The sequence below is a fragment of the Nocardioides sp. NPDC059952 genome (assembly GCF_042730435.1).
In the GTDB taxonomy this organism is placed as follows: domain Bacteria; phylum Actinomycetota; class Actinomycetes; order Propionibacteriales; family Nocardioidaceae; genus Nocardioides.
Map to the genome: position 1 here is coordinate 94,778 of NZ_JBHWLY010000004.1, position 54,225 is coordinate 149,002.

Below are 54,225 nucleotides of genomic sequence, written 5' to 3' on the forward strand. Positions count from 1 at the left end.
GGTTTCCCCCCCCGGTGGGCTACCCGGCCTTCGCGGACTTCGACCCGATCTCCCACAAGCCGGGTTTGTGCGAGTGTTTTTTTTCTGCCGTCATGGGGGGTGGTCCCCCGCGGCGGGGGGCCACCTCCCTGGTGAAGGACTTTCCGGGCCTGCGGGCGCTCGACGACGTCTCGCTCGAGGTCCGCAGCGGCGAGATCGTGGCCGTGCTCGGCCACAACGGCTCCGGGAAGTCGACCTTGGTGAAGGTCCTCGCAGGCAGGTACGCCGCCGACGGCGGCACCGTCGAGCTGCCCGCGTCGGCCGGCGAGGAGGCAGCCGAGCTGCACTTCATCCATCAGGATCTCGCGCTGGTCGGCGCGCTGACCGCGGTCGAGAACCTGAACCTGATCGGCTCGGCCCGACTGCGCCCCCATGACAGTCGGGCCGAGCGCCGACGTGCCGAGGAGCTGGTCGCCCGTTTCGGTGAGGGCTTCGACGTCACCGCGCCGGTCGCGACCTTGACCCCCGGCCAGCGCGCGATCGTCGCGATCGCCCGCGCCCTGGACGGCTGGACGCACCCGCGCAACGTACTCGTCCTCGACGAGCCCACCGAGTCGCTCCACGGCGCCGAGGTGGAGGTCCTCTTCTCGGCGGTCCGCCGTCTCGCTGCCGACGGGACGGGGGTCATGTTCATCTCGCACCGTCTCGACGAGGTCCTGGCGCTCGCCGACCGGGTCGTGGTGCTGCGCGATGGACGAGTCGTCGCCGCCGAGCCGGTCGACGGCCTCGACCACGACCGGCTCGTCGAGCTCATCACCGGCGCCAGCCCGGCGGAGATCGAGGCCCACCAACCCCAGGACGTACGCAGCACCGACCCGGTGCTGAGCGTCCGTGGCCTGCGGGGCGGTGCCATCGAGCACCTCGACCTCGACCTGCACGCCGGGGAGGTGGTCGGCGTCGCCGGTGTGCTCGGCTCGGGCCGGGAGGCGGTGCCGTCGCTGCTCTTCGGTGCGGTGCCGTCCCACGCGGGGAGCTTCACCGTCGGTGGAGCGGTCGTCCTGGCGCCCACTCCGGCGACCAGCATCCGGCGCAAGGTCGCCTTCGTCCCGGGCGACCGCGCCAGGCACGGATCCACCGCGCAGATGAGCGCCCGGGAGAACCTCACCCTGCCGCAGATGCGCACCGTCCGAGGTGTGGGCGGGGCGATCAGCACCCGTCGGGAGCGGGCGGAGGCGGAGCGCCGGCTGGCTGCGTACGACGTACGTCCGCATCGCACCGAGCAGCGGTTCGGCCTGTTCAGCGGGGGCAACCAGCAGAAGATCGTGCTGGCCAGGTGGTTGCGCGACGACCCGCTGGTCCTGCTGCTCGACGAGCCGACCCAAGGTGTCGACATCGGCGCCAAGACCACCATCTACGAGGCGGTCGGGCAGGCCGCGGCCAACGGGACCGCGGTGCTGGTGAGCTCCTCGGACACCAAGGAGCTGCTGCGGATCTGCGACCGCGTACTCGTCCTGCGAGACGGCCGTCTCGCCGCCGAGCTGGCCGGCGAGGCGCTCACCGAGCATCGCCTGCTCGTCGAGGGCTACGGCCTGACGCCCGACAACCCCGAGATCCAGAAGGACCAAGGACCATCGTGAACCTGCGTGCACTCTCCTTCCGCAACATCAGCGCCGTCTACATCTTCGTGGTGATGTTCGTCGTCTTCTCGATCTGGATCCCGGACCGGTTCCTCCAGGTCGGTGTGTGGCGCTCGATCCTCGACGCCGAGGCGCTGACCGGGCTGGCCGCTCTCGCCGCGCTGATCCCGCTGGTCACCGGCTCGCTCAACCTGGCGATCGGGGCGCAGGTCGGCTTCACCGCGATCCTGTCGGCCTGGCTGCTGGCCAAGGCAGGTCTGCCGATCGTGGTCCAGCTACCGCTGGTGCTGGTGGTCGGGGCGCTGATCGGCTTGGTCACCGCGGTCGTCATCACCAGGCTGCGGGTCGAGCCGATCGTGGCGACCCTGGCGATGAGCTCGATCCTGCTCGCCGGGATGGCGTGGGTCTCCGGCAGCCAGCAGATCCTCGACCTCGGTCCGTCCTACCGGACGCTGGCCACGACGCAGTGGGCGGGCGTGACGGTGCCGGTCTACATCCTGTTCGCGGTCGCCCTGGTGAGCTGGTACGTGCTCGAGCGCACGCCCGTCGGCCGCCGGATGTACGCCTCCGGGTTCAACCCCGACTCCGCCCGGCTCGCCGGCGTCGGTGTGACCCGGATCCAGACCGGCGCGCTGATGGCCGGCGGCGCGATCTCCGCGCTGGCCGGCGCCCTCCTGACCAGCCGTCTCAATGCGGGAGACCCGACCGTCGGCCCTAGCTTCCTGCTCCCGGCGCTGACCGCGGTGTTCCTGGGGTCGACCCAGTTCCGGGGCGGACGGTTCAACGTGTGGGGCACGCTGGTGGCGATGTACGTCCTCGCCGTCGGCATCAAGGGCCTCCAGCTCGGCGGCTCGCCTCGCTGGGTCAACGACCTCTTCTACGGCGTCGCACTCATCCTCGCCGTCGCGCTCTCGCAGTGGGAGACGCGTGGCCGCATGCTCTGGCGTGGCCGCCGGAGGTCTGGGGAGCCCGAGGAGCCCGCAGAGGCCGAGTCGAAGGTCACGACCCCGGCCGGACACTCCTGATCCGGGACAGCGCGAAGGAACGTACGTCCTCCTCGACCCGGGCCGCGAGCGAGCCGCCGTCGATCCCCAGCGGCTCGACGCGAGCCTCACCGGCGACCCCGCGGCCATCGACGTAGGAGATCACGACCTGCTCCCCGGCATCGATCGCCTCGTGCAGGATCGCCATGGTCGAGGCCGGCTCGGGCGGCAACGGGCGGGAGGCGGCGGTCTCGTCGCCCGCCTTGATCCTGGCCGCCACCGCTGTCGCACGAGCGGTGAGGTGAGCCTCCTGGGCGCCTGCCGGGCGCTGGCCGTTGCGGGCCTTGGCGCGCTTGGCATCGGGGCGCGCCACGTGGACGGATCCGTCGGGGGCCTCGACGACCGGGGCCAGGCCCAGCTCGCGCAGGCGGGGGAGGAGCGAGTCGAGCGCGACGGTGCTGACGACCACCGTCGGCGCCAGCCGCCGCAGCCCCAGCGACTCGGCCGCCGGATGGGCCAGCAGCTCGGCCAGCGCGGCCTCGTCGTCACTGCGCAGATAGGCGGCGGCGAACCCGACCCGGACCGTCCCGAACGTACGCGCGGTGTCGTCGACCAGGTAGGTCAGCGCCTGCGGGACAGGGGTGCGGGAGGCGGCGGTGAGGAACGCGTGGATCTCGGTGGCGGTCCAGCCGCGGTCCATGGCCCGGCGCACCGACTCCTTGGTGAACCGATAGACCGTCGCCCCGCCGTGCGACTCCACCGTGGCCACCACGGCCAGCGTGCGGGCCAGCGCGGGCTCCAGCGGCCCCGGCGCGACCGCGGTCAGGTCGCCCTGGAGCAGCACGTGGTCGACCGGCTCCGGCAGCAGCCCGGCCAGGCTCGGGACCGGGTCCTCGCCGGCCACCAGCAGCCGACCGTACGCAGCCAGCCCTCCGAACGCGGCGAGCCCGAGGGTCTCCGCCTCGGTGAGCGTCCACTCCACCAGCGCCTCGCGGGACTCGGTGCGGGTGCGCGGCCGGCGCGGCCGCTCCCAGGCCAGCCTCGCCACGACCGCGGCGGGACCGGTGCCCGCGGCGAGCACCTCGCCGTCCGGGAGCCCGGCGAGCAGGCCCAGGGTCAGCCGTCGGGTCCCCACGGCCGAAGCCCCGGCCAGATCGGGTGCCAGCGCGTTCCAGGTCTTTCCGGCGGGGTCGCGCTGGCCGACGAGCCCGGGAAGCCGTGGAGAGGCCAGCCAGGCGCCCGCCACGTGGCTCCACCGGGCCGCGAGCGGTTGCTGCAGCCACTGGTCGAAGAGCTCGGTCGGCATCCAGGACGGATCGCCCTCCTCGTCGGTGCCCAGCGCGAGCAGGCCCGAGGCCCAGGCGACCTCGATCAGCAACGCCGCGGCCGGTTCGGTGACATGGAGCCGCTCGGCAGTCGTCTTCAGGTCCCGGACCGTCAGCCCCGCCCCGCCACGCAGCGACCGGGGCGGCGCGGCACTCCAGGAGTCGAGGAGCAGCTCGAGGTTGCGTACGAGCTCGAAGGCGGCGCCCGCGGCCGCCCGGTCGACCAGCGTGGACGCCCGCGACGAGGTCGGCAGGGGCGGCGGGACGTCCACAGGGGCGAGCGTCGTCCGCCCGCCCCGCAGTGTGATCCCGACCTCGCCGGGCAGGGTCAGCATGCCGTCGCCCGAGGACACCAGCAGTCCGTGGGCGATCAGCTCCTCCGCCGGTCCGGCCGCCTCGGCCACGGATACGCCCGGGCGTGCGCGGGAGGAGGAGGCCTGGCCGCCGCCGGCGTCGACGGCCTCCAGCATCGCGCGCGCCTCCGCGGACACAGCAGGCAGGCTGCGTACGCCTTCTTCCTGGTCAGCGGCGAACGGCTGCAGCCCGGAGGTGCCGGGCGAGCCCCGCAGCAGGGCCGCGACACCGGTCACCGCGCGCAGGCCGTCGAGGGACTGCCACACCAGGCAGGTGTCCTCCAGATGAGAAAGTGCCCGTGTCGCGGCGTCCACTTCGGCATTCACCATGGAAGATAAGTGGGCTTTGGTGGTTTGATTCGCGAGGACAACGGCATCAAGCACGATCAGCTCGAGATGGTTAAGGTCATCCATCGCGTAGTGCAAGGATGTGCGAGTGGCTGCTCGGGCGGCGAGTTGGCCGGAGTCATGAGGGGACGGCGTGGCGAGATCAGGACGAGCAAGAAGCAGGCGTGAGATGCGCTCTGTGGGCCAAGAGCGCAACTGGTCTGCGAGCGAGCGGAAGCCTGTGTCCATCGGCATCACGCTATCCCGGCAGGCCTAGGGGGCGAGATGTCCAGGAAAGTAGTGATCGCGCACGGGGCCGCGACAGACGTCGGTCAGGTGCGGAAGGTCAACGAGGACTCCCATGTGGCCGAGCCACCGGTCTTCGTCGTCGCGGACGGGATGGGCGGCCACGACGGTGGTGACATCGCCAGCGAGATGGTGATCCAGGAGTTCGCCAAGCTCGGCGGCACCCATTACGTGTCCGAGTCCGGCAGCCAGGCGATGGTCGAGGCCCTCCAGGCGGCCCAGGATCGGATCGTTGCCTTCGCGCTCGAGCAGCGCTCGCGCGGGGCCTCGGACTACCAGTCCGGCACCACCTGCGCCGCGGCTCTGATCGCCGACGGCGGAAGCAGCCCGTTGTGGATCCTGCTCAACGTCGGCGACTCGCGCATCTACCGATACTTCGACGGCACGCTGAGCCAGCTCAGCCGCGACCACAGCCTGGTCCAGGAGCTGGTCGACTCGGGCCAGATCACGCGCGAGCAGGCCGAGCACCACCCCGAGCGCAACGTGGTGACCAGGGCGCTGGGCGGGATGGCCCCGGCAGTCCCCGACATCTTCCAGGTGACTCTGCCCGTAGGCGCCCGGCTGATGCTGTGCTCCGACGGCGTGAGCGGAATGATCTCGGATGCTGAGATCGCCGACATCCTCGCCGCGGAGGACACCGATGCCCGCGACACGGCCGAGAAGCTCGTCGACGCCGCGGTCGAGGCGGGTGGCCGGGACAACGCGACCGCGATCGTGGTCGATGTGATGGGATTGACCGAGGAGAACCCGTATGACTCGGAGCAACAAAGGGTGAGTATGGAGCAGAAGCTAGGAGTGCTGCCATGAGCGAGCAAGGAACCATCGCAAGCACGTCCTACATGCCGGGCACATGGTTCGGCATCATCGGTGAGAGCGCCACGGTGCTGCTCCCGCCCTCGGAGAAGAGCCGCGCGGGCGCGCTGTGGGCGCTCGTCGACGACGGTGCCGGGTTCGACGAGGTGCTCGACGCGCTCGTCGCGACCGGGCTGAGCTCGTTGCCGGGCTTCGTCCTCATCTCGGGCGACGTCACGCCTGACGGCGGGAGCGTACGCACGGTCGTGCGCGGCCCGTCCGTGGTCTCGTTCGAGGCCGGCGAGGGCGCCGTCGAGGTCGACGGCTCGTCGTCGAAGACGTGGGTCGAGCGCACCCTCGAGGGCGTCACCAGGATGTCCGTATCGCTCGGCGAGGAGGGTGCGACCGGTGAGCCGATGACGGCGCTCGGTGGCCTGCTGCGGGTCTCGGGTCTCGAGGTTCCGCCCCCGGCCCCGGAGTCCACCCAGGACGACTCGCCGGAGAGCCGCGCCGGCTTCGTACCGGCCCCGGTGGCGGTCGAGGAGGGCTCCGACGACAGCGTCGACGAGCCGGCCCAGGCCGACCCGCTCACCGATCCTCTTCCCGAGGAGCCCTACGCCGACTCCGACGACCTGGACTCCGCCGAGGAGCAGGTTCTCGATGAGGACGAGCCGGTCGCGGCTCCGCCCTCGCTCTCGGTCGTTCCGCCGATCCCGATCTCGGGTGACCTCCCCGGTCTCGAAGCCGACTCGGAGCTGGACTCCGACGCGGAGGCGGACCTCGGCCCGGAGCCCGACTTCGACGAGGACTCCGAGGACGAGCCGATCTCGGTCAACCGGGGCGACGAGTCCGGCGAGGCCTCCGCTCCGCGTCACGACGACCTGACCGAGCCGACCGAGGCGTTCGAGATGCCGGCCGCCTCCGATGACGCCGACGACCAGGACTTCCCGGAGCCTGCTGCCGGCGGCTACGAGGACGACTACGCCAGCGACGAGCACGCCGCTGCCGTCGCGTCCTCCTTCGGTCCCTCCGCGGTCTCCCCGGAGCCCGTGGCCGAGATGGACGACGTCGCCCCCGACGCCGAGACCGAGGTCCTCCAGGCCGTCGACGAGGGGTCCTACGACGGGCCTGAGTCCTATGACGGGCCCGAGTCCTACGACGAGCCCGAGTCTGCCCAGGCGCCCGGCTTCGGCCCGCCGTCGATGCCGCCTCCGCCGCCGCTGACGACGCCTCCGCCGCCTCCGGTGGACGCGCCGCCCGCTCCTTATGAGGAGGCGCCGGCCGAGGGCCTGATCGATGCCGCGCCGGGCGACGCCCCGATCGAGGCACCGCCCTTCGACAGCCCTGTCGACGCGTCGCTGACCGAGATCCCGCCGGCACCGCCGGCCCCGCCCGCGTTCCCGGCGCCGCCCGCGCCGCCGGCTCCGCCCGTGGCTCCCGTCCCGGAGACCCACGACGAGCCGATCTGGGAGGAGCCCGACCCCGATGAGGACGACCACGACGGTCTGACCCGCATCGGCGTCGGCGAGGATCTCAACGCCGGTCTCGCCGGGATCCCCGGCCAGCCCGAGGCCCCGAAGGTGACCGCCTACCCGGTCGCTCGCCTGGAGTTCTCCAGCGGCGACCGCGTCGAGGTCGACCGAGTCGTCCTCGTCGGCCGCGCGCCGGAGGCGAGCCGGTTCACGCCCACCGAGCAGCCGATGCTGGTGACCGTGCCGAGCCCTCACCAGGAGATCTCCTCGACCCACTGCGAGATCCGTCCCGGTGCCGGGGTCGACCACGGCGCAGCGGTGGTCACCGACCTCGGCTCGACCAACGGCACCGTGCTGGTCCAGCCTGGCCTCGGCCCGGAGGACCTGCGTCCCGGCGTACCGGTCCAGCTCATGCCGGGTGCCGTCATCGACCTCGGTGACAGCCTGACGATCCGGGTGACCAACCCATGATCAACCGGCTCTCGCTCATGCCGTCGCCGACCCCCTGGGAGGCGGCGGCATGAGCTTGGCCGGCCTGCCGGCTCCGGCAGCCGAGGCTGCGATCGCGGAGCCGGATCGTCGGTTCTACGCCTTCGCCATCGACCGGGTGATCGCGTGGGCGATCTTCGCCGCGGCGGGGTTCACCGCCTGGCTGATCTTCTTCCGCAACGACAGCCTGCTTCCCGGCGTCGGCCTGATCGCCGGCGTCGTGCTGGCGGTCTGGCTGGTCGGCACCGTACTCACCGGCTCCGGGGGCAAGACCCCCGGGAAGATGGCCCTCGGGCTGCGCGTGGTCAGCGATGACTCCGGGGCCGCGGGCCGCCCGATCGGCGTCGGCAAGGCGTTCGTACGCCAGGCTCTGCTCGGCCTCTGCACGATCCCGACGCTCGGCATCGGGACCGCCACCTTCGCCTGGGTCGCCGCGATGGACGACCGCGGCCGGCGCCAGGGGTGGCACGACCGTCGTGCGGGCTCGGTCGTGGTCGACGTACGTCCTCCGGCGGTCGTCGAGGCCGAGGAAGAGGCCCCCGCGCCGCGCCGCATCGTCAACCTGACCACGATGCGCCTGAAGCAGGCCGAGGCGACTCCCGAGCGGGCCGAGCGGCCGCAGACCCCCGCAGCCCCGACCCAGAGCGCGCCGACCCAGAGCGCCGCGACCCAGAGCGCCGCCGCTCAGGCCCTGGCGGAGGCACAGGCCGCGCAGACCCAGATCGGGGGGCTGGTCGCCCGTCAGACGCCGCCGGCTCCCGTGCCGACGCCCGCACCGCCCGCTCCGCCGCCCCCGCCCGCTCCTGCGCCCCCGGCACCGCCGGTCGTGCAACCGGTGGCGCAGCCTGCCCCTCCGCCGCCTCCCGCGTCTGCCCCACAGCCCGCGGCGACGGCTCGTTGGCGGGTCACGTTCGACACCGGCCAGAGCTTCGTCGTGGAGGGTCTCGCGATCGTCGGTCGCGGCCCCGAGCCGCGTCCCGGTGAGGAGGTCGCCCACCGGGTGGCCCTCTCCTCGAGCGACATGTCCCTGTCCAAGACCCACGCTCAGTTCCAGATCGCGGCGGACGGCACCCTCGTGGTCATGGACCGCGGTTCCACCAACGGCACCACCCTGATCCGCCAGGGTGCCGCACGAGCCCTCGGCGCCCGCCGCCCCGCGGCCCTCGTCGACGGCGACAAGGTCAAGTTCGGCGACCGCACCATGGACGTGGTTCGCGAAGCCTGACCGCCGAGAGGTCACCCCCGTCGGCCGAGATGTCACCCAGGTGACGTCTCGGCCGACGCGCGTGACGCCTCGGCGAGGTCATTCGACGGAGTCGAAGGTCTCCGGGCGGTGCTCGACGCCGAAGCGGTCGGTGGGCCAGAAGACGACGGCGACGCGGCCGACGACGTCGGAGACGGGCACGAACGCGTTCGAGCAGGCCTCATCGCCCGACTTCTGGCGTTCGGGGCTGCACAGATGGAAGGACGAGTCGGCGGAGTTGGCACGGTTGTCACCCATCACGAAGAGCCGGCCCTCCGGGACGACGGCCTTCCAGCCCCGGCAGCCGCCCTGGACGTAGGACCCGTTGTCCTGCGCCATCGGGCCGTCACAGGTGTCGTTGGGAGCGATGAAGGAGGACTCGTCCAAGGGCGTGCCGTTGACGACGACGCGACCCGAGTCGCAGCACTCCACGGTGTCGCCCGCGACTCCGATGACCCGCTTCACCAGGTGGTCGCCGGTCGGGTAGAGCCCGATCTTGGCGAGCACGGCCCTGAAGCCGGTCGGTGCAGGCGCGATCTGGTTGGCGGAGAGCCAGCCGCCGGGATCGGTGAAGACGACGATGTCGCCGCGCTCGGGCGTGCCGCCCATCCAGTAGGACGGCTTCTCCACCAGCACCCGGTCGTTGACCTCCAGACCGGGCTCCATCGACTCCGAGGGGATGTAGAACGCCTGGGCGAGGAACGTCTTGATGAGGACGGCCAGCAGGATCGCCGTCACCGCGATGATCGCGATCTCGGCGAGCGACCCCAGGACTCCCCGCTGCCGTCGGCCTGACCCTGCCGACGCCTCCCGCTCTGCCCCCATGGTGAGACCCTATCCAGAGGACCGGTCGGGCCCGGACGCTATCCAGAATTCACCGACGCCGATCCACGAACACGCGTGGACCCCGCCGATAGGGTCGGAGCGTGTCCGACCTCGACCAACGGCTCAACGCTCTCGAAGCGGATCTCAAGACTCGGGGAAGCGTGCTGGTCGCCTTCTCCGGAGGCGCCGACAGCGCCTTCCTCCTGGCGGCCGCGACCCGGGCTCTGGGCAGCGACAACGTCGCCGCCGCGACCGGCTACTCGCACAGTCTCCCGATCGCGGAGAGGGACCCGGCCGCCGAGTTCGCAAGAAGCCTCGGCGTACGCCTCATCACCCCGCAGACCCACGAGATGGAGCGGGAGGGCTACCGGGCCAACGGCACCGACCGGTGCTTCTTCTGCAAGGCGGAGCTGCTCGACACCCTCGTGCCGCTGGCCCGTGAGCAGGGCCTGGTCCACGTGGCCACCGGCACCAACGCCGACGACGCGATCGAGGGGCTCGACGGTCTCCGGCCCGGTATCCGCGCGGCCGCCGAGCGCGGAGCGATCACGCCGCTCAAGGACGCCGGGCTGACCAAGGCACAGATCCGCGAGGCCTCGCGCCGCTGGGAGCTGCCGACCTGGGACAAGCCGGCCGCAGCCTGCCTCTCGAGCCGGATCGCCTACGGCCTCGAGGTCACCCCGAGGCGCCTCGCGCGCGTGGAGAGAGCAGAGCAGGGCGTACGCAGCGTCCTGGCCGCCCGCGGCCACGACGCCGCCAAGGTGGACCTGCGCGTGCGTGACCACGGGGAGAAGGCGACGGTGGAGCTGTCGGCTACCCTCCTGCCTCTCGACCCCCACCATGCCGACGAGGTGCTCAGGACCGTGACAGACGCAGGATTCCCCGCCGCGGAGATCGACCCACGGGGCTTCCGCTCCGGATCGATGAACCAGGCGGCGAAGTGATCGAGTTCTGGGAGACGATCACCGCGACCCAGACCGTTCCCGAGGCACCCTGGCTGATCGGTGCCGGGCTCGTTGCCCTGGTGCTGGTCGTGTGGCGTGGCACCTGGCGCACCGTGCGCCTCGGCGTCACGGTCGTCCACGAGGCCGGGCACGCGGTCGTAGCGGTCCTGGTGGGCAGGCGCCTGGCCGGGATCAAGCTCCACTCCGACACCTCGGGCGTGACCCTCTCGCGCGGCAAGCCCTCCGGACCGGGGATGGTGGCGATGCTCGCCGCCGGCTACCTCGCCCCGGCGCTCCTCGGCCTGTTCAGCGCGACCATGCTCGCCGCGGGTCATGCCCTGGGACTGCTGTGGCTCCTGGTGGCGGCGATGCTCGTGCTGCTGCTGTGGGTACGCAACGGCTACGGCCTCGTCGTCGTGCTGGTGCTCGGCGCGGCGCTGGGCGCGATCAGCTGGTACGCCGACGGCCGCCTGCAGACCATCGTCGCCACGCTGGTCACCTGGCTGCTCCTGCTCGCCTCGCCGAGGCCGCTCCTGGAGCTCCTCGGCCGCGGCGAGCGAGGTCGTCGCGGCTCCGACCCCGACCAGCTCGCCGGCCTGACCGGCATCCCGTCAGTGCTCTGGATCCTCGTCCTGCTGGCGGTGAACGTCGCCGGGCTCGTGGTGGGCGTGCAGACCCTGATCCCCGACCTGAGCTGGATCTAGAGCTCGAACTCGTCGGCGATCTGGCGCAGCGCGGGGGAGACCTTCTTGGCCAGCTCGCGCGTGGGCGGGCGGCCCTGGGCGTAGCCGTCGCGGATGTCGTCGAGGAGCTTGATGACGTTCTCGACGATCAGCTCCATCTCCTCGGGGTTGCGGCGCTTGGCTGCCCGCTGGCGTCCGGAGACGGACGGGGAGCGCTCGAGCACGGTCACCGACAGCGCCTGCTCACCGCGGCGCCCCTGGGCGATGCCGAACTCCACCCGGGTGCCGGCCTTCAAGGTCTTGGCAGCGCCCTCGGGGAGCGCGTCGGCATGGACGTACACGTCCGGACCGTCGTCCTGCGACAGAAACCCGAAGCCCTTGGTGGCGTCGAACCACTTGACCTTGCCAGTAGGCACGGCAGCTTGCCCCTTCCTCGCGCATCAGCGCTTCAAACGTACGTCGCCCGGCGACTGTGACGGCCGACGCGGGAGAGCCTAGTCCTCAGCGCCCAGGGACGCGTGAGGTATTCCCCGCTCCGGCATCGACGGCATCCACGGATGGGTCGCCGTCTCGTCCCTCGGGCAGGTGAGGCCTATACTCCGCCTACCCCTCCATAGATTTGCAAATGATTTCGTACACCATTGGTAATCGAGACCAGTTATGACGTAAGTTTACGTCGCCAAAGACTGCAGACAGGCACGCCCGGGTGCCAGCAGACTTCGCGGCGGGGGACTGGGGTGTGCGCCACAGATGGCGCATGCCTCTCGGGAATGATGTGACATGGCCACGAGAGGGAGTAATGGCCGAGCCATACGCAAGCACAACCCACCGTCCGGAACGTAAGCCCTGGCAGGGAATTCGAGCGCGCCTCATCTTCGTGCTGCTCGTCCCGACCATCGCGGCGATGGTGTTCGGCGGGTTGAGCATTTCGAGCGCCCTCACCGCCCAGGCACAAGCACGCCAGGCCGAGACCGTCGCCCAGGCACTGCCTGACACCTACAACCTCGCGATCAACATCCTGTTCGAGCGTGATGGTGCGCTCGCGGGTGTGCCCGAGGTCGTCATGCGGCCGCTGCAGCAGACGACCGACGAGTCGATCGCGGCCTGGAGCGCCAAGGCCAAGGAGATCGACGCCGGCGACGACAAGGGCCTCGAGAACAGCATCGTCGAGATCCAGCAGGCGCTGAACGGCATCGACGATCTGCGCGCGCAGATCCAGGAGAAGGACACCCAGGTCGAGGCGCAGCTGGCCTACACCACGGTGATGAACAACCTCTTCGGGATCTCGGCCCAGATGCCGACCCTGGAGAACGACGAGGTCTTCTCCAAGATCTCCGCGATCAGCAACGTGCGCCCGGCTTCCGAGGCCATGGGTGTCGAGCGCATGATCATGATGGAGGCGCTGAGCAAGAAGGCCATCGCAGAGTCGAAGGGGGAGACGAACCCGGACGTCCTCAGCGACGAGCAGTTCGCCGAGCTCGCCCGCGCCGAGGCGAAGTGGCGACTCTCGACCGCGGACTACTACGAGAAGACGTCCGACGAGATCCGCCAGCAGCTCGACGAGCTGACCAACGAGACCACCGATCAGGGTTCGGTCGGGGCCCCGGCGCACCGGGTCGTCAACCAGGTCATCTCCAGCGGCAGCATGGACCGGGTCAAGATGACCCCGGACCAGTACACCGGCGCCAGCACGGAGTTCATCCGTGGTCTGCAGAAGATGATCGTCGCGACCGCGCAGGAGATCAGTGACGATGTCGGGGACATCAAGACCGACTCGACCCGCGACGCGGTCGGCATCGGTCTGGTCGTTCTCTTCGTCCTCATCTTCGCCCTCGCCGTCGGCCTGGTCGCGGCCCGCTCGATCCTCTCGCCGCTGAGCCAGCTGCGTCGTCTGGCCTACAACCTGGCCAACCACGACCTGCCGGAGCGAGTCGCCTACATGAACCAGGCCGAAGGCCCGGTGGATACGCATGTGGAGCCTCTGGACATCGCGCGCCGAGACGAGATCGGTGACGTCGCGGACGCGTTCGACGCGGTCCACGTCGAGGCGATCCGGCTGGCCGGTGAGCAGGCAGAGCTGCGAACGAACGTCGACAAGATGTTCATGAACCTCTCCCGCCGTTCGCAGAGCCTCGTCGAGCGTCAGCTCCAGCTCATCGACCAGCTCGAGGCCAACGAGCAGGACCCCGACGACCTCGCGAACCTGTTCCGCCTGGACCACCTCGCCACCCGAATGCGCCGTAACGACGAGTCCCTCCTGGTCCTCGCCGGCGGCGAGATCGGCCACGCGGCTCGTGGTCCGGTCCCGGTCCTCGACGTGCTCCGTGCCGCCGCCTCCGAGATCGAGCAGTTCGCCCGGGTCGACATCGACTCCGACGAGAACGCCGAGTTCGAGGGCGCGATCGCGGGTGACCTCGTGCACCTGCTCGCGGAGCTGATCGAGAACGCCACCAACTTCTCCCCGCCCGACACCGCGGTCACGATCCGCACCTTCCGCGCCGGCCCCGCCGCGCCGCTGCTGGTCGAGATCGAGGACCTCGGTATCGGCATGACGCCGGAGGAGCTCGACGCGGCCAACATGAAGTTGCGCCGTGCGACCGGCCTCGACGCCGACGTCGCCCGGATGATGGGCCTGGTCGTGGTCGCGCGCCTGGCGGCGCGTCACGGCCTCTACATCGAGCTCGTTCCCAACCGCCCCCGCGGTGTGGTCGCGCGTGTCGAGATGCCGGTCACCACGATCGTCGGCGCTCACGCTGAGACCCCGTCCGGCCAGCAGCAGGGCTTCGACGCCTACGCCTTCCAGCAGGGCGGCTACGGCCAGCAGACCGGCGCCTACCCGACCACCGGCGAGCTCCCCTACGAGATGCAGTACGGGATGCCCGCCTACGACGCCCAGCCGTACGCCGGTGGCAACCCCTACGACGTTCCGGTCGGCGCTCTTCCGGCGCCCGAGGCGCCTGTGGCCTCCGCCGCAGCGCCCCCGGCGCTGCCGAGCCGTACGCCCGGCGCCTCCAACCACCCCAACCTCTCCGGTGGTGGTGGGTCGGCCTTCTCGCAGCAGCCTGCCAACGGCCTCTCCGGCCAGCACAACGGCTTCGGCCAGAGCGGGCCGCAGACGGGCCAGCAGCCCTCATACGGTGGTGTCCCGCCGATGCCGGGCGATCCGGGCTTCGAGGGTCCGGGCGCGCGCACGGGCAGCTTCCCGGCGCAGCCGCAGCAGTTCAGCGGTGGCCAGCCGCAGTACGGGGGAGACCCGTTCGGTGGCGACCCGTTCGGCGCCAACCAGCCGCCGGCTCCGCAACAGAGTCCCAGCGGTCAGCAGCAGAACTTCCTGTCCAACATGCTGCCGGTCCGCAAGGCCGAAGACCTGGCCGCGCGCTTCCCCGACGGTCGCTTCGACCCGAGCACCGAGACCGGCGAGCTGCCGCGTCGCGACCCGGGCATCCAGGGCGGCAGCCCGTTCGGCACCGACACCGGCGCGTTCCGCACCTTCGAGCGCCCCAACGAGCGCACCGTGCCGCGTACGCCGCCGCCGGGCTTCGGTCCCGACGACGACCCGTTCGGTCCTGCCGGTGACGCGATCGCCCCGATGGGCCCGATGGCTCCGGAGCCGACCAACTCGCCGAACCCGCTCGACTCGACCACCGAGGTTCCGATCCTCGACGACGAGGGCAGCTCGATCTTCGACGACCTGCAGTCCGAGTGGTTCACCCGTCGTCGCCCGCTCGGTGCGCGTCGGGCGATGGAGTCCAAGGGCGACCCGCTCAGCGACCCCATCGCCCCCGCCGCCAAGGCCGGCCCGGGTCCCGACGTCGACGAGGCCCGTCCGGCGGCCGCCCCCGTGGGCGCCCCCGTGGGCGACCCGCTCGGCGAGCCGCCGGCCCCTCAGGACGACGAGCCGACCACGCCGGTGAGCTGGTCCTCGCCGGGCGACGAGGGCTGGCGCCGTGCGCAGGAGCTGGAGCACCTGCAGGAGCAGGAGCCGGCGACGATCACCCAGGGTGGTCTCCCGGTCCGTGTCCCGGGTCAGAACCTGATCCCAGGTGCGGCACCTGCGGTCACACCACCGTCATCAGGTCCGCGTAACATGGACGCGCGCCGCACCCGTGGCATGTCCAGCTTCCAGAAGGGCGTCAGCCGCGCCCGCAACAACCCCGCTGATGCGGAAAGCAACCCCGAAGGTGAGGAGCAGCAGTGACAACGGCCCCCGCAGGACTGGACTGGCTTGTCGACAGCCTGACCCAGCGCACCCCTGACATCGCTCACGCGATCTTGGTGTCGGCTGATGGCATGCCGATGGCCAGCTCCGTCGACTTCCCCCCGGACCGGGCCGACCAGCTCTCGGCGATCGCCTCCGGTCTCACCAGTCTTACCCAAGGAGCAGCTCGGTGCTTCGCGGCGGGTAATGTCCAGCAGATGGTCATCGAGATGGACGGTGGCTATCTGGTCCTCATGGCGGTTGGTGAGGGTTCCAGCCTTGCTGCCCTCGCCGCCCCCGACTGCGATCTGGGACAGGTTGGCTACCAGATGCAGCTGTTGATCTCGCGTGTTGCCAGCGCCCTCACCCCCGATACCAGAACTGGCGCCTGACCGCGCCCGACCTTAGGACCGAGATCGTGAGCAACCACGCATCCGAACCGCCGCCGCTGGTCAGGCCGTATGCCCTGACCCGTGGCCGCACGCAACCCAAGCGCGTCTTCCCGATGGAAGCCCTGGTGATCACCGACCGTTACGTGATCGATGGCTACGTCCGGTCGCCGGAGGAGCGGACGATCGCGGAGCTCTGCCGCGAAAGCCGTTCCGTCGCTGAGGTTGCGGCGCTCATCCGGGTGCCCCTGGGTGTCGCCCGAGTCCTGATCGGTGACCTTGCGGAGCGCGGCGTGGTGCAGGTGCACGCCAGCAAGGTCCCGGACGCCCCGGACACCGCTCTCCTCGAGCGCGTGCTGTCCGGCCTGAGGAAGCTTTGACAGGAGTAATGCAGTGACCACCGACTCCAAGCAGGCGACGATGTCTGCGAAGATCGTCATCGCCGGAGGGTTCGGCGTTGGTAAGACGACCTTCGTGGGCTCCGTCTCGGAGATCGTCCCCCTGACGACCGAGGCCGTGATGACGCAGGCGTCGACGACCTCTCCGCCGTGCCCAACAAGAAGACGACCACGGTCGCGATGGACTTCGGTCGAGTCTCCCTCGACTCCGACCTGATCCTCTACCTGTTCGGCACGCCCGGTCAGAACCGATTCTGGTTCATGTGGGACGACCTTACCCAGGGCGCGATCGGCGCTGTGGTGCTCATCGACACCCGTCGCCTCGCCGACTCCTTCGGCGCGATCGACTACTTCGAGTCCCGCAACGTGCCGTTCGTCGTGGCCCACAACGTCTTCGGCGCCAACCAGGCCTACAAGCCGGAGCAGATCCGCGAGGCCCTGGCTCTGCGCCCGGACATCCCGATCGTCACCTGTGACGCTCGCGACCGCCAGTCGACCAAGGCGACGCTGATCTCGCTCGTCGAGTACGTCCTCTCCATGGTCTCCACGCGCGCTCTTCAGTAGCAAAGCGTCACCAACACCCGCCGCAGCCACGCTCCGGCGGGTGTTGGCCGTTCATGAGAGGCCGTGACTGTGCAGTAGAGGCGTACGTCTGGGAGGATCACGCGTTGTGCGGAAGTTCAGGTTGTGGTGGCGCAAGGTGACCCCGAAGTGGCACCTGAGGCGCATGTGGGTGAAGATGTGGTCCGTGATCACGACCCCGTACGCCGATGCGACGGCCGTCGCTGCCGTCGACGAGGCCCGCGCCGCGCTCCTGTCCGACGTGCCAGCCGGTGACGTCGGAGAACATCTCGGCCATGTGGTCGAGAAGGGTGCCGGCCCGGGCGTCGTGACCCACCTGTTCGCCTGCAGCCGCAAGGGCTACGTCGGCTGGCACTGGTCGGTCACGGTCGTCTACGTCCCCGTCCTCGGTGACAAGACCGAGCTGACCGTCAACGAGGTCGTCCTCGTCCCAGGAGACGCCGCCATCGTCGCGCCGGCCTGGGTGCCCTACCGCGAACGGATCAAGCCGGGCGACCTCTCGCCCGGTGATCTGCTCCCGGTCGAGGACGACGACGCGCGCCTGGTCCCGACGTACGCCTTCGGCGACGACCCGCTCGACGCCGACGAGAAGGCTCAGGTGCGTGAGGTCGCCAAGGACCTCGGCCTCGGCCGTGTCCGGACCTTGTCCACCTCCGGCTTCGACGCCGCCGCCGAGCGGTGGTACGCCGGTGACGGCGGCCCCGACGCGCCGCTCGCGCAGGCAGCCCCCGACCAGTGCCACAGCTGCGGCTTCCTGGTCCGGCTGACCGGTCACCTGGCCACGAGCTTCGGTGTCTGCGCCAACGGCGACGCCAACGACGACGGCAAGGTGGTCAGCCTCAACCACGGGTGCGGTGCGCACTCGGAGGTGCGGCTGGCGAAGAAGCACGAGCCGCAGCCGCTGCCGGACCCGGTCTTCGACACGATCAGCGTCGACGTCGAGGGCTTCTAGTCGAGGCCCTCGGCGCGTAGCCGGCGGGCCTTGCGGCGGCGGGTCAGCTCGATGCCGATCGCGCCGATGCCGAAGGCTGCCAGGCAGGTCCAGATCCACCAGGTCCAGCCGCGGTCGTTGAGCAGGCCCCAGAAGGGGAGCAGGGCCACGAACCCGACCAGCCAGCCGAGGGTGGCGAGCTCGAAGGCGCGGATGCCGTCCTGGTCGACGAGCTCGATCTTCGGCTCCGGAGCGGCCTGGACCGGCTCCTCGACAGGCGGCTCGTCGTAGCCGTAGTCCTGGGGGTAGCCGCCGTCTTCGGTGTAGTAGTCGCCGTCGTACCCGTCGTACTGCTGCTCCGGGTAGGTGCCGGAATAGTCGTCGTCGCGGTACTGGTCGCTCATGGGACCTCATCTTATGGGTCGCCGCCAGCCGGTAGGGTGGTGAGGAACGCTGACGACTTTGGAGGTCCCCGATGGCTTCGCTCCGCTGCCCCTGTGGCACCAACTTCCGCACCGAGACCGACGACGAGCTGGTCGAGAAGGTGCAGGAGCACCTCGCGGAGGCTCACCCCGGCCGCACCTACAGCCGCGACGACATCCTGATGCTCGCCGCGATGTCCTGACCCTGTGACGGCGCCCTCACCCGGGCGCCGTCTCTTGCTGGAATAGTTAGCGCCGGTAAGCAGTTATGCTTACCGACATGCCTACCGCACATCCCGCTTCCGCGCCCGACGCGGCCTCCGACATCCCCGAGGTCGCGTCGGTGCTGCGCACCTCTGTCATGCGGATGCGTCGCCGCCTGGCCAACGAGCGCCACCCCGACAACGACCTCTCGCTGGGGTCGATGGCGGTGCTCGGGGCGCTGTACGCCAACGACGAGATGACCCTCGGCGCCCTCGCCGGGCGCGAGCGCGTGCAGCCTCCGAGCATGACCAGGATGGTCAACTTCCTCGAGGAGGGCGGCTTCGTCGTCCGCCGCCAGGGCGAGACCGACCGCCGCCAGGTGCTGGTCTCGATCACCGACAAGGGCCGCCGGACCGTACGCAAGGACCGGCTCAGCCGGGATGCCTGGCTCGCCCAGCAGCTCGTCGACCTCGATGCGGACGAGCTCGCCGCCCTCCGCACAGCCGCTTCGATCATGGAGAGAATAGCCACCAGTTGAGTCCCACGTTCCGTTCCCTGCGCAGCCACAACTACCGCCTCTATCTAGCCGGCAGTGTCGTCTCCAACGTCGGCACCTGGATGCAACGCATCGCCCAGGACTGGTTGGTCCTGAGTCTTGGCGGCGGGGGAGCGGCACTCGGTATCACCACCGGCCTGCAGTTCCTGCCCATCCTTCTGCTCAGCCCCTACGCCGGGGTCATCGCCGACCGCTTCCCGAAGCGCCGTCTGCTGCAGGTGGCCCAGGGCTGGATGGCCCTGATGTCGTTGCTTCTCGGTGTGCTGGCGGTGAGCGGCCACGCCGAGGTGTGGATGGTCTACGTGATCGCGTTCCTCTTCGGCACCGGTGCCGCCTTCGACGGCCCGGGCAGGCAGTCGTTCGTCTCGGAGATGGTCCACCCCGACGACCTCACCAACGCCGTCGGCCTGAACTCGGCCTCGTTCAACCTCGCCCGTCTGATCGGGCCGGCACTGGCCGGGCTGCTCATCGGCTGGCTGGGGAGCGGCCCCGAGGCGACCGGCTGGGTGATCCTCATCAACGCCGTCTCCTACCTCGCCGTGATCGGCCAGCTGGAACGGATGAACACCGCCGAGCTGCACTCGCCCGACCCCGTCGCCCGGCGGAGCGGGATGCTGCGCGAGGGCATCGGCTACATCCGTACGCAGCCCAAGATGCTGATGGTCCTCGTGATCATCTTCTTCGTCGGCACCTTCGGGGCGAACTTCCCGATCACCTCGGCGCTGATGGCGACCGAGGAGTTCGGCAAGGGCGCCAGCGAGTACGGCCTGCTCGGCACCGTCCTGGCGATCGGATCGCTCTCCGGCGCCCTGCTCGGCGCCCGCCGCACCCGGATCCCGCTCAAGCTGATCGTGCTGGCGGCGACCGGGTTCGGCCTCACCGTCATCGTGTCCGGGCTGATGCCGACGTACGCCCTCTTCGCCCTGGTCGCGCCGGTGCTCGGCTTCTTCACGATCACGACCCTCAACGCCTGCAACGCCACCATGCAGACCGAGGCGGCCCCGGAGTTCCGCGGCCGGGTGATGGCGATCTACATGACCGTCCTGATGGGCGGCACCCCGCTGGGTGCCCCGCTCATCGGCTTCGTCGGCGAGCACTTCGGTGCCCGCGCGACCCTCTACGGCAGTGGCGCTCTGGTGCTGGTGGGTACGCTTGCGGGGGTGCTGCTCCTCGCCGCACTCAGAGGTGGTATCCGGGCCGTTTTGACCCCCTCTCAAGCCGCCGGGTAGCCTCTGAAGCGTGTCTGGGACAACCAGGCCGTCGCGCGTGCTCGGAACAAGTTCGAGAAATGGGTCTCGGACCCGGGTTCGGCGCCCTCAAGTGGGAACTCGGTTCGAGAGATCCGTCTTCGTGCTGTTGAGGTAAGGGCGACACGCCCGACCTCGGGGGCGAGGCGGGACCAGTTGGTATCGCACCACCTGGACGCACAAACATTGGATCCTTCGCGGCAGAGCGCCGCGTAGTGAGAGCAGAAAAGAAGGGGAACCACCAAGGTGCCCACCATTAACCAGCTGGTCCGCAAGGGCCGCGAGGACAAGGCGACGAAGTCGAAGACGCCTGCCCTCAAGGGATCGCCGCAGCGCCGTGGCGTCTGCACGCGCGTCTACACCACCACCCCGAAGAAGCCGAACTCCGCCCTCCGGAAGGTCGCCCGCGTGCGCCTCTCCTCCGGCGTCGAGGTCACCGCTTACATCCCGGGTGTGGGCCACAACCTTCAGGAGCACTCCATCGTGCTCGTCCGCGGCGGTCGTGTGAAGGACCTCCCCGGTGTGCGTTACAAGATCATCCGCGGCACGCTCGACACCCAGGGTGTCAAGAACCGCAAGCAGGCCCGTTCGCGCTACGGCGCGAAGAAGGAGAAGTGACATGCCTCGTAAGGGTCCCGCTCCCAAGCGTCCGCTCGTCGTCGACCCCGTCTACGGCTCGCAGCTCGTAACCCAGCTCGTCAGCAAGGTCCTCCAGGACGGCAAGAAGCAGGTCGCTCAGCGCATCGTCTACTCCGCGCTCGAGGGCTGCCGCGAGAAGACCGGCACCGACCCCGTGGTCACGCTCAAGCGCGCCATGGACAATGTGAAGCCGGCCATCGAGGTCAAGTCCCGCCGCGTCGGTGGCGCGACCTACCAGGTCCCGATCGAGGTCAAGGGCACGCGTGGCACCACGCTCGCGCTGCGCTGGCTCGTCGGTTACGCCCAGGACCGTCGTGAGAAGACGATGGCCGAGCGCCTCATGAACGAGATCCTCGACGCGAGCAACGGCCTCGGCGCCGCTGTGAAGAAGCGTGAGGACACCCACAAGATGGCCGAGTCCAACAAGGCCTTCGCGCACTACCGCTGGTGACGTACGGCGGGGTGTCTGCCGCACAATGTGGATACCCCGCCCATCCAGACCGAAGACAATCTCTTTAAGGAACGCTGAAGACAGTGGCCGTCGACATCACCACGGACCTCAATGTGGTCCGCAACATCGGCATCATGGCGCACATCGATGCTGGTAAGACCACCACCACCGAGCGCATCCTGTTCTACACCGGTATCTCCTACAAGATCGGTGAGGTCCACGACGGCGCTGCCACGATGGACTGGATGGAGCAGGAGCAGGAGCGCGGCATCACCATCACGTCCGCCGCGACGACCTGCTGGTGGAAGGACCACCAGATCAACATCATCGACACCCCCGGGCACGTCGACTTCACCGTTGAGGTCGAGCGCTCGCTGCGCGTCCTCGACGGCGCCGTCGCCGTCTTCGACGGTGTCGCCGGTGTCGAGCCGCAGTCGCAGACCGTGTGGCGTCAGGCGAACAAGTACGCCGTCCCGCGGATGTGCTTCGTCAACAAGCTCGACCGCACCGGTGCCGACTTCTACATGGTCGTCGACTCCATCGTCGACAAGCTGCACGCCACCCCGCTGGTGCTGCAGCTGCCGATCGGTGCCGAGTCCGACTTCATCGGTGTCGTCGACCTGGTCGAGATGCACGCCAAGGTCTGGCGCGGCGAGACCGAGATGGGCGAGGACTACGTGATCGAGGAGATCCCGGCCGACCTCGCCGACAAGGCCGCGGAATACCGCGAGAAGCTGGTCGAGACCCTCGCCGAGGCCGACGACGACATCATGGAGGTCTACCTCGAGGAGGGCGACGTCTTCGACGTGCCCACCCTGAAGGCCGCCATCCGTCGCGCGACCCTGGCCGACAAGCTCAACCCGATCCTTACCGGCACCGCGTTCAAGAACAAGGGCGTCCAGCCCCTGCTCGACGCTGTCGTCGACTACCTGCCCTCGCCCCTCGATGTCGAGTCGATCATCGGCCACGACGTCAAGGACGAGGAGATCGAGGTCACTCGCAAGCCTTCTGACACCGAGCCGTTCTCCGGCCTGGTCTTCAAGATCGCCTCCGACCCGCACCTGGGCAAGCTGTTCTACCTGCGCGTCTACTCCGGCAAGGTCGAGGCGGGTGCGACCGTGGTCAACCCGATCAACGGCCGCAAGGAGCGCATCGGCAAGATCTACCAGATGCACGCGAACAAGCGTGAGGAGATCAACTCGGTCGGCGCCGGCCAGATCGTCGCGGTCATGGGTCTGAAGGAGTCGAAGACGGGTCACACCCTCTGCGACCCGACCCACCCGGTGGTCCTCGAGTCGATGAGCTTCCCGGCCCCGGTGATCGAGGTCGCCATCGAGCCGAAGACCAAGAGTGACCAGCAGAAGCTCGGAACCGCGATCCAGCGTCTCACCGAGGAGGACCCGACCTTCACGGTCAAGTCCGACGAGCAGACCGGCCAGACGATCATCGCCGGTATGGGCGAGCTCCACCTGGAGGTCTTCGTCGACCGGATGAAGCGCGAGTTCAAGGTCGAGGCCACCGTCGGCAAGCCGCAGGTCGCCTACCGCGAGACGCTTCGCAAGAAGGTCCAGAACCACAGCTACACCCACAAGAAGCAGACCGGTGGTTCGGGTCAGTTCGCGAAGGTCGTCATCTCCGTCGAGCCCAACATCGACGAGGAGACCGGTCTCGGTGCGGGCTACGAGTTCGCCAACAACGTCACCGGTGGTCGCGTGCCGAAGGAGTACATCCCTTCGGTCGACCAGGGTGCTCAGGACGCCATGGAGTTCGGCATCCTCGCCGGCTTCCCCATGGTCGATGTGAAGGTTTCGCTCGAGGACGGCGCCTACCACGACGTCGACTCCTCCGAGCTCGCCTTCAAGATCGCGGGCAACCAGGCCTTCAAGGAGGCCGCGCGGATGGCGAAGGCCGTTCTGCTGGAGCCGATGTTCGCGGTAGAGGTGACGACCCCCGACACCTACCTCGGCACGGTCATCGGCGACATCAACTCCCGCCGCGGCCAGGTGTCTTCGCAGGAGGAGCGCCACGGCGACATGGTCGTCCAGGCTCTCGTCCCGCTCTCAGAGATGTTCGGGTACGTCGGTGACCTGCGGTCCAAGACCAGCGGTCAGGCGTCGTACTCGATGGAGTTCGACTCGTACGCCGAGGTTCCCACGAACGTCGCCGACGAGATCATCAAGAAGGCCCGTGGCGAGTGACCTTCGGGTCGCCCGTCCAGGGACTTCGGCAGCAACACATTTCAGTACGAGTCAGTAAGAAAATCACACCAGGAGGAGCCCACAGTGGCTAAGGCGAAGTTCGAGCGGACGAAGCCGCACGTCAACATCGGCACCATCGGTCACATCGACCACGGTAAGACCACCCTTACCGCGGCGATCTCGAAGGTGCTGCACGCGAAGTACCCGGACCTGAACCCGGAGTTCGCGTTCGAGGACATCGACAAGGCCCCCGAGGAGCGCCAGCGCGGGATCACGATCTCGATCGCGCACATCGAGTACCAGACCGAGTCGCGTCACTACGCTCACGTCGACTGCCCGGGTCACGCGGACTACATCAAGAACATGATCACCGGTGCCGCGCAGATGGACGGCGCGATCCTCGTGGTCGCCGCCACCGACGGCCCGATGCCGCAGACCAAGGAGCACGTGCTCCTGGCCCGCCAGGTCGGCGTGCCGTCGATCGTCGTCGCGCTCAACAAGTGCGACATGGTCGACGACGAGGAGCTCATCGAGCTCGTCGAGATGGAGGTGCGCGAGCTCCTCAGCGAGTACGAGTTCCCGGGTGACGACATCCCGGTCGTGCGCGTTGCCGCCTACCCCGCCCTGCAGGGCGAGGAGAAGTGGATGGACTCCGTCGCCGAGCTCATGCAGGCCGTCGACGACTACATCCCGACCCCGGCTCGTGAGACCGAGAAGCCGTTCCTGATGCCCGTTGAGGACGTCTTCACGATCACCGGTCGTGGCACCGTCATCACCGGTCGTATCGAGCGCGGCATCGTCAAGGTCGGCGAGGAGGTCGAGATCGTCGGCATCCGCGAGGGTTCGCAGAAGACCACCGTCACCGGTGTCGAGATGTTCCGCAAGCTGCTCGACGAGGGCCAGGCCGGTGAGAACGTCGGTCTGCTCCTCCGTGGCACCAAGCGCGAGGACGTCGAGCGCGGCATGGTTGTCATCAAGCCGGGCACCACGACCCCCCACACCAACTTCGAGGGCTCTGTCTATATCCTCTCGAAGGAGGAGGGTGGCCGTCACACCCCGTTCTTCAACAACTACCGTCCGCAGTTCTACTTCCGGACCACGGACGTGACCGGCGTTGTGACCCTCCCCGAGGGCACCGAGATGGTCATGCCGGGTGACAACACCGAGATGTCGGTCGAGCTCATCCAGCCCATCGCGATGGACGAGGGTCTGAAGTTCGCTATCCGTGAGGGCGGTCGCACCGTCGGCGCGGGCCGCGTCACCAAGATCACGAAGTGATCGTCTGATCCAACGTGGAAGGTCCCCGGAGCCGCAAGGCGAAGGGGGCCTTTCGCGTTGGACCAGATGCTCCTTGCTGCTTAAGTAAGCGCTGACTCGGCGCAAACGGACCGGAGCGAAGCGAGGACCGGATTGCGCCGCGTCGGCGCGCCACGAGACCAAGGTAAGAAAGTGACTGACCCGATCCGCCCAGCAAGACCCCACCAGAAGCTGCTAGAAGACGGCCGCACGGTAAGAGAGGTCCTCACCTACACCCGGCGAGGCAGCCGCCTGGACGCCAAGCAGCAGAAGGCCTGGGACGCGTACGCCGAGGAGTGGGTGATCCCGGACGAGGCAGTCGACGAGCCAGGCTTCTCCCTGGAGAGCTGGTTCGGTCGCAAGGCTCCTCTGATCGTCGACATCGGCGGAGGCGTGGGGGAGGCCACGGCCGTGCTCGCGGCGGCACGCCCGGCGTACGACATCTTGGCGCTGGAGGTGTGGCGGCCCGGCGTCGCGGAGAGCCTCGCCCGGGTGGGCGCGGCGGGTGCGACGAACGTGCGGTTCTGCAGCGTCGATGCGCTCTGGACGCTCGAGAACCTCCTCACCCCGGGGTCGGTCAGCGAGATCTGGACGTTCTTCCCCGACCCGTGGCACAAGACCCGCCACCACAAGCGGCGCCTGGTGACGCCCACCAACGCGCGGATGATCGCGGAGCGGCTCGCGCCCGGCGGGATCTGGAGGCTGGCGACCGACTGGGTCGAGTACGCCGAGCAGATGGTCGAGGTCCTCGACGCCGAGCCGCTGCTGAGCGGCGGTGCCGTCGAGCGTTGGGACGAGCGCCCGGTGACCAAGTTCGAGCGCAAGGGACTGGCCAAGGACCGGGTCATCACCGACCTGCTCTACCGACGTTGATCCGAACTACCCGTGTCGTGACTGATCTGTAGGCGCGGAACCGCCAAGATCGGCGGCATGAAGTTGTACGCCGACAGGCCCCCGCGCTTCGCCGCCCAGTTGTTCGCCGATCTGCTGACGGTGGCGTGGATCGTCGGCTGGATCCTCATCGGCAGGTTCGTCCACGAGATGATCTCGGCGCTCGCCGTCCCCGGAGAGAAGATGGACGACGCCGGCACCTCGCTCTCGGCGAAGCTGCTCGAGGCGGCGGGGAAGGTCGATGGCCTGCCGCTGGTCAAGGACGGCATCGCGGTCCCGTTCGAAGGCGCCGCGAAGGCCGCCGACCAGCTCCGCGCGGCGGGGGAGGCCCAGGTCGAGGCCGTCTCCACCATCGCGATCTGGCTGGCCGTCGGGGTCGCGGTCGTCCCGGTGCTGATGTGGCTGATGGTCTACGTGCCGCTGCGGTGGCGGTTCATCCGCAACGCCACCTCGACCCAGCGGTTCCTGGAGGCCGGCACCGCGGCCGATCTGGTGGCGCTGCGGGCGATGGCGACCCAGCCACTGCACAAGCTGGTCAAGATCAGCGACGACCCGGTCAGGGCCTGGCGTGACCGTGACGCCGACGTGGTGGCGAGGCTGGCTGAGCTGGAGCTGAGGTCGGTCGGGCTGAGCGGGAAGCGGCTGAAGCAGGCGACGAAGGGGTAGTCCGGGAGCGAACTGCCTATTACTCGCCAGTATTCGGGCAATTCGCTCCCGGACTACCCCGCGTCCCGGCATCCACTACACGCGCTCGACTACCTCCAGCTGACCCCGGTCCGCTGAGAGTGGGCTGATCAGGAGCGCGCGGTGAGGCGGGTCCGGAGCTCACCGTCCCGGGCCAGCCTCGCCGCGTCACGATCACGTCGGGTGGCGAGCACGGCGGCCAGGTAGGCCTCGGGCGGTGTGCCCGGAGGCGGGCCAGGGGCGACGTACGTCTGCATGTGGGTGGCGAGACGCTCGGCGAGAGCATGGCGGCGGACCGGGTCGGTGTAGGTGCCGACCTCGCCGGAGAGGAACCGCCGCACCGCCAGGCTGAGGCCGACGGGGATGGTGGCGACATCTGCCCGGGAGGCCCAGGCGGCGAGCCCTGGGGGCATCTGGATCGATGCCGGCGGACGGAGCGGCACCCGTACGCGGATGACGTACGTCCCGGCCGCGATGTCGCCGAGCCGCTTGCCGCGCGGGTGGATCATCGCGGTCAGGAAGGCGACGGCGCCGCTGGTGGCGTAGATCTCGACGACGCCGATCAGGGCGCGCACGAACGCGTGGTGGAAGCTGATCGCCCCGCCGTCGTCACGCACCGCGCGCAGGCCGAGCGCGAGCTTGCCGAGCGAGCGGCCGTGGGTGAGCGTCTCGAGGACGGTGGGGAAGACCACCAGGACCGAGGCGGTGGCCGCGATGTAGGCGGCCCAGCCCAAGGCCTCGTCGGTCGCGGGAGCGGCGGTCATGAAGACGAACAGCGTCACGATCAGCAGTGCCATCACCACGACCACATCGATGAGGCCCGACAGCAGCCGCATCCCCAGGCCGGCGGCCGGCAGGTCGAGGGCGACCGCATCCCCGGTGATCAGGTCGTCGTCGGTGAGCAGCTCCCGCTCTTGCGATTGCGGCGCGGAGGTCATGGCCGTCAGCGTACGCTGCGGGCGTGGATCTCGATGCGTATCTGGCCGCTACCGCCGCCGACCGGACCAGGCTCGAGCAGCTGCTGGCCGAGCGTCGGCTGAGCGGGGCGCAGGCCGACGAGCTGGTCGAGCTCTATCAGCGGGTGAGCACCCAGCTCTCGGTCGTACGCAGCAACGCCCCCGACCCCACGGTCGTCCAGCATCTCTCGGTCCTGCTGGCCGCTGCCCGCAACCGCACCACCGGCACCCGGACGAGCACCTGGTCGGGGTTCCTGCGGTTCTTCACCCACCGGTTCCCGGCCGCGCTCTACCGGCTGCGCTGGTGGTGGCTGGGGATGATGGCAGCCAACGTGGTGGTCACCGCGGTCATGATCTGGTGGCTGTTGCGCCACCCGGAGGTCGAGCAGTCGTTGCTCGGACCGGAGCAGGTCAAGCAGCTGGTCGAGCACGACATCGAGGGCTACTACAGCGAGCACGCGGCATCGTCGTTCGCCACCCAGGTCTGGGTCAACAACGTCTGGGTCTCGTTCATCTGCATCGCGCTGGGTGTGCTCGGGCTGCCGGTGATCTACTCGATGTTCCAGAACATCTCCAACCTGGCGATCCTCGGCACCCTGATGCACCGCCACGACCGCGGCGGCCTCTTCTGGGGCCTGATCCTTCCCCACGGGCTGCTCGAGCTGACCGCCGTCTTCGTCGCCGGCGGCGTCGGCCTGCGGATCTTCTGGTCCTGGATCGACCCCGGCTCGCTGACCCGTGGGCAGTCGATGGCCCGTGAGGGCCGCACCGCCGCCGGCATCGCCCTCGGCCTCATCGTCGTGCTCCTGATCTCCGGCATCATCGAAGCCTTCGTCACCCCCTCGCCCCTCCCCACCTGGGCCCGCGTCGGCATCGGCGTCCTCGCCGAGCTCGCCTTCTTCGCGTACGTCTTCATCGTCGGCCGCGCCGCCGCCTCCCAAGGCGAGACCGGCGACATCGACGACCGCCTGCTCGAGGACCGCGTCGCCACTCAGGCCTAGGTACGCTGGGATTCGTGAGAATCCCAGCCTCGGAGGAGGACGATCCGGCCGTTGTGGTGGATGCATGGGACGGCCCAGTCACGTTCAGGATCAGGGCGAGCGGCCTCAACAGACCGCTGGCGGTACCCGAACGGCTATGGCGCGTAGAGCCGACCTCTACAACTGCTGTGGTGACGTTGCCGAGTCACGTGTTCTGGTCTCCAGCAGGAGCCAGGTTCGATCTCTCCGACCACCGCGCTCGTCGGCTGGTCTATTCAACGGTCATGCTTGAGGGGCGTCCAGAGGACGTCGTCGATTACATTGACGGTGGGCTCCTGAACGAGATGTGGGATGACGAGCTCTGGCCGAGGGGCATCGGTAACCTATGGCAGCCGGCGGTAGACGCCTTTCGGGAGACGAACGCCCAGAGACGACCGGTGCTTTGAGGCATTTCGGCCGTGCTTAGCGAGGGCAGGGAATCAGAGCGTCGTCGTCTACCTCGTCCCCGACCTCCACGCAGCAGTCGCTGACCGGTTCGACCTCCGCCTGCTCGACTGATCAGAGCTGACCGGTGGCCTTGAGCTGCAGGTAGTGGTCGGCGAGGGCTGGGGGGAGGGACTCGGCGTCGGCGTCGACGATGTCGACGCCGAGGGTGCGGAGCATGGCGGCGGTGTGGTCGCGGCGGCGGAGGGTCTGCTCGGCGGCGGCCGCGGCGTAGACGTCCTCGAGGGTGTCGCGGGAGGCGGCGGTCGCCTCGAGCTCGGGGTCGCGGACGGAGGCGATGACGACGCGGTGGTGCTGAGTCAGGACCGGGAGTACGGGGAGGAGCGACTCCTCGATCGCGTGCGGGTCGAGGGGCGTCAGCAGGACGACGAGCGCGCGGTGGCGGCCGAGGCCGGCGACCGCGCCGGCGAGGTTGGACCAGTCGGCCTCGGCGATGACCGGCTCGAGGTCGGCCATCGCCTCCTGCAGCCGCTGGGTGACGTCGCGCTGGCCGGCGAGGCGGACGCGGGAGCGTACGCGCAGGTCGCCGGCGATGAAGTCGATCCGATCGCCGGCCCGGGAGGCGATGGCGGCGAGCAGCAGCCCGGCATCCATCGCGGAGTCGAGCCGCGGCACCCCGCCGCCGGCGCCCTCGATCCGGCCGGCCGAGGTGCGGGAGGTGTCGAGCACCAGCACCACGCGACGGTCCCGCTCCGGCTGCCAGGTGCGGACCACGACGGTGCGGGAGCGGGCGGTGGTGCGCCAGTCGATGGAGCGTACGTCGTCACCGCGGACGTACTCCCGCAGCGAGTCGAACTCCGTCCCCTGCCCGCGCACCCGGACCGCGGCCCGGCCGTCGAGCTCGCGCAGGCGCTGAAGCCGCGACGGCAGGTGTTTGCGCGACTCGAAGGCGGGCAGCACCCGCACCGAGCCCTCCACCGGGATCGTGCGCTGCCGGGCACCCAGACCCAGGGGCCCGTACGCCCTCACCGTCACGCCCGACGCCCGCAGATCTCCGCGGCGCCGCGGCCGCAGCGGCGTACGCAGCCGGGTGCTGTCGCCGCGACCGAGCCGGATCCGATGCCGATTCTGAGCGGCGCCGGCAGTCGGCTGCCAGGCATCACGCACCAGCGCCCGGAAGTGGCGAGTGGGGGAGCGGACGACCAGCTCCGACGTCGTCGACTCGCCCAACCGGATCCCGCCCAAGGGCACCCGGCGGATCTCCAGGGTCGCCGGCTTGGGCGCCAGGAACATGTCGAGGAGCGCCAGCACCACCACGAGCAGGATCCAGACTGCCGCCGTGCCGGCGCTCGGCCGCAGCACCACCGGCACGATGCCGGCCAGCATCAGCAGCGGGACCCGCCAGGTGATGGTCATCGGGGGACGGGGACGGCGCCGATGGCGGAGGAGAGGACCTGGGAGACCTGGACGCCCTCGAGCTCGGCCTCGGGGCGCAGTGCCAGGCGGTGGGCGAGGGTGGCGTGGGCGAGCGACTTCACGTCGTCGGGGGTCACGAAGTCGCGGCCTGCGAGCCAGGCCCAGGCGCGCGCGGAGCGGAGCAGGGCGGTGGCGCCTCGCGGCGACACCCCGGCCGAGAGCGACGGGGACTCGCGGGTCGCCCGGGCGATGTCGACGATGTAGCCGGTGACCTCGGGGGACACCTGGACGGAGCCGACGTGCTGCCGGGCGGCCTCGATGTCGGCGCCGGACGCCACGGCGGTGACGCCGGCACCGGCGACGTCGCGCGGGTCGAAGCCGGACGCGTGCCGGTTGAGGATCTGCACCTCGTCGGAGCGCGAGGGCACCGGCAGGACGACCTTCAGCAGGAACCGGTCCAGCTGGGCCTCGGGAAGCGGGTAGACACCCTCGTACTCGATCGGGTTCTGGGTCGCGGCCACCAGGAACGGGCGCGGCAGCGCGCGGGTGACCCCGTCGACCGAGACCTGGCCCTCCTCCATCGCCTCGAGCAGCGCCGACTGTGTCTTCGGCGGGGTTCGGTTGATCTCGTCGGCCAGGAGCAGGTTGGTGAAGACCGGCCCCTCCCGGAAGGTGAGCTCGCCGTGGGACGACTCCACCACCATCGACCCGGTGATGTCGCCAGGCATCAGGTCGGGGGTGAACTGCACCCGGCGGGTCTCCACCGAGAGTGCCGCCGACAGCGACCGCACCAGCAGGGTCTTGGCGGTGCCGGGTACGCCCTCCATGAGCACGTGGCCGCCACAGACCAGCGCGACCAGCAGCCCGGAGACCGCGGCATCCTGCCCGACGACCGCCTTGGCGACCTCGGCCCGGACCGCGGTGAGTCGCTCGCGCGCGCCGTCGGGCGAGACGTTGGCGATGGTCTCGGATTGGGTCATGGGTGTCGTACCTCTTCCTCAAGGGCAGCCAGCGCGTTGGCCAGCGTGATCAGGTCTTGGTCGTTCTCGATCGGAGCATCGGTGAGCAGCGCGGTGACCTCGAGATCGGGTCGCTCGGTGCGCTGGACGACGGCGCGGATCACGGCCTCCGGAGTGGCATCGCGCCCCAGCCGCAACCGCCCGGCGAGGCGGGTGCGGGCAGCCTGCCGCAGGGTCGTCGCGGCGTGCGTGCGGTCGCCGGAGCGGCGGTAGAGCCGGCCCAGGCTGCGGGTCGTCTCCCCGGCACGGACGTGGACCGGCAGCGGCTCGACCGCCAGCGGACCCAGCCGCCGCCCGCGAGCGATGGCGAAGGCGACGACCGCGAGCAGCAGGAGCCACAGGGCCGGCTTGATCCAGCGCGGCAGCAACGAGCTGGGGGAGTGGGCCTCGTCGGGCGCGAGGTCGTCGAAGGAGGGGACGTACCAGACCAGGTGATCGCTTCGGCCCAGCAGCCGCAGCGCCACCGCCGCGTTGTCGGCCCGCAGGATCTGGTCGTTGGTCAGCACCTGCGGCGCACCCCAGACGGTGAGGCCCTCCGCGGGCGCGAGCACCGCGCCGCCCTCGTGCGCGAAGCAGGAGCCGGCGTCGTACGCGGTGACCGCATCGGCCTGGATGCTGAGCCCTTCCCAGCGCTGGTCGTCGCAGCCCGCCTCGACCTTCTCGGGCGTCTGGGCGACCGCGTAGGGGATGCCGAGCATCGCCGACACGTAGGGGGCGGGCTCGGCCAGGATCAGGTCGTCGGCGTCGCCGGTGCGCTCACGCAGCCGGGTGGCGGTGTCCTCGCCGAGCGCGTCGGTGCCGGTCACGAAGACCGTCGTGTCCCGCCCGATCTCGGTGCTCTCCAGGCGCTTCGACGATCGGACGATCTCGACCTCGACCCCGTGGTCCTCGAGCACCTGGACCAGGGCCCGGGTGCCGTCGGGGTCGGGGCTCTCGGGGTCGTAGGCGGCAAACGATTCGCCGCCCTTCGGCGTCGCGACGTACGCCAGCACGACCGCGATCATGAAGGCCAGCGCGACGATCAGTAACGGCCGGTTCCGTCGGAACCAGCCCAGCGGTCCGGCGGTCGAGTCCGCGCTGCTCGTCGGGGCCGGGGTCTGCGTGGTCATCGCGCCACCGCCAGCTCCTGCTCGAGAGCGAGTACACCCTCGGCCTGCTCACGCGTGGCGGGGTGGTCGCCGTAGAGGACCTCGTTGAACAGCTCCGCGGCCCGTCCGGCACGGCCCTCGAGCGACATCTCCCGCTCCAGGCTCGCCGCGACCTCGGCGGCGGTCAGCCCGGGGTCCTCGGCGAGCCGGCCGCGCTCGACCTGTCGCCTGGCCAGGGCTCGGAATCCGTCGACCACCGCGGCGCCATGATCCCCCGAGGCGTACGCAGCCTCGGCCCTCGCCCGGAGCGCGGCCGCCGAGAGCGACTCGTCGGTGAGGACGTCCCCGTTGCGGTCGCGGGCGACCCGGGGACTGCGCCGGGCCCGCGAGACCAGCAGACCGATCCCGACCAAGAGCGCCGCGAAGACGACCATCGCGGCGACGGTCTGGGCCCAGGGCACGTCGCCGACCGACGGCAGGCCGTCGGACAGGGTGCGCTCGATCCAGCGCAGGATCCGCTCGATGAGGTCGAGGTCGTGGTATTCCGGTCCGGCCAGCTCGCGCCGGAGCCAGGAGCGACTCTCCTCGGACGTCGGGGTCAGAGGAGGAGTCGGTTGGAGGAGGATCATCTGCTCAGCAGCCCGGCCTGCTCCATCAGCTCGACCTCGTAGGACTCCTTGCGGATCCGCTGGTCGAGATACTGCAGGTTGGTCACCGCGCCGCTGAACGGCGCCACGATCGCAGCGGAGACCACGGTCGAGACGGCGCTGCCGGCGATGGTCGCGAGGAAGTAGAGATCGGGCTGCACGATGCCCACGATGCTGGCGACCAGGCTGATCGGGAAGGCGACGACCTGGGACGCGAACCCGACGATGATGGCGGCCAGCAGCCAGATCCCGAAGAGCCGCCAGAACTGTCTCGCCGACAGCTGCCAGGCCCGCTTGATGGCGCCGAAGACCCCGGTGCTCTCCAGCATCAGCGCGGGCACCGCGAGCAGATAGAGCCGCACCGTCAGGAAGAGGGTGGCCACGATCAGCAGCAGGAACATCAGGATGCCGACCAGGATGGCCGGGACGGGACTGTCGACGACGATCGCGAGGACCACCACGGGAGTGGCTGCGACCGCCAGGACCAGGGTGAAGACCACCCCGCTCAGCAGCGCCAGCCCGATCAGCCGCCAGCGGTTGCCATGGGTCGCCGCCCACGCCTGCGCGAGGGTGAGCTTGCGGCCGATCGCGGCGGCGTGGGCGACATGGGAGATCATCCCCGCCACCAGGATCGCGCCGATCCCCTGCAGGATCGAGCCGAGGAAGAGGGAGCCGAAGGCGATCAGCATGCCGATGATCTCGGAGCCGCCGGGCGCGTAGTCAGGGTCCTCGAGGCCGGCCCCGAGCCCTTCCAGGGTGTCGCCGGTGAACGTCATCGCCGCGGTCACGCCCAGCGGGATGGCCATCGCGACCGCCGCCACGAGGACCGAGGCGCCGACCGTCGCCCCCGGGTTGAAGCGTACGAGCCGGAAGGCGCCGTCGAGCATGTCGCCGAGGCCCAGAGGACGCAGCGGGATCGCTCCCGGCTTGTGGGCCGGTGGCAGCGGCTGGGCCCATGCCGGTGGCGCCGGTCGGGGCGGCACCGGGTAGCCCGGCGGGGGCGGGGCCGACGGGTTCGTCGCGCCCTGTTGAGGTTGCTCACCCGGTGGGGGTGGCCACACTCCTGACATCTGGATGCTCCTCGTCGCGACGACCGGCGAACTCGCTCGGTTGGGGGCATCCTCTCAGAGCAACCCAGGCGACATCGTTGATTTGGAGCCACCTGCGTACGCGTGACAAGATTCTCTGGTTGCTCCAGTGAACTGTTCGCTGGGGTGTGCACACCTTGACTACTGAATCGCGTCACCTGAGCAGGCTGATCAGCCTGTCCGGATGTGGTCTGTGGTCGTCGTGTGCCCATCCCGAAGGCGTGGTTCCAGTGAAGCTGATGGTGAAAGTCTCGTCGAGAAGTCGGCGTTCGCTTGTGAAAAATAAGCGACACGCCCGACCTCGGGGGTCGGAGCCAGAGGTGAGCAACCGGGCCGACTCAGCCGGAGGAAGCCTGTAGCACGCGGCACGCTGACCAAGAAGGACGAGAGAGACAGATGGCGGGACAGAAGATCCGCATCAGGCTCAAGGCCTATGACCACGAGGTGATCGACACCTCGGCGCGAAAGATCGTGGACACGGTCACCCGTACGGGTGCCAAGGTCGCCGGCCCGGTGCCGCTGCCGACCGAGAAGAACGTGTACTGCGTCATCCGCTCGCCCCACAAGTACAAGGACTCGCGCGAGCACTTCGAGATGCGCACCCACAAGCGCCTCATCGACATCATCGACCCGACCCCGAAGACTGTTGACTCCCTCATGCGGCTCGATCTGCCTGCTGGTGTCGACATCGAGATCAAGCTCTGAGGTTGACGACATGACGATCGAACGCAACGTGAAGGGTCTCCTGGGCACCAAGCTCGGCATGACCCAGCTGTGGGACGAGAACAACGTCGTCGTCCCCGTGACCGTCATCGCGGCGAACACCAACGTCGTGACCCAGGTCCGCACCCCCGAGGCCGACGGCTACAACGCCGTGCAGATCGGCTACGGCGAGATCGACGGCCGCAAGGTGAACAAGCCGGGCGCCGGCCAGTTCGAGAAGGCCGGCACCACACCGCGCCGCCACCTGGCCGAGATCCGCACCGCCGACGCCGCGTCGTACGCCGCCGGCCAGGAGCTCCCCGTCGACACCTTCGCCATCGGCGAGGAGATCGACGTGACGGGCACCTCGAAGGGCAAGGGTTTCGCTGGTGTCATGAAGCGTCACGGCTTCCACGGCGTCGGTGCCTCCCACGGTGCCCACCGCAACCACCGCAAGCCGGGATCGATCGGCGCCTGCGCCACCCCGGGTCGCGTCTTCAAGGGCGTCCGCATGGCCGGTCACATGGGTACTGACACCGTCACCACCCAGAACCTGACCGTGCACGCCGTCGACACCGAGAAGGGCCTCATCCTGGTCAAGGGTGCCATTCCTGGCCCCAAGGGTGGCCTCGTGGTCCTCCGCTCGGCTGCTAAGAAGCTGGAGGCCTGATCATGGCTATCAAGACCGTCAAGGTCGACTTCCCGGCTGAGATCTTCGATGTTGAGGTCAACATCCCGCTGATCCACCAGGTCGTCGTCGCGCAGCGGGCCGCTGCGCGCCAGGGCACGCACTCCACCAAGACCCGCGGCGAGGTCCGCGGTGGTGGACGCAAGCCCTACAAGCAGAAGGGCACCGGTCGCGCCCGCCAGGGTTCGACCCGCGCGCCGCAGTTCGCCGGTGGTGGCGTCGTCCACGGCCCGCAGCCGCGTGACTACAGCCAGCGCACCCCCAAGAAGATGAAGGCTGCCGCCCTGCGCGGTGCCCTCTCCGACCGGGCCCGTGCCGGCCAGATCCACGTGGCCGAGTTCGCCCTCGAGGCGCCCTCGACCAAGACCGCGCTGACCGCCCTCAAGGCGATCTCGGACGTCAAGCGTTACCTCGTCGTCCTGGACCGCTCCGAGTCCGTCGCCGCGCTGAGCCTGCGCAACGCCCCTGAGGTGCACCTGCTCTGGGCCGACCAGCTCAACACCTACGACGTCCTCGTCTCCGACGACGTTGTCTTCTCCAAGCCGGCCTTCGAGGGGTTCATCTCGGGCAAGCCGGTCGTCGCCGCCAAGGAGACCGTCACCATCGGTGAGGTCGAGAAGGACGCGATCAAGGAGGCTGCCGTCGAGCCCGCCAAGGAGATCGACCTCCCCGAGGGCGCTGTCGCGCCGCTCGAGGACGGCTCGGCCCCCGAGGGCTTCGACATCAAGGGCAACGTCAAGGGCAAGGACAAGAAGTTCCACGCCCCGGGCGGCCGTTGGTACGAGTCCACCAAGGCGGAGTTCTACTTCAAGTCCGCCGAGGACGCTATCGCGGCTGGTTTCGTTGAGGCCGGCAAGAAGAAGGAGGCCGACAAGTGAGCACGCTGCACTACGACCCCCGCGACATCCTGATCGCGCCGGTGGTCTCCGAGAAGAGCTACGGCCTCCTCGACCAGAACAAGTACACCTTCATCGTTCGCCCCGACGCGAACAAGACCGAGATCAAGATCGCGGTCGAGAAGGTGTTCGACGTCAAGGTGACCTCGGTCAACACGATCAACCGCAAGGGCAAGGCCCGTCGTACGCGTTACGGCCTGGGCAAGCGCCCCGACACCAAGCGCGCGATCGTCTCCCTGGCCGTGGGCGACCGCATCGACATCTTCGGCGCGTGAGAAGGACTGACTGAACATGGCTATTCGTAAGTACAAGCCGACCACCCCGGGCCGTCGTGGCTCGTCGGTGGCCGACTTCGCCGAGATCACTCGGACCACGCCGGAGAAGTCGCTGACCAAGCCCCTTCCCAAGAAGGGCGGCCGCAACAACCAGGGTCGCATCACGACCCGTCACATCGGTGGCGGTCACAAGCGTGCGTACCGGATCATCGACTTCCGTCGCTACGACAAGGACGGCGTGCCGGCCAAGGTCGCTCACATCGAGTACGACCCGAACCGCACCGCCCGTATCGCCCTGCTGCACTACTTCGACGGCGAGAAGCGCTACATCCTCGCGCCCGTCGGCGTCAGCCAGGGCACCGTCGTCGAGTCCGGCCCGACCGCCGACATCAAGCCCGGCAACAACCTCCCGCTGCGCAACATCCCGGTTGGTACCACCATCCACAATGTTGAGCTGCGTCCTGGTGGCGGCGCGAAGATCGCCCGCTCCGCCGGTATGAGCGCCCAGCTGGTCGCTCGTGAGGGCTCCAAGGCAACGCTTCGCATGCCTTCGGGTGAGATGCGCTTCGTCGACGTGCGCTGCCGCGCCACCGTCGGCCAGGTCGGCAACGCCGAGCAGTCCAACATCAACTGGGGTAAGGCCGGCCGCATGCGGTGGAAGGGCGTTCGCCCGACCGTCCGCGGTGTCGTCATGAACCCGGTCGACCACCCGCACGGTGGTGGTGAGGGTAAGACCTCTGGTGGCCGTCACCCGGTCAGCCCCTGGGGTAAGCCCGAGGGCCGTACGCGTAAGCGCAAGGCCTCTGACTCGCAGATCATCCGCCGCCGTAAGAGCGGGAAGGGTAGGAAGTAAGCAATGCCTCGCAGCCTGAAGAAGGGCCCCTTCATCGACGACCACCTTCAGAAGAAGGTGGACGCCGAGAACGAGAAGGGCACCCACAACGTGATCAAGACCTGGTCGCGCCGCTCGATGATCGTGCCCGAGATGATCGGTCACACCATCGCGGTGCACGACGGTCGCAAGCACGTCCCGGTCTTCGTGTCCGACTCGATGGTCGGTCACAAGCTGGGCGAGTTCGCCCCGACCCGCACGTTCAAGGGTCACATCAAGGACGACCGGAAGGGACGCCGTCGATGACCACCACCGAACGGCAGCGCATCAGCGCCCGCCGCGACTCCCTGCTCGGCGACCAGCCGGGTGCCTTCGCGAGTGCCCGCTTCGTGCGGATCACCCCGCTGAAGGCACGCCGCGTCGTCGACCTGGTTCGCGGTCTGCCCGTCGACGAGGCTCTGTCCCTGCTGCAGTTCGCGCCGCAGGCAGCCTCCGAGACTGTTTACAAGGTTCTCGAGAGCGCCATCGCCAACGCGGTGTCGACCGAGGGTCTGGACCGTGACGACCTCGTCGTCTCGGTCGCCATGGTCGACGAAGGTCCGACCATGAAGCGCTGGCGCCCCCGCGCCCAGGGTCGTGCGACCCGCATCAACAAGCGGACCTCGCACATCACCCTGGTCGTGCAGCCGGCCGACGTCGTCGAGAAGGGCGGTAAGAAGTAATGGGTCAGAAGATCAACCCGAACGGCTTCCGCCTGGGCATCTCGACCGACCACAAGTCGCGTTGGTACGCCGACAAGCAGTACAAGGAGTACGTCGGCGAGGACGTCAAGATCCGCAAGCTGCTCAGCAAGGGCATGGAGCGGGCCGGCATCGCCAAGGTCGAGATCGAGCGCACCCGTGACCGCGTCCGTGTGGACATCCACACCGCGCGTCCCGGCATCGTCATCGGTCGCCGCGGCGCCGAGGCCGACCGCCTCCGCACCGAGCTGGAGAAGCTCACCGGCAAGCAGGTTCAGCTGAACATCCTCGAGGTCAAGAACCCCGAGGTCGACGCTCAGCTGGTCGCTCAGGGTGTCGCCGAGCAGCTCAGCGGTCGCGTGCAGTTCCGTCGCGCGATGCGCAAGGCCATGCAGACCACCATGCGCTCCGGTGCCAAGGGCATCCGGATCCAGTGCTCGGGTCGTCTGAACGGCGCCGAGATGTCGCGTACCGAGTTCTACCGCGAGGGCCGCGTTCCGCTGCACACGCTGCGTGCCGACATCGACTACGGCTTCTACGAGGCCCGCACGACCTTCGGCCGCATCGGCGTGAAGGTCTGGATCTACAAGGGCGAGGTCTCCGGCTCGCGCGCCGAGCGTCAGGCCGCCCAGGCCGCCCGCGCCGGCGTCCCGGGTCGCGGTGGCAACGACCGTCGCGGTGGCCGCGGCGACCGTCCGTCGCGTGGCTCCCGTGGTGACCGCCCGAACCGCGCTGACCGCGCGGCGAAGACTGAGGCGCCGGCTGCCGCTGAGGCTCCCGCCGCCGAGACCACGACCCAGGAGGGCTGATCCATGCTGATGCCCCGTCGAGTCAAGCACCGCAAGCAGCACCACCCGAAGCGCACTGGCGTTGCCAAGGGTGGCACGAAGCTGGCCTTCGGTGACTACGGCATCCAGGCGATCGAGGGTCACTACGTGACCAACCGCCAGATCGAGGCAGCGCGTATCGCGATGACTCGTCACATCAAGCGAGGCGGCAAGGTGTGGATCAACATCTACCCCGACGTCCCGCTGACCAAGAAGCCCGCCGAGACCCGCATGGGTTCCGGTAAGGGTTCGCCCGAGTGGTGGGTTGCCAACGTCAAGCCGGGCCGCGTCATGTTCGAGCTCTCCGGTGTCGACGAGACCACGGCCCGCGAGGCGATGCGCCGCGCGATCCACAAGCTGCCCATGAAGTGCCGTTTCATCACGCGAGAGGCTGGTGAGTTCTGATGGCTAACTCCCTGCAGGCGTTCGAGCTGGACGAGCTCACCGACGTCGACCTCGAGGCGAAGCTGCGCGAGGCGAAGGAGGAGCTGTTCAACCTCCGGTTCCAGGCGGCCACCGGCCAGCTGGAGAGCCACGGTCGGCTCCGCACCGTCAAGAAGGACATCGCCCGGATCTACACCGTGGTGCGTGAGCGCGAGCTCGGCATCCGCGTGGCCCCGGGCACCGAGACCACCGAGGAGGCCTGAGATGGCTGAGACCACCACTGAGGGCACCGAGCGCAACACGCGCAAGGTGCGCGAGGGCCTCGTCGTCAGCGACAAGATGGACAAGACCATCGTCGTCGAGGTCGAGGACCGCGTGAAGCACCCGCTCTACGGCAAGGTCATGCGCCGTAGCAGCAAGCTCAAGGCTCACGACGAGCAGAACACCGCCGGCATCGGCGACCGCGTCCTGGTCATGGAGACCCGGCCGCTGTCCGCCACCAAGCGGTGGCGCCTCGTCGAGGTCGTCGAGCGCGCCAAGTGATCCTCGTCTCCTAGGAGACGGATCCGGCCGGCTTCAAACGCCGCCAAATTGACCAAAGGGCGCAGGTCCAGCGACCATTGTTCGCTGGGCCTGTGCCCATCAAATCCCATTACGTTCGGCAAGGCTCACCCGCCCTGGAGCGGGGAGAGAACCAGCTCGACAAGGAGAAGTAATGATCCAGCAGGAGTCGCGACTCAAGGTCGCCGACAACACTGGTGCGAAGGAGATCCTTTGCATTCGTGTGCTCGGTGGTTCCGGTCGTCGCTACGCCGGCATCGGCGACACCATCGTCGCCACCGTCAAGGACGCTATCCCCGGTGGCAACGTGAAGAAGGGTGACGTCGTCAAGGCCGTCATCGTGCGCACCGTCAAGGAGCGCCGCCGTGCAGACGGCTCGTACATCCGCTTCGACGAGAACGCCGCCGTCATTCTCAAGAACGACGGCGAGCCGCGAGGCACCCGCATCTTCGGCCCGGTCGGCCGTGAGCTGCGCGACAAGAAGTTCATGAAGATCATCTCGCTCGCGCCGGAGGTGCTGTGATGGGTCGCTCGCACATCAAGAAGGGCGACACCGTCAAGGTGATCGCTGGTAAGGACAAGGGCGGCTCCGGCAAGGTGATCGCTGTCCTCACCCAGGAGGACCGTGTGATCGTCGAGGGCATCAACCTCGTCAAGAAGCACACCAAGGTCCAGGACCAGGGCGGTCGCGCCGGCACCACCGGCGGCATCGTGAACACCGAGGCCCCGATCCACGTTTCCAACGTCCAGCTGCTCGAGGGTGGCGAGCCGGTTCGCGTCGGCTACCGCCGTGAGACGGTCCAGAAGCGTCGCCCCGACGGGTCGACGTACGCCGCCGAGCGCAGCGTTCGCATCTCGCGCAAGACCGGTAAGGACATCTGATCATGACCGACACCGCTGTGGCCCCGCGCCTCAAGACGAAGTACCGCGAGGAGATCGCCCCGGCCCTGCAGGCCGAGTTCGAGATCCCGAATGTCATGCAGATCCCCGGTCTGACCAAGATCGTCGTCAACATGGGTGTGGGCGAGGCTGCTCGCGACTCCAAGCTGATCGAGGGCGCTGTCAACGACCTGACCGCGATCACCGGCCAGAAGCCGCTGATCAACAAGGCGAAGAAGTCCATCGCGCAGTTCAAGCTGCGTGAGGGCATGCCGATCGGTGCGCACGTCACGCTGCGCGGCGACCGCATGTGGGAGTTCCTCGACCGCCTGCTCTCGCTCGCTCTGCCCCGGATCAGGGACTTCCGTGGTCTCAACGGCAAGCAGTTCGACGGCAACGGCAACTACACCTTCGGTCTCACCGAGCAGGTCATGTTCCACGAGATCAACCAGGACAAGATCGACCGCTCGCGGGGCATGGACATCACCCTCGTGACGACTGCCACCAACGACGACCAGGGTCGCGCGCTGCTCAAGGCGCTCGGCTTCCCGTTCAAGGAGAACTGAGATGGCGAAGACCGCTCTCAAGGTGAAGGCCGCCCGCAAGCCGAAGTTTGCGGTCCGCGGTTACACCCGCTGCCAGCGCTGCGGCCGCCCGAAGGCTGTGTTCCGCAAGTTCGGCCTGTGCCGTATCTGCCTGCGCGAGATGGCCCACCGCGGCGAGCTGCCCGGCGTCACCAAGTCCTCCTGGTGAGCGATCACCGTTCCAACCACTGACGTTGAAGGTCCTCATGACTCCGTGTCGTGAGGAAACCACTACGAGAAAGGGCCGTTCGGCCAATGACGATGACTGACCCGATCGCAGACATGCTTACTCGTCTGCGCAACGCCAACCAGGCGTTCCACGATACGGTTTCGATGCCGTACAGCAAGCTGAAGCAGGGCGTCGCTGAGATCCTCCAGCAGGAGGGTTACATCAGCAAGTACGAGGTGCTGGAGCCCACCGAGGGCCAGGTCGGCAAGACCCTGGCGATCACCCTCAAGTACGGCCGCAACCGTGAGCGCTCGCTCGCCGGCGTCCGCCGCATCAGCAAGCCCGGTCTGCGTGTCTACGCGAAGCACACCGGTCTCCCGAAGGTGCTCGGCGGCCTCGGCGTCGCGATCATCTCGACGAGCCAGGGTCTGCTGACCGACCGCCAGGCGAACAAGAAGGGCGTAGGTGGGGAAGTCCTCGCCTACGTCTGGTAATCAGGGAAGGGAGAGAGAAGAAATGTCGCGTATTGGCAAGCTCCCCGTCCCGGTTCCGGCCGGCGTGGACGTCACCATCGACGGCCAGGTCGTGAACGTCAAGGGCCCCAAGGGCACCCTGTCGCACACCGTGGTCGACCCGATCACCGTCGAGAAGGGTGACGGCGTCCTCGACGTCAAGCGCCCCGACGACAGCCGGGACAACAAGGCCCTCCACGGCCTGTCCCGCACGCTGATCAACAACATGGTCCTGGGTGTCACCGAGGGCTACGAGAAGAAGCTCGAGATCGTCGGCGTGGGTTACCGCGTGCTGTCGAAGGGCCCGACCAAGCTGGAGTTCCAGCTGGGTTACTCCCACTCGATCGTCTTCGACGCGCCCGAGGGCATCACCTTCACCACCGACGGTCCGACCAAGCTCGGTGTCGTCGGCATCGACAAGCAGCTCGTCGGTGAGGTTGCGGCCAACATTCGCAAGCTGCGCAAGCCGGAGCCCTACAAGGGCAAGGGCGTTCGTTACGCCGGCGAGAACATCCGCCGCAAGGTCGGAAAGGCTGGTAAGTGATGGCCATCTCGCTGTCGAACAACAAGCACACCGCTTCCCGTGTCCGCTCGCGCCTGCGTCGTCAGGCCCGCGGTCGCAAGAAGATCGAGGGTACGCCGGAGCGCCCGCGCCTCGTCGTGACCCGCTCGGCCAAGCACATCACCGCCCAGGTCGTCGACGACCTGGCCGGCAAGACGCTTGCCTCGGCTTCGACCATCGAGGGCGACCTGCGGTCGGCCTCCGGTGACAAGACCGCCAAGGCCAAGCAGGTCGGCGAGCTGGTTGCGTCGCGTGCCAAGGCCGCTGGTGTGGAGACCGTCGTCTTCGACCGTGCCGGCAACAAGTACCACGGCCGTGTCGCCGCGCTCGCTGATGGCGCGCGCGGGGCCGGTCTGACCTTCTGATCGCAACGATCGAACGAGAGAAGAGGAAAGTCTGATGAGCGGAGCCCAGCGCGGACAGCGTGGTGGCGAGCGCCGAGGTCGCGACGACCGTCGTAACCAGAGCGCCGACAAGACCGCCTACATCGAGAAGGTCGTCGCGATCAACCGAGTTGCCAAGGTCGTGAAGGGTGGTCGTCGCTTCAGCTTCACCGCCCTTGTGATCGTCGGTGACGGTGAAGGTCTGGTCGGCGTCGGCTACGGTAAGGCGAAGGAAGTTCCCGCGGCGATCGCCAAGGGTGTCGAGGAAGCGAAGAAGCACTTCTTCCGCGTTCCCCGCATCCAGGGCACGATCCCGCACCCGGTGCAGGGTGAGAAGGCCGCTGGTGTGGTCCTTCTCCGTCCGGCCGCCCCTGGTACCGGTGTCATCGCCGGTGGTCCGGTGCGCGCCGTCCTGGAGTGCGCCGGCATCCACGACGTGCTGAGCAAGTCGCTCGGTTCGTCCAACCAGATCAACATCGTCCACGCGACGGTGGAGGCCCTCAGGATGCTCGAGACGCCTGAGGCCGTCGCCGCCCGTCGTGGTCTCCCCGTTGAGGACGTCGCCCCCGACGCGCTGCTCAAGGCGCAGGTCGAGGCCGCGGCTCCCGCCGCGGAGGTGTCGGCCTGATGGCGCAGCTCAAGGTCAAGCAGCTGAAGGGCCGCGTTGGTCTGAAGCAGAACCAGCGCGACACGCTGCGTACGCTCGGTCTCAAGCGGATCGGCGACGTGGTCGTCAAGGAGGACCGCCCGGAGATCCGCGGCATGGTCCAGACCGTCCGTCACCTGGTGACGGTCGAGGAGGTCGACTGATATGGCACTCAAGGTGCACAACCTGGCGCCGGCTCCCGGTGCCAAGAAGGCCAAGACCCGTGTGGGTCGTGGTGAGGCGTCCAAGGGTAAGACGGCCGGCCGTGGTACCAAGGGCACGAAGGCCCGTTACCAGGTCCCCGCTTACTTCGAGGGTGGCCAGACCCCGATGCACATGCGACTCCCCAAGCTGAAGGGTTTCAAGAACCCCTTCAAGGTGGAGTTCCAGGTCGTCAACCTCGACAAGCTCAACGAGCTTTTCCCCGAGGGTGGCGTCGTCACCCCCGAGACCCTGATCGAGAAGGGTGCCGTCCGCAAGGGCCACCCGGTCAAGGTCCTGGGCCAGGGTGACCTGACCGTCAAGGTCGAGATCAGCGCCAACGCCTTCTCCGGCACTGCCAAGGAGAAGATCGAGGCCGCTGGCGGAACTGTCACGGTTCTCTGACAGTTCTACTAACGTAGAGCCTGTCACGTGGGAGCGCGGCCGGGTCGCCCCTTCGGGGTCCCGACCGCGCTCCCGCTGTTTCAGCCCTACGTGCAAGAACTGCCGTGGGGGCTGTTAGGCTGCCACGGGTTTTCGCATCGGCGCAGGCCCTGCGACCCCTGATTGTCGAAAGAGGAACCATTCGTGCTTGGCGCGTTCGCATCAGCGTTCCGTACCCCGGACCTGCGCAAGAAGCTGCTCTTTGTTCTCTTCATCGTCGTGATCTTCAGGGCTGGGTCCCAGATCCCGGCTCCTGGCGTTCACGTCGCGAACGTCCAGCAGTGTCTTGACGCGGCTCAGACCGGTGACAGCGCCGGCCTCTACAACCTGGTCAATCTCTTCTCCGGTGGCGCCCTGCTGCAGTTGACGATCTTCGCGCTCGGCATCATGCCGTACATCACAGCGAGCATCATCCTGCAGCTTCTCGTCGTGGTGATCCCGCGGCTCGAGGCCCTCAAGAAGGAGGGCCAGGCCGGGCAGACGAAGATCACCCAGTACACCCGCTACCTGACCCTCGGCCTTGCGGTCCTGCAGGCCACCGGCATCGTCGCGCTGGCCCGCTCCGGCGATCTGCTCCAGGGCTGCACCCAGCCGCTGCTGCACGACGACGGCACCGCCACCTTCCTGGTCATGGTCATCACCATGACCGCCGGCACCGCGGTCATCATGTGGCTCGGCGAGCTCATCACCGAGCGCGGCATCGGTAACGGTATGTCGATCCTGATCTTCACCCAGGTCGTCGCCACCTTCCCGGCCACGATGTGGGCGGTCAAGAACGACAAGGGCTGGTGGACCTTCGCGATCGTGATCGTCATCGGTCTGGCGATCATGGCGGCGGTCATCTTCATCGAGCAGGCCCAGCGCCGGATCCCGGTCCAGTACGCCCGCCGGATGGTCGGTCGCAAGATGTTCGGCGGCTCGTCGACCTACATCCCGCTCAAGGTGAACCAGGCCGGTGTCATCCCGGTCATCTTCGCCTCGTCCCTGCTCTACCTGCCGGCGATGGCGGCGCAGTTCAACCAGAACGCGCAGAACCCGCCGGCGTGGGTCGACTGGATCAACAACTACTTCGTCCGTGGCGACCACCCGGTCTACATGGCGACGTACTTCGCGCTGATCATCTTCTTCACCTACTTCTACGTGTCGATCACCTTCAACCCACCGGAGGTCGCCGACAACATGAAGAAGTACGGCGGCTTCATCCCAGGTATTCGAGCCGGGAAGCCGACCGAGGACTACCTGTCCTACGTTCTGTCCCGTATCACCCTGCCGGGCTCGCTCTACCTCGGTCTGGTTGCGCTCATCCCGCTGATCGCGCTGGCCCTCATCGGCGCCAACCAGAACTTCCCGTTCGGCGGCACCTCGATCCTCATCATGGTCGGCGTCGCCCTCGACACGGTGAAGCAGATCGAGAGCCAGCTCCAGCAGCGCAACTATGAAGGGTTCCTCCGATGAGACTGATCATCATGGGCCCGCCGGGAGCCGGCAAGGGCACCCAGGCGAAGTTCATCGCCGAGCACTTCGGGATCCCCGCGATCTCGACCGGTGACATCTTCCGCGCCAACATGAGCGAGGGCACGCCCCTCGGCATCGAGGCGAAGTCCTACGTGGACAAGGGAGAGTACGTCCCGGACTCGGTCACGAACCTGATGGTGCGCGACCGCATCGACCAGGACGACGCCTCGCAGGGGTTCCTTCTCGACGGTTACCCGCGCACGCTCGCCCAGGTCGAGGAGCTCGACGGGATGATCAAGTTCACCGGCCACGCCCTCGACGCCGTGGTCGTGCTGACGGTCGACAAGGACGAGATCGTGCAGCGACTGCTGCAGCGTGCCCAGCTCGAGGGCCGCGCCGACGACACCGCCGAGGTGATCCGTCGCCGCCAGGAGGTCTACCTCGAGGAGACCGCGCCGCTGATCGAGGTCTACAAGGGTCGTGGGCTGGTCCACGAGATCGACGGCTTGGGTGAGGTCGCGGACGTCACCAAGCGGATCTTCGACGAGCTCGACATCGTCCCTGAGTCCTGAACCAGAAATTGTGTAACGCAACGGGGGAGCAGTGGGCTTCTTGAACAAGGTCCAGATCAAGACCCCTGAGCAGATCGAGAAGATGCGTAGGGCCGGCCTCGTGGTCGGCGAGACGCTCGAGGTGCTCCGGGCCGCCGCGCGGCCCGGAGTCACCACATCCGAGCTCGACGCCATCGCCGAGGACTCGATCCGGTCCAGGGGTGGCGTCCCGTCGTTCAAGGGCTACCACGGCTTCCCGGGCTCGATCTGTGCCTCGGTCGACGAAGTGGTGGTCCACGGCATCCCGGGTTCCCGAGTGCTCCAGGACGGCGACATCATCTCCATCGACTGCGGCGCCATCGTCGAGGGCTGGCACGGCGATGCCGCGATCACGGTGGCCATGGGCTCGGTGTCCGAGGAGGTCTCCGAGCTGATGCGCGTCACCGAGGAGTCCATGTGGCACGGCATCGCCGCTGCCCGCCTGGGCGGACGGGTCACCGACATCTCGCACGCCATCGAGACCTACGTCGACTCCCAGGGCGACTACGGCATCCTCGAGGACTTCAGCGGCCACGGCATCGGCACCGAGATGCACATGGAGCCGTCGGTGTTCAACTACGGCAAGCCCGGCAAGGGCCCCAAGCTGCAGCGCGGCATCGCGCTCGCCGTCGAGCCGATGCTCACCCTCGGTGGCCCCGAGGTCACCACCCTGGACGACGACTGGACCGTCGTGACCGACGACGGCTCCTGGGCGGCCCACTTCGAGCACACCTTCGCGCTCACCTCCGACGGCGCCTGGGTGCTCACCGCGCTCGACGGTGGCGAGGAGATGCTCGGCAAGCTCGGTGTGCCCTGGGGCGGTCACTGAGCCGCGGCATGACCGAGATCGTGCGCTTCGCGGCAGTAGCCGAGGTCGACGCCGATCTCGGGCTGCTCACCGCCGCGGAGCGGGCGCGTCACGAACGGCTGGTCGCCGATGCCGACAAGCAGGCCTACGCCGCCGCGCACGTCCTCGTCCGCGAGTGCGCCGCGGAGCTGGTGGGCACCGAGCGCAAGGAGATCGTGATCGAGCAGCGCTGCGCTCGTTGCGGCAGTGCCGAGCACGGCGCGCCGTCGGTGGCCGGTGCGGCAGCGATCCGAGTGAGCCTCAGTCACACCCGCGGCCAGGTCGCCGCGGTCGCGGCCGGCCGACGCTGCGGCATCGACGTGGAGAAGGTCTCGCGCGGACCCGATCGGGCGCTCTCGCCGCGCGAGGCGGCCTGGGTCGTGGGGCAGGAGGACGCTGCGTACGCGTTCACGCGGTTGTGGGTGCGCAAGGAGGCGTTGGTCAAGGCCGGCCACGGGAGCATGGCCGCTGCGCAGCGCCTCGACGTCCTCGGCGGCGGGGTCCCGGCGGACCAGGTCGGCGAGATCCGACTCACCCAGTGGGAGGGCCCCGGACTCCTCGGCGCGGTCGCGATCTGTGCCGACATGCGGACCGAAAACTGCTAGGAACCTGATAGGAAACTGAGCGATTGCCGCTTATCCGAGGCTTTGACTAGCGGATATGCGACATCACCTGTCAGTTGACAGAGAAAGGGACCTCGGCATCTCGCGTGCGGCCCCGACTGTGAGTAACTTGGTCAGCCCGCGGGGACAGAGAGAGCCCCGTGCTCGGGAGGAAGAACCGGATGAGTACGCAGTTGCGACCACCAACGGCCGTGCGACCCAATCCATCAGCACGGACGCGAAGCGCGATCATCGACCGCCTCAGTCCTGAGGACATCGACATGTTCTGGGACCAGATCGCCACCTCGCTCCCGCTTGTCGAGGAGACAGGCGCCGGCGCCGCGGACGACGAGGTGATCGTCACCTTCTGCTGGCGCGATGATGAAGCCGAAGAGGTGCTCCTCTTCGCCAACCGGCTGACCGACGAGCGTCATCTCGACGAGACGATGCTCGAGCGGAAGGTCGGCACCGACCTGTGGCACGCCTCGTTCCTGATGAAGGGCGACTGGCGGGCGTCGTACTCCTTCCTGTGCAAGCACTCCGGTGAGCCGGCCCCGTGGGAGAGCGAGGGCCAGGTCGAGCTGCGTGCCGTGCTGCACCGCGGCTACCTCGACCCGCTCAACCCCGACTGGTGCCACAACCGGCAGGGCACCAAGCAGTCGGTGGTCTCGCTGCCGGATGCTCCGCTGCAGCCGTGGCTGTTCCGGCGCGACGACGTCGTCGCCGGCACGGTGACGCTGGAAGTGGGTCCTGACGGTCGCGACGTCTGGCTCTACGACCCCGCAGGTGCCGGTCTCAACGTCGACCTGCCGCTCGTGGTCGCCCTCGACGGTGAGATCTGGACCGACCACCACTCGCTGCCGACCACGCTCGACAACCTGATCGCCGACGGCCACCTCCGCCACGTACGCTGCGTCCTGCCCGCCTCCGGCGGCCGCGACAAGCGGTGGGAGGAGCTCGCCGGAGGCGAGGGCGCCGACTACATCGTCAACCAGCTGCTGCCGTGGGTGCGGGAGCGTCGCGCGGTCTCCGAGGAGACCTACGTCGTGGGCCAGAGCCTCGGCGGCGTCACCGCGCTGCGTGCCGGACTGACCTATCCCGAGCACATCCACGGTGTTGCCAGCCAGTCGGCCTCGCTGTGGCTCGATGACCTCGCGGACGCGGTCACGGCGGAGGCGAAGACCCGTGTGCACCTGGCGCACGGCACCCAGGAATGGGTCCTCGACGAGCTCCACCACGACCTCGTCGACCGTCTCCGTGCCGCCGGGGTCGACGTCACCTCCGCCGAGCACAACGGTGGCCACGACTACGCCTGGTGGCGCTCGGCCATCGCCGATGGCCTGCGCGCGCTGCTGCCACCGGAATAAGCGACCCCTCGGACGGGGTTGAGACCTCACGTGAAGCTGAGCGTTCTCGACCTCGTCCCGGTCCGCAAGGACCAGTCCTCCGCCGATGCCCTGGCCGCGACGCTGTCGTTGGCGAAGGTGGCCGACGAGCTCGGGTTCGAGCGCTACTGGCTTGCCGAGCACCACAACATGCCCGCGGTCGGGTCGACCAACCCGCCGGTGCTGATCTCACTGGTGGCCGGCGCGACCGAGCGGATCCGGGTCGGGTCCGGGGGAGTGATGCTGCCCAACCACGCACCGCTGGTGGTGGCAGAGCAGTTCTCGCTGCTCGAGGCGGCGTTCCCGGGACGGATCGACCTCGGCATCGGCCGTGCGCCGGGGACCGACCCGGTGACCTCCTGGGCACTGCGTCACGGCGCCGGTGGCGTGAGCGAGGACGCGGTCAACCGCTTCCCGGAGTACCTCGACAACATCGTCGCGATGATGGCGCCGGAAGGCGTCGGGCTGATGGCCGGCGGTCGCCAGCACGTCCTGCACGCGACCCCGTCGGCCGCGTCCGTCGCCGAGCTCTGGCTGCTCGGCTCCTCCGACTACTCCGCGCGCCTGGCTGCCGAGAAGGGCCTGCCCTATGTCTTCGCCCACCACTTCGCGGGCAACGGCACCGACACCAAGGCGATGATCGAGCTCTACCGCTCGACCTTCCAGCCCTCCGAGCTCCTCAGCGAGCCCAAGACGTTCCTGACCGTGAACGCGAGCGTGGCCGAGACCTCCGAGGAGGCCGAGCGCCGGGCCCTGCCGCAGCTGCTGACGATGCTGAAGCTGCGCACCGGTCAGCCGCTGACCGCGCAGCCCAGCATCGACGAGGCCGAGAAGACGGAGATCCCCGAGGCCCACCAGGGGCTGGTCGAGACGATGCGCGGCCGTTGGATCATCGGCGATGCCGCGTACGCGAAGGCTCGCCTGGCCGGGATGGCCGAGGAGTACGGCGTGGACGAGGTCATGGTGAACCCGGTCGGATCGGCGTACGAGGGGACGGACCCGCGCACCGCGCCGGCCCGTGAGGAGACCCTGCGGCTGCTGGCCAGGTGAGTTGGGTGGCCGCGTAGGATCGGGCCACCTCGTCGCGAGCGGACGGCGCGCCTGAGCCACTTGGGACGAGGGACCTAGGACACTGTCTGCTTCTGGGCGCGTAACTCTGCGCTCGCGCGCCGGTTGTGCCAGTCTGATCAACGCTCTGTTTCCTTCTCCACATTTGAAAGTGCCGCCTCATGACACGCTGGAGCCTGCGCTGGTTGAAGCGCCGGGGGCCCCAGACTGCGACGCTCGCTGAGCAGTCAGATCCGGGTCTTGCTCGCTCGTTCCCTCCGACCGGGGGGCATGCCGTGCCTTTCTCTCCGGTGCCATCCAACCCCGCCATGCCACCGATCTCGTCCACGCCGATCTCGTCCACACCACCTCCCCTCCAGGAGGACGAGGACGAGGCCTGGCCCGAGATCATGGAGCAGTTCGGGCTCCACCTGATCAGCCTGGCCGAGCAGATGCGCATCTCGCTCGACGGGCTCGAGGCCGACGAGGACGACCCCGATCGCTTGAAGCAGCTCTACGAGGTCGACCACGCCGTCACCCGCATGCGCCGCGCGACCCGCGACATGCGCACCCTCGCCGGCCGCGCCGAGGACGAGATGGGCGGCATCGACACCTCGCTGCTGGACATCATCCGGATGGCGCTGTCGGGCATCGAGCGCTACAACCAGGTCACGATCGGCCGGGTGAGCGAGCTCGCGGTCATCGGCTACGCCGCCGACGACGTCTCCTGCCTGATCGCCGCGCTGCTCGACAACGCGACCAAGTACTCCCCGGGTGCGGTGACCGTCAACGTCCACCTGGCCGACGCCGGGGACGTGCTGTTCCGCATCGAGGACACCGGCATCGGCATCCCGGAGCGGTCGGTGGGTCGCCTCAACGCGCTGCTCGCGGGCCCGATCGTGGAGCTGGTCAGCAAGTCCGGGAGCCACACCGGCTTCCCGGTGGTGCACCGGATCGCGCGCAGGTACGACATCGACGTACGTCTCGCCACCCGCCCCGCGCCCGGCAACGGGATGATCGCGATGGTGACGGTGCCCGCCCAGCTCCTGTGCGAGGTGCCGGTCACCCCGCTCGAGCCGGCCGAGCTGCCGCGGACCTCGAGCGCGAGCAGCGTCGCGGTCCTGCCTCCCGCCCCGCGGCGGCGCCGTGGACCCGAGTCCATGCCTCAGCCGGCCGCCCGGCCCGTGCGGCGAGAGCTGCGTCCGTCCACGCTCGAGCCGGTGCGCCGGCCGATGCCGCCGACCGAGCAGATCGCGCCGCAGACCGGGCAACAGCCCGCGCTGCGACAGCCTCTGCACCAGCCGGCGGCCCAGTTCGCGCCGGCGCCCAGCGAGCAGCCGTCGCCGGATCTCGCCACCGACACCATGAAGACGTCGATCCCGCTCCCTGGCGAGACGGATGGGACGGATGAGACGAATGAGGCCTCCGTGCCCGCTGAACAGAGCAGCCCAGTAGAGTCAGGCGCGCTCCCGCGCCGGGAGCCGGTCAGCCTGCGCAGCAAGCAGACCGTGCCCGAAGCAGCCGCTGGACCGCAGCCGGATGAGTCCTCGCCCGAGGACCAGTCGGCGGCCCGGCACTCCTTCGCCGACGATCTCGACGCGTTCTCCCTTGGTAGCTAAGCCCCAGCAGTGAAAGGAACCCTTTCGTAATGGAAAGCCCGGTCGTCCCCCGCGACCCCAAGGAATTCAGCTGGCTGATCGACAACTTCGCCAGCTCCACCCCGGGTGTGACCCATGCGCTCATCGTCTCCTCCGACGGACTCCCGCTGATCGGTGCCGGCGGCATGTCCGCCAACGTCGCCGACCCGCTCGCCGCGATGACGGCGGGAGTGATCAGTCTCGGCAACAACATCGCGCGCGAGGTCGGTGAGCCCGGCTGTGACCAGGTGATGCTGAAGTTCCACACCGGACACTTCCTCTTCATGGGCATCGGTGATCTCGCGGGCTTCGCCGTCCTCGTCGGCGCCGGAGCCAACCTGGGCGTCGTCGCCCACAAGATGGCCCAGATGGTCGACGCCGTGGGCCACGTACTCACTCCCCAGATGCGCGACGAGCTGCGCCAGATGACGGTCAGCTCGATGGCGGGGGAGCGCGCGTGAGTGTAAACCCGTGGGTACGTCCTTATGTGCTCACCGGCGGCCGCACCAGGACCAACCACCAGCTGTACGTGCACACGCTGGTCTCTGCGGCGCACTTCGACGCGCGCGCGGCCGCCAAGCTGACGCCCGAGTCGCGCCGGCTCTACGACCGCGTACGGCTCGGTCCACAGTCGGTCGCGGAGCTGTCCGCGCATTGCGGGATCTCGCTCGGGGTGACGCGCGTGCTGCTCGAGGACCTGGCCTCGACCGAGCACCTGCAGATCAACGAGGGGGCTTACGACTCCCCGTTCGACCACCGTCTGTTGAAGAGAGTTATCGATGGCCTTTCCGAGCTCGGCTGACCGCCCGGCACTGACCGTCACCTCCGCCAAGATCGTGGTCGCCGGGGGTTTCGGCGTCGGGAAGTCGACCCTGGTCGCCTCGGTCTCGGAGATCCCGCCGGTCAACACCGAGGCGTGGATGACGCAGGCCGGTGAGTCGGTGGACCCGCTCTCGGACTCGAGCGCCAAGACGACCACCACGGTCGCGATGGACTTCGGGCGGGTCACCCTCGCGCCCGATCTGCTGCTCTACCTGTTCGGCACCCCGGGCCAGCCCCGGTTCTGGCCGATGTGGGACGACCTGTGCCGAGGCGCCAGCGGCGCCGTCGTCCTCGTCGACACCCGCCGGCTCGACGGGTCCTTCCCGGCGGTCAACTACTTCGAGAACGACACCGACGTCCCGTTCATCGTGGCGGTCAACCTGTTCGACGGGCAGCTGACCCACTCGCTGGAGAAGGTGCGCGACGCGCTCTGTCTCGACGAGCGGACACCACTGGTGACCGTGGATGCCCGCGACCGCAGGTCGACGGCCAAGACGTTGGTCGCCTGCCTGTCGCACACGATGAAAAACACCCCCACACGCGCCTGAGCCCGGAGGCGTCCCCACTCCGAAGGAGTTTCATTGCGCAAGATCCTGATCGTCGGCGCCGGACAGGCGGGCATGCAGCTCGCTCTCAGCCTCCAGGCCGAGGGCTATGAGGTGACGGTCATGTCCGCGCGTACGCCCGACGAGCTGCGCCACGGCTGGCCGATGTCGACCCAGGTCATGTTCGACCCTGCGCTTGCCTACGAGCGCGTCTACGACCTCAACCTCTGGGAGGACGAGGCGCCCCGCATCCCCGCGGTCGGCATCTCGGTCAGCCCGGAGCCCGGCGTGCGCGCGCTCAAGTTCGACGGGCCCTGGGAGCCGTACGCCATGTCCGTCGACCAGCGCCTGAAGATGTCCGCCTGGCTCGAGCTGTTCGAGGACCGGGGCGGCCGGATCATCTACCACCCGGTGATGACCTCCGACCTCGCCGGCCTGTCCTCGATGTACGAGCTGACCCTGATCGCTGCCGGCAAGGGCGAGATCGTCGAGCTGTTCGACCGTGACCCGGTCCGGTCCAAGTACGACACCCCCGGCCGTGCGCTCTCGGCCATCTACCTCCACGGCATGGTCGAGCCCGACGACTTCCCGGCCGGGAGCATGCGGATCAACGTCGCGCCCGGCGTGGGGGAGCTGTTCGTGATCAGCGCCCTGACCCAGGCCGGGCCGAGCCGGGTCGCGTTCGTCGAGGCGATCCCCGACGGCCCCTTCGACTGCTTCTGGGACCGTCCGCGTCCCGACGAGCACCTGCGCCGGCTGCAGCACGTGATGCTCGAGCACATGCCGTGGGAGGGCGAGCTGATGCTCGACTGCGAACCCACCGACGCCCGTGCTTCGCTCTCGGGCGCGTTCACCGGCATGATCCGCAAGCCGTACGCAGAGGTCGGGGACGGAGCGTACGTCTTCGGCATGGGTGACGTCGTCGTGG

At 68.7% G+C, this 54,225-nt stretch carries 64 protein-coding genes and 1 pseudogene (1 of these 65 running past the window's edge); 55 read left to right on the forward strand and 10 right to left on the reverse strand.

Annotation, left to right across the window (positions count from 1 at the left end; translation table 11 throughout):
- The first annotated feature begins 131 nt into the window (after positions 1–131).
- Together ACFV9G_RS03075 and ACFV9G_RS03080 are read left to right on the forward strand one after the other, a co-directional pair.
- The gene (locus tag ACFV9G_RS03075; RefSeq protein WP_378724792.1) at positions 132–1,616 is read left to right on the forward strand and encodes a sugar ABC transporter ATP-binding protein; all 1,485 of its coding nucleotides are present in this window, start codon (positions 132–134) and stop codon (positions 1,614–1,616) included.
- Positions 1,613–2,641 (forward strand): ABC transporter permease, encoded by a 1,029-nt coding sequence (locus ACFV9G_RS03080; protein ID WP_378724794.1) that lies wholly within the window; start codon positions 1,613–1,615, stop codon positions 2,639–2,641. The genes ACFV9G_RS03075 and ACFV9G_RS03080 overlap by 4 nt, the downstream gene beginning before the upstream one ends.
- Here ACFV9G_RS03080 and ACFV9G_RS03085 read toward each other — a convergent pair.
- Positions 2,616–4,592, reverse strand: a complete 1,977-nt coding sequence (locus ACFV9G_RS03085) for a helicase-associated domain-containing protein (protein WP_378724796.1) — start codon at positions 4,590–4,592, stop codon at positions 2,616–2,618. The two genes, ACFV9G_RS03080 and ACFV9G_RS03085, sit on opposite strands and share 26 nt — an antisense overlap.
- 297 nt (positions 4,593–4,889) lie before the next feature.
- On the opposite strand from ACFV9G_RS03085, the gene ACFV9G_RS03090 reads away from it, so the two are divergent.
- The 3 genes from ACFV9G_RS03090 to ACFV9G_RS03100 are packed head-to-tail and all read left to right on the forward strand — an operon-like array spanning position 4,890 to position 8,888.
- Positions 4,890–5,717 (forward strand): PP2C family protein-serine/threonine phosphatase, encoded by an 828-nt coding sequence (locus ACFV9G_RS03090; protein WP_378724798.1) that lies wholly within the window; start codon positions 4,890–4,892, stop codon positions 5,715–5,717.
- Positions 5,714–7,645, forward strand: coding sequence for an FHA domain-containing protein (locus ACFV9G_RS03095; protein ID WP_378724800.1), 1,932 nt, complete (start codon positions 5,714–5,716; stop codon positions 7,643–7,645). The genes ACFV9G_RS03090 and ACFV9G_RS03095 overlap by 4 nt, the downstream gene beginning before the upstream one ends.
- A gap of 49 nt (positions 7,646–7,694) precedes the next feature.
- Positions 7,695–8,888 carry an RDD family protein gene (locus tag ACFV9G_RS03100; RefSeq protein ID WP_378724802.1) on the forward strand — a complete coding sequence of 398 codons (1,194 nt, stop codon included), beginning with the start codon at positions 7,695–7,697 and terminating at the stop codon, positions 8,886–8,888.
- Positions 8,889–8,966: 78 nt separating this feature from the next.
- Here ACFV9G_RS03100 and lepB read toward each other — a convergent pair whose 3' ends face one another.
- Complete coding sequence (gene lepB, locus ACFV9G_RS03105) at positions 8,967–9,731, reverse strand: signal peptidase I (RefSeq protein WP_378724804.1); 765 nt, start codon at positions 9,729–9,731, stop codon at positions 8,967–8,969.
- Between the two features lie 101 nt (positions 9,732–9,832).
- Between lepB and ACFV9G_RS03110 the strand changes: the two genes are divergently transcribed.
- On the forward strand, positions 9,833–10,675 hold the full coding sequence (locus tag ACFV9G_RS03110) for an ExsB family transcriptional regulator (protein WP_378724806.1): 843 nt from the start codon (positions 9,833–9,835) through the stop codon (positions 10,673–10,675).
- Positions 10,672–11,379: a M50 family metallopeptidase gene (locus ACFV9G_RS03115; RefSeq protein WP_378724808.1), complete on the forward strand. Its 708-nt coding sequence runs from the start codon at positions 10,672–10,674 to the stop codon at positions 11,377–11,379. Before ACFV9G_RS03110 ends, ACFV9G_RS03115 begins: the two co-directional genes overlap by 4 nt.
- Here ACFV9G_RS03115 and ACFV9G_RS03120 read toward each other — a convergent pair.
- Positions 11,376–11,774 (reverse strand): cold-shock protein, encoded by a 399-nt coding sequence (locus ACFV9G_RS03120; RefSeq protein WP_378724810.1) that lies wholly within the window; start codon positions 11,772–11,774, stop codon positions 11,376–11,378. The two genes, ACFV9G_RS03115 and ACFV9G_RS03120, sit on opposite strands and share 4 nt — an antisense overlap.
- A 461-nt stretch (positions 11,775–12,235) precedes the next feature.
- On the opposite strand from ACFV9G_RS03120, the gene ACFV9G_RS03125 reads away from it, so the two are divergent.
- The 5 genes and pseudogenes from ACFV9G_RS03125 (at position 12,236) to ACFV9G_RS03145 (ending at position 17,877) form a co-directional block, all read left to right on the forward strand.
- Positions 12,236–15,556 carry a nitrate- and nitrite sensing domain-containing protein gene (locus ACFV9G_RS03125; RefSeq protein ID WP_378724812.1) on the forward strand — a complete coding sequence of 1,107 codons (3,321 nt, stop codon included), beginning with the start codon at positions 12,236–12,238 and terminating at the stop codon, positions 15,554–15,556.
- On the forward strand, positions 15,553–15,948 hold the full coding sequence (locus ACFV9G_RS03130; protein WP_350660704.1) for a roadblock/LC7 domain-containing protein: 396 nt from the start codon (positions 15,553–15,555) through the stop codon (positions 15,946–15,948). Before ACFV9G_RS03125 ends, ACFV9G_RS03130 begins: the two co-directional genes overlap by 4 nt.
- Before the next feature lie 26 nt (positions 15,949–15,974).
- Positions 15,975–16,325: a DUF742 domain-containing protein gene (locus ACFV9G_RS03135; protein ID WP_008360948.1), complete on the forward strand. Its 351-nt coding sequence runs from the start codon at positions 15,975–15,977 to the stop codon at positions 16,323–16,325.
- Positions 16,326–16,365: 40 nt separating this feature from the next.
- A pseudogene (locus ACFV9G_RS03140) lies at positions 16,366–16,907 on the forward strand (ATP/GTP-binding protein).
- 163 nt (positions 16,908–17,070) lie between these two features.
- The gene (locus ACFV9G_RS03145; RefSeq protein ID WP_378724882.1) at positions 17,071–17,877 is read left to right on the forward strand and encodes a DUF3027 domain-containing protein; all 807 of its coding nucleotides are present in this window, start codon (positions 17,071–17,073) and stop codon (positions 17,875–17,877) included.
- On the opposite strand, the gene ACFV9G_RS03150 is transcribed toward ACFV9G_RS03145, so the two are convergent.
- On the reverse strand, positions 17,874–18,260 hold the full coding sequence (locus ACFV9G_RS03150; protein WP_378724813.1) for a DUF2530 domain-containing protein: 387 nt from the start codon (positions 18,258–18,260) through the stop codon (positions 17,874–17,876). The genes ACFV9G_RS03145 and ACFV9G_RS03150 overlap by 4 nt on opposite strands.
- Positions 18,261–18,331: 71 nt before the next feature.
- On the opposite strand from ACFV9G_RS03150, the gene ACFV9G_RS03155 reads away from it, so the two are divergent.
- From ACFV9G_RS03155 to ACFV9G_RS03195, 9 genes are all read left to right on the forward strand, one after another.
- Positions 18,332–18,481 (forward strand): DUF1059 domain-containing protein, encoded by a 150-nt coding sequence (locus ACFV9G_RS03155; RefSeq protein WP_091052351.1) that lies wholly within the window; start codon positions 18,332–18,334, stop codon positions 18,479–18,481.
- A gap of 77 nt (positions 18,482–18,558) precedes the next feature.
- Entirely contained in the window at positions 18,559–19,020 is a 462-nt protein-coding gene (locus ACFV9G_RS03160; protein ID WP_378724815.1) for a MarR family winged helix-turn-helix transcriptional regulator, read from the forward strand.
- On the forward strand, positions 19,017–20,267 hold the full coding sequence (locus tag ACFV9G_RS03165; protein ID WP_378724817.1) for an MFS transporter: 1,251 nt from the start codon (positions 19,017–19,019) through the stop codon (positions 20,265–20,267). The genes ACFV9G_RS03160 and ACFV9G_RS03165 overlap by 4 nt, the downstream gene beginning before the upstream one ends.
- Before the next feature lie 264 nt (positions 20,268–20,531).
- Positions 20,532–20,903, forward strand: coding sequence for a 30S ribosomal protein S12 (gene rpsL / locus ACFV9G_RS03170; RefSeq protein WP_091052356.1), 372 nt, complete (start codon positions 20,532–20,534; stop codon positions 20,901–20,903).
- Between the two features lies 1 nt (position 20,904).
- Positions 20,905–21,375, forward strand: coding sequence for a 30S ribosomal protein S7 (rpsG, locus tag ACFV9G_RS03175; RefSeq protein WP_378724819.1), 471 nt, complete (start codon positions 20,905–20,907; stop codon positions 21,373–21,375).
- Between the two features lie 134 nt (positions 21,376–21,509).
- Positions 21,510–23,573, forward strand: coding sequence for an elongation factor G (fusA, locus tag ACFV9G_RS03180; RefSeq protein WP_378724884.1), 2,064 nt, complete (start codon positions 21,510–21,512; stop codon positions 23,571–23,573).
- Between the two features lie 84 nt (positions 23,574–23,657).
- Positions 23,658–24,851 (forward strand): elongation factor Tu, encoded by a 1,194-nt coding sequence (gene tuf / locus ACFV9G_RS03185; protein WP_091052360.1) that lies wholly within the window; start codon positions 23,658–23,660, stop codon positions 24,849–24,851.
- Positions 24,852–25,022: 171 nt separating this feature from the next.
- The gene (gene trmB, locus ACFV9G_RS03190) at positions 25,023–25,742 is read left to right on the forward strand and encodes a tRNA (guanosine(46)-N7)-methyltransferase TrmB (RefSeq protein WP_378724821.1); all 720 of its coding nucleotides are present in this window, start codon (positions 25,023–25,025) and stop codon (positions 25,740–25,742) included.
- Positions 25,743–25,799: 57 nt separating this feature from the next.
- Positions 25,800–26,426, forward strand: a complete 627-nt coding sequence (locus ACFV9G_RS03195) for a hypothetical protein (protein WP_378724823.1) — start codon at positions 25,800–25,802, stop codon at positions 26,424–26,426.
- A gap of 128 nt (positions 26,427–26,554) precedes the next feature.
- Here ACFV9G_RS03195 and ACFV9G_RS03200 read toward each other — a convergent pair whose 3' ends face one another.
- Complete coding sequence (locus tag ACFV9G_RS03200; RefSeq protein WP_378724824.1) at positions 26,555–27,382, reverse strand: RDD family protein; 828 nt, start codon at positions 27,380–27,382, stop codon at positions 26,555–26,557.
- 23 nt (positions 27,383–27,405) lie between these two features.
- On the opposite strand from ACFV9G_RS03200, the gene ACFV9G_RS03205 reads away from it, so the two are divergent.
- Entirely contained in the window at positions 27,406–28,401 is a 996-nt protein-coding gene (locus ACFV9G_RS03205; protein WP_378724825.1) for a stage II sporulation protein M, read from the forward strand.
- Positions 28,402–28,415: 14 nt separating this feature from the next.
- Positions 28,416–28,826 carry a hypothetical protein gene (locus ACFV9G_RS03210; protein WP_378724827.1) on the forward strand — a complete coding sequence of 137 codons (411 nt, stop codon included), beginning with the start codon at positions 28,416–28,418 and terminating at the stop codon, positions 28,824–28,826.
- 112 nt (positions 28,827–28,938) lie between these two features.
- Here the strand turns inward: ACFV9G_RS03210 and ACFV9G_RS03215 are convergent, their stop codons facing one another.
- Genes ACFV9G_RS03215 through ACFV9G_RS03235 form a run of 5 tightly spaced genes read right to left on the reverse strand, consistent with a single transcriptional unit; the run spans position 28,939 to position 34,064 of the window.
- A complete protein-coding gene (locus tag ACFV9G_RS03215) occupies positions 28,939–30,240 on the reverse strand; it encodes a DUF58 domain-containing protein (protein ID WP_378724829.1) in 1,302 nt (433 codons plus the stop codon).
- Entirely contained in the window at positions 30,237–31,220 is a 984-nt protein-coding gene (locus ACFV9G_RS03220) for a MoxR family ATPase (RefSeq protein WP_160026998.1), read from the reverse strand. The genes ACFV9G_RS03215 and ACFV9G_RS03220 overlap by 4 nt, the downstream gene beginning before the upstream one ends.
- Entirely contained in the window at positions 31,217–32,368 is a 1,152-nt protein-coding gene (locus ACFV9G_RS03225) for a DUF4350 domain-containing protein (protein ID WP_378724831.1), read from the reverse strand. Before ACFV9G_RS03225 ends, ACFV9G_RS03220 begins: the two co-directional genes overlap by 4 nt.
- The gene (locus tag ACFV9G_RS03230) at positions 32,365–32,976 is read right to left on the reverse strand and encodes a DUF4129 domain-containing protein (protein WP_378724832.1); all 612 of its coding nucleotides are present in this window, start codon (positions 32,974–32,976) and stop codon (positions 32,365–32,367) included. Before ACFV9G_RS03230 ends, ACFV9G_RS03225 begins: the two co-directional genes overlap by 4 nt.
- The gene (locus tag ACFV9G_RS03235) at positions 32,973–34,064 is read right to left on the reverse strand and encodes a hypothetical protein (protein ID WP_378724834.1); all 1,092 of its coding nucleotides are present in this window, start codon (positions 34,062–34,064) and stop codon (positions 32,973–32,975) included. The genes ACFV9G_RS03230 and ACFV9G_RS03235 overlap by 4 nt, the downstream gene beginning before the upstream one ends.
- A 414-nt stretch (positions 34,065–34,478) precedes the next feature.
- Between ACFV9G_RS03235 and rpsJ the strand changes: the two genes are divergently transcribed.
- From rpsJ to ACFV9G_RS03395, 32 genes are all read left to right on the forward strand, one after another.
- The gene (rpsJ, locus tag ACFV9G_RS03240; protein ID WP_008360994.1) at positions 34,479–34,787 is read left to right on the forward strand and encodes a 30S ribosomal protein S10; all 309 of its coding nucleotides are present in this window, start codon (positions 34,479–34,481) and stop codon (positions 34,785–34,787) included.
- A 10-nt stretch (positions 34,788–34,797) separates the two neighbouring features.
- Positions 34,798–35,454: a 50S ribosomal protein L3 gene (rplC, locus tag ACFV9G_RS03245; RefSeq protein ID WP_378724836.1), complete on the forward strand. Its 657-nt coding sequence runs from the start codon at positions 34,798–34,800 to the stop codon at positions 35,452–35,454.
- 2 nt (positions 35,455–35,456) lie between these two features.
- Positions 35,457–36,350: a 50S ribosomal protein L4 gene (rplD, locus tag ACFV9G_RS03250; protein WP_378724838.1), complete on the forward strand. Its 894-nt coding sequence runs from the start codon at positions 35,457–35,459 to the stop codon at positions 36,348–36,350.
- Positions 36,347–36,643: a 50S ribosomal protein L23 gene (gene rplW / locus ACFV9G_RS03255; protein ID WP_378724840.1), complete on the forward strand. Its 297-nt coding sequence runs from the start codon at positions 36,347–36,349 to the stop codon at positions 36,641–36,643. Before rplD ends, rplW begins: the two co-directional genes overlap by 4 nt.
- 16 nt (positions 36,644–36,659) lie before the next feature.
- A complete protein-coding gene (gene rplB, locus ACFV9G_RS03260) occupies positions 36,660–37,496 on the forward strand; it encodes a 50S ribosomal protein L2 (protein WP_091052382.1) in 837 nt (278 codons plus the stop codon).
- A gap of 3 nt (positions 37,497–37,499) precedes the next feature.
- A complete protein-coding gene (gene rpsS / locus ACFV9G_RS03265; protein ID WP_008361004.1) occupies positions 37,500–37,781 on the forward strand; it encodes a 30S ribosomal protein S19 in 282 nt (93 codons plus the stop codon).
- The gene (rplV, locus tag ACFV9G_RS03270) at positions 37,778–38,197 is read left to right on the forward strand and encodes a 50S ribosomal protein L22 (RefSeq protein WP_091052384.1); all 420 of its coding nucleotides are present in this window, start codon (positions 37,778–37,780) and stop codon (positions 38,195–38,197) included. The genes rpsS and rplV overlap by 4 nt, the downstream gene beginning before the upstream one ends.
- Positions 38,197–39,024, forward strand: a complete 828-nt coding sequence (gene rpsC / locus ACFV9G_RS03275) for a 30S ribosomal protein S3 (protein WP_045550115.1) — start codon at positions 38,197–38,199, stop codon at positions 39,022–39,024. The genes rplV and rpsC overlap by 1 nt, the downstream gene beginning before the upstream one ends.
- A 3-nt stretch (positions 39,025–39,027) precedes the next feature.
- Positions 39,028–39,447 carry a 50S ribosomal protein L16 gene (gene rplP / locus ACFV9G_RS03280; protein ID WP_378724842.1) on the forward strand — a complete coding sequence of 140 codons (420 nt, stop codon included), beginning with the start codon at positions 39,028–39,030 and terminating at the stop codon, positions 39,445–39,447.
- Positions 39,447–39,689 carry a 50S ribosomal protein L29 gene (gene rpmC, locus ACFV9G_RS03285; protein ID WP_008361011.1) on the forward strand — a complete coding sequence of 81 codons (243 nt, stop codon included), beginning with the start codon at positions 39,447–39,449 and terminating at the stop codon, positions 39,687–39,689. The genes rplP and rpmC overlap by 1 nt, the downstream gene beginning before the upstream one ends.
- 1 nt (position 39,690) lies before the next feature.
- Positions 39,691–39,969, forward strand: a complete 279-nt coding sequence (gene rpsQ, locus ACFV9G_RS03290) for a 30S ribosomal protein S17 (protein ID WP_357335433.1) — start codon at positions 39,691–39,693, stop codon at positions 39,967–39,969.
- A gap of 172 nt (positions 39,970–40,141) precedes the next feature.
- On the forward strand, positions 40,142–40,510 hold the full coding sequence (gene rplN / locus ACFV9G_RS03295) for a 50S ribosomal protein L14 (RefSeq protein WP_008361015.1): 369 nt from the start codon (positions 40,142–40,144) through the stop codon (positions 40,508–40,510).
- Positions 40,510–40,869: a 50S ribosomal protein L24 gene (rplX, locus tag ACFV9G_RS03300; RefSeq protein WP_091052390.1), complete on the forward strand. Its 360-nt coding sequence runs from the start codon at positions 40,510–40,512 to the stop codon at positions 40,867–40,869. The genes rplN and rplX overlap by 1 nt, the downstream gene beginning before the upstream one ends.
- 2 nt (positions 40,870–40,871) lie before the next feature.
- On the forward strand, positions 40,872–41,432 hold the full coding sequence (gene rplE / locus ACFV9G_RS03305) for a 50S ribosomal protein L5 (RefSeq protein WP_091052391.1): 561 nt from the start codon (positions 40,872–40,874) through the stop codon (positions 41,430–41,432).
- 1 nt (position 41,433) lies between these two features.
- Positions 41,434–41,619 carry a type Z 30S ribosomal protein S14 gene (locus tag ACFV9G_RS03310; RefSeq protein ID WP_017932844.1) on the forward strand — a complete coding sequence of 62 codons (186 nt, stop codon included), beginning with the start codon at positions 41,434–41,436 and terminating at the stop codon, positions 41,617–41,619.
- An 86-nt stretch (positions 41,620–41,705) separates the two neighbouring features.
- Positions 41,706–42,113, forward strand: a complete 408-nt coding sequence (rpsH, locus tag ACFV9G_RS03315) for a 30S ribosomal protein S8 (protein ID WP_378724845.1) — start codon at positions 41,706–41,708, stop codon at positions 42,111–42,113.
- A gap of 22 nt (positions 42,114–42,135) precedes the next feature.
- Entirely contained in the window at positions 42,136–42,675 is a 540-nt protein-coding gene (gene rplF, locus ACFV9G_RS03320) for a 50S ribosomal protein L6 (RefSeq protein WP_378724847.1), read from the forward strand.
- Entirely contained in the window at positions 42,675–43,058 is a 384-nt protein-coding gene (gene rplR / locus ACFV9G_RS03325; RefSeq protein WP_378677861.1) for a 50S ribosomal protein L18, read from the forward strand. Before rplF ends, rplR begins: the two co-directional genes overlap by 1 nt.
- A gap of 34 nt (positions 43,059–43,092) precedes the next feature.
- Entirely contained in the window at positions 43,093–43,704 is a 612-nt protein-coding gene (gene rpsE, locus ACFV9G_RS03330; protein ID WP_378724849.1) for a 30S ribosomal protein S5, read from the forward strand.
- The gene (gene rpmD / locus ACFV9G_RS03335) at positions 43,704–43,886 is read left to right on the forward strand and encodes a 50S ribosomal protein L30 (protein WP_378724850.1); all 183 of its coding nucleotides are present in this window, start codon (positions 43,704–43,706) and stop codon (positions 43,884–43,886) included. The genes rpsE and rpmD overlap by 1 nt, the downstream gene beginning before the upstream one ends.
- 1 nt (position 43,887) lies before the next feature.
- A complete protein-coding gene (gene rplO, locus ACFV9G_RS03340) occupies positions 43,888–44,328 on the forward strand; it encodes a 50S ribosomal protein L15 (RefSeq protein ID WP_091052397.1) in 441 nt (146 codons plus the stop codon).
- A 183-nt stretch (positions 44,329–44,511) separates the two neighbouring features.
- Positions 44,512–45,822: a preprotein translocase subunit SecY gene (gene secY / locus ACFV9G_RS03345; RefSeq protein ID WP_091052399.1), complete on the forward strand. Its 1,311-nt coding sequence runs from the start codon at positions 44,512–44,514 to the stop codon at positions 45,820–45,822.
- Positions 45,819–46,394: an adenylate kinase gene (locus ACFV9G_RS03350; protein ID WP_378724852.1), complete on the forward strand. Its 576-nt coding sequence runs from the start codon at positions 45,819–45,821 to the stop codon at positions 46,392–46,394. Before secY ends, ACFV9G_RS03350 begins: the two co-directional genes overlap by 4 nt.
- A 31-nt stretch (positions 46,395–46,425) precedes the next feature.
- Positions 46,426–47,241 (forward strand): type I methionyl aminopeptidase, encoded by an 816-nt coding sequence (gene map, locus ACFV9G_RS03355; protein ID WP_378724854.1) that lies wholly within the window; start codon positions 46,426–46,428, stop codon positions 47,239–47,241.
- An 8-nt stretch (positions 47,242–47,249) separates the two neighbouring features.
- Positions 47,250–47,864, forward strand: a complete 615-nt coding sequence (locus ACFV9G_RS03360) for a 4'-phosphopantetheinyl transferase family protein (RefSeq protein ID WP_378724856.1) — start codon at positions 47,250–47,252, stop codon at positions 47,862–47,864.
- Positions 47,865–48,142: 278 nt separating this feature from the next.
- On the forward strand, positions 48,143–49,228 hold the full coding sequence (locus ACFV9G_RS03365) for an enterochelin esterase domain-containing protein (protein ID WP_378724858.1): 1,086 nt from the start codon (positions 48,143–48,145) through the stop codon (positions 49,226–49,228).
- 30 nt (positions 49,229–49,258) lie between these two features.
- The gene (locus tag ACFV9G_RS03370; RefSeq protein ID WP_378724860.1) at positions 49,259–50,296 is read left to right on the forward strand and encodes an LLM class flavin-dependent oxidoreductase; all 1,038 of its coding nucleotides are present in this window, start codon (positions 49,259–49,261) and stop codon (positions 50,294–50,296) included.
- Between the two features lie 326 nt (positions 50,297–50,622).
- Positions 50,623–51,912: an ATP-binding protein gene (locus ACFV9G_RS03375; protein ID WP_378724862.1), complete on the forward strand. Its 1,290-nt coding sequence runs from the start codon at positions 50,623–50,625 to the stop codon at positions 51,910–51,912.
- Positions 51,913–51,941: 29 nt separating this feature from the next.
- Entirely contained in the window at positions 51,942–52,391 is a 450-nt protein-coding gene (locus ACFV9G_RS03380) for a roadblock/LC7 domain-containing protein (protein ID WP_091052410.1), read from the forward strand.
- Entirely contained in the window at positions 52,388–52,732 is a 345-nt protein-coding gene (locus ACFV9G_RS03385) for a DUF742 domain-containing protein (RefSeq protein ID WP_378724865.1), read from the forward strand. The genes ACFV9G_RS03380 and ACFV9G_RS03385 overlap by 4 nt, the downstream gene beginning before the upstream one ends.
- A gap of 34 nt (positions 52,733–52,766) precedes the next feature.
- Positions 52,767–53,300: an ATP/GTP-binding protein gene (locus ACFV9G_RS03390; RefSeq protein ID WP_378724886.1), complete on the forward strand. Its 534-nt coding sequence runs from the start codon at positions 52,767–52,769 to the stop codon at positions 53,298–53,300.
- Positions 53,301–53,333: 33 nt separating this feature from the next.
- Positions 53,334–54,225, forward strand: partial view of a styrene monooxygenase/indole monooxygenase family protein gene (locus ACFV9G_RS03395; RefSeq protein WP_378724867.1) — the 5' portion only. The gene runs 362 nt beyond the window's last position; the window shows 892 of its 1,254 coding nt (coding positions 1–892); it begins with the start codon at positions 53,334–53,336; the stop codon falls past the right edge of the window.

Bases quoted from the DNA above. Each gene is read 5' to 3' on its own strand.
- rpsS (WP_008361004.1), top strand. From the start codon at position 37,500: ATGCCTCGCAGCCTGAAGAAGGGCCCCTTCATCGACGACCACCTTCAG.
- rpsH (WP_378724845.1), top strand. From the start codon at position 41,706: ATGACGATGACTGACCCGATCGCAGACATGCTTACTCGTCTGCGCAAC.
- ACFV9G_RS03380 (WP_091052410.1), top strand. From the start codon at position 51,942: ATGGAAAGCCCGGTCGTCCCCCGCGACCCCAAGGAATTCAGCTGGCTG.
- ACFV9G_RS03200 (WP_378724824.1), bottom strand. From the start codon at position 27,382: ATGACCTCCGCGCCGCAATCGCAAGAGCGGGAGCTGCTCACCGACGAC.
- ACFV9G_RS03235 (WP_378724834.1), bottom strand. From the start codon at position 34,064: ATGTCAGGAGTGTGGCCACCCCCACCGGGTGAGCAACCTCAACAGGGC.
- rplE (WP_091052391.1), top strand. From the start codon at position 40,872: ATGACCGACACCGCTGTGGCCCCGCGCCTCAAGACGAAGTACCGCGAG.
- rpsQ (WP_357335433.1), top strand. From the start codon at position 39,691: ATGGCTGAGACCACCACTGAGGGCACCGAGCGCAACACGCGCAAGGTG.
- ACFV9G_RS03350 (WP_378724852.1), top strand. From the start codon at position 45,819: ATGAGACTGATCATCATGGGCCCGCCGGGAGCCGGCAAGGGCACCCAG.
- rplO (WP_091052397.1), top strand. From the start codon at position 43,888: ATGGCACTCAAGGTGCACAACCTGGCGCCGGCTCCCGGTGCCAAGAAG.
- rpsJ (WP_008360994.1), top strand. From the start codon at position 34,479: ATGGCGGGACAGAAGATCCGCATCAGGCTCAAGGCCTATGACCACGAG.
- ACFV9G_RS03095 (WP_378724800.1), top strand. From the start codon at position 5,714: ATGAGCGAGCAAGGAACCATCGCAAGCACGTCCTACATGCCGGGCACA.
- ACFV9G_RS03225 (WP_378724831.1), bottom strand. From the start codon at position 32,368: ATGACCACGCAGACCCCGGCCCCGACGAGCAGCGCGGACTCGACCGCC.
- ACFV9G_RS03145 (WP_378724882.1), top strand. From the start codon at position 17,071: ATGTGGGTGAAGATGTGGTCCGTGATCACGACCCCGTACGCCGATGCG.
- rpsG (WP_378724819.1), top strand. From the start codon at position 20,905: ATGCCTCGTAAGGGTCCCGCTCCCAAGCGTCCGCTCGTCGTCGACCCC.
- fusA (WP_378724884.1), top strand. From the start codon at position 21,510: ATGGCGCACATCGATGCTGGTAAGACCACCACCACCGAGCGCATCCTG.
- rpsE (WP_378724849.1), top strand. From the start codon at position 43,093: ATGAGCGGAGCCCAGCGCGGACAGCGTGGTGGCGAGCGCCGAGGTCGC.
- rpmD (WP_378724850.1), top strand. From the start codon at position 43,704: ATGGCGCAGCTCAAGGTCAAGCAGCTGAAGGGCCGCGTTGGTCTGAAG.
- ACFV9G_RS03090 (WP_378724798.1), top strand. From the start codon at position 4,890: ATGTCCAGGAAAGTAGTGATCGCGCACGGGGCCGCGACAGACGTCGGT.
- rplR (WP_378677861.1), top strand. From the start codon at position 42,675: ATGGCCATCTCGCTGTCGAACAACAAGCACACCGCTTCCCGTGTCCGC.
- rpsC (WP_045550115.1), top strand. From the start codon at position 38,197: ATGGGTCAGAAGATCAACCCGAACGGCTTCCGCCTGGGCATCTCGACC.
- lepB (WP_378724804.1), bottom strand. From the start codon at position 9,731: ATGGGGGCAGAGCGGGAGGCGTCGGCAGGGTCAGGCCGACGGCAGCGG.
- rplX (WP_091052390.1), top strand. From the start codon at position 40,510: ATGGGTCGCTCGCACATCAAGAAGGGCGACACCGTCAAGGTGATCGCT.
- rplF (WP_378724847.1), top strand. From the start codon at position 42,136: ATGTCGCGTATTGGCAAGCTCCCCGTCCCGGTTCCGGCCGGCGTGGAC.
- ACFV9G_RS03155 (WP_091052351.1), top strand. From the start codon at position 18,332: ATGGCTTCGCTCCGCTGCCCCTGTGGCACCAACTTCCGCACCGAGACC.
- ACFV9G_RS03215 (WP_378724829.1), bottom strand. From the start codon at position 30,240: ATGACCATCACCTGGCGGGTCCCGCTGCTGATGCTGGCCGGCATCGTG.
- rplP (WP_378724842.1), top strand. From the start codon at position 39,028: ATGCTGATGCCCCGTCGAGTCAAGCACCGCAAGCAGCACCACCCGAAG.
- rplN (WP_008361015.1), top strand. From the start codon at position 40,142: ATGATCCAGCAGGAGTCGCGACTCAAGGTCGCCGACAACACTGGTGCG.
- ACFV9G_RS03195 (WP_378724823.1), top strand. From the start codon at position 25,800: ATGAAGTTGTACGCCGACAGGCCCCCGCGCTTCGCCGCCCAGTTGTTC.
- ACFV9G_RS03160 (WP_378724815.1), top strand. From the start codon at position 18,559: ATGCCTACCGCACATCCCGCTTCCGCGCCCGACGCGGCCTCCGACATC.
- rpmC (WP_008361011.1), top strand. From the start codon at position 39,447: ATGGCTAACTCCCTGCAGGCGTTCGAGCTGGACGAGCTCACCGACGTC.
- rplC (WP_378724836.1), top strand. From the start codon at position 34,798: ATGACGATCGAACGCAACGTGAAGGGTCTCCTGGGCACCAAGCTCGGC.
- rplB (WP_091052382.1), top strand. From the start codon at position 36,660: ATGGCTATTCGTAAGTACAAGCCGACCACCCCGGGCCGTCGTGGCTCG.
- ACFV9G_RS03375 (WP_378724862.1), top strand. From the start codon at position 50,623: ATGCCACCGATCTCGTCCACGCCGATCTCGTCCACACCACCTCCCCTC.
- ACFV9G_RS03310 (WP_017932844.1), top strand. From the start codon at position 41,434: ATGGCGAAGACCGCTCTCAAGGTGAAGGCCGCCCGCAAGCCGAAGTTT.
- ACFV9G_RS03100 (WP_378724802.1), top strand. From the start codon at position 7,695: ATGAGCTTGGCCGGCCTGCCGGCTCCGGCAGCCGAGGCTGCGATCGCG.
- ACFV9G_RS03150 (WP_378724813.1), bottom strand. From the start codon at position 18,260: ATGAGCGACCAGTACCGCGACGACGACTATTCCGGCACCTACCCGGAG.
- rplV (WP_091052384.1), top strand. From the start codon at position 37,778: ATGACCACCACCGAACGGCAGCGCATCAGCGCCCGCCGCGACTCCCTG.
- ACFV9G_RS03230 (WP_378724832.1), bottom strand. From the start codon at position 32,976: ATGATCCTCCTCCAACCGACTCCTCCTCTGACCCCGACGTCCGAGGAG.
- ACFV9G_RS03220 (WP_160026998.1), bottom strand. From the start codon at position 31,220: ATGACCCAATCCGAGACCATCGCCAACGTCTCGCCCGACGGCGCGCGC.
- ACFV9G_RS03360 (WP_378724856.1), top strand. From the start codon at position 47,250: ATGACCGAGATCGTGCGCTTCGCGGCAGTAGCCGAGGTCGACGCCGAT.
- ACFV9G_RS03365 (WP_378724858.1), top strand. From the start codon at position 48,143: ATGTTCTGGGACCAGATCGCCACCTCGCTCCCGCTTGTCGAGGAGACA.
- rplD (WP_378724838.1), top strand. From the start codon at position 35,457: ATGGCTATCAAGACCGTCAAGGTCGACTTCCCGGCTGAGATCTTCGAT.